The sequence below is a fragment of the Bradyrhizobium sp. BWA-3-5 genome, assembly GCF_032917985.1.
GTDB lineage: Bacteria > Pseudomonadota > Alphaproteobacteria > Rhizobiales > Xanthobacteraceae > Bradyrhizobium.
In genome coordinates this window covers 4,287,249-4,339,860 of record NZ_CP136626.1, presented here as the reverse complement: position 1 = coordinate 4,339,860, position 52,612 = coordinate 4,287,249, and the positions used below count along the sequence as shown (strand labels likewise).

General features: G+C 63.1%; 62 protein-coding genes (1 of these 62 running past the window's edge). 31 read left to right on the top strand and 31 right to left on the bottom strand.

Annotated features, from left to right (window positions below):
- Nucleotides 1-363 precede the first annotated feature (363 nt).
- The 4 genes from RX331_RS21025 (at nt 364) to RX331_RS21010 (ending at nt 3,802) form a co-directional block, all read left to right on the top strand.
- Nucleotides 364-1,398 carry a glutamine synthetase beta-grasp domain-containing protein gene (locus tag RX331_RS21025; protein WP_317251824.1) on the top strand — a complete coding sequence of 345 codons (1,035 nt, stop codon included), beginning with the start codon at nt 364-366 and terminating at the stop codon, nt 1,396-1,398.
- Between the two features lie 149 nt (nt 1,399-1,547).
- The gene (locus RX331_RS21020) at nt 1,548-2,252 is read left to right on the top strand and encodes a GrlR family regulatory protein (protein WP_317251823.1); all 705 of its coding nucleotides are present in this window, start codon (nt 1,548-1,550) and stop codon (nt 2,250-2,252) included.
- A gap of 6 nt (nt 2,253-2,258) precedes the next feature.
- The gene (locus tag RX331_RS21015; RefSeq protein WP_317251822.1) at nt 2,259-2,945 is read left to right on the top strand and encodes a substrate-binding domain-containing protein; all 687 of its coding nucleotides are present in this window, start codon (nt 2,259-2,261) and stop codon (nt 2,943-2,945) included.
- Nucleotides 2,946-2,986: 41 nt separating this feature from the next.
- Entirely contained in the window at nt 2,987-3,802 is an 816-nt protein-coding gene (locus RX331_RS21010; protein WP_317258199.1) for a tetratricopeptide repeat protein, read from the top strand.
- 12 nt (nt 3,803-3,814) lie between these two features.
- On the opposite strand, the gene RX331_RS21005 is transcribed toward RX331_RS21010, so the two are convergent.
- Nucleotides 3,815-4,258, bottom strand: coding sequence for a DMT family transporter (locus tag RX331_RS21005; RefSeq protein ID WP_317251821.1), 444 nt, complete (start codon nt 4,256-4,258; stop codon nt 3,815-3,817).
- On the opposite strand from RX331_RS21005, the gene RX331_RS21000 reads away from it, so the two are divergent.
- Together RX331_RS21000 and RX331_RS20995 are read left to right on the top strand one after the other, a co-directional pair.
- Nucleotides 4,250-4,543 (top strand): hypothetical protein, encoded by a 294-nt coding sequence (locus RX331_RS21000; protein WP_317258374.1) that lies wholly within the window; start codon nt 4,250-4,252, stop codon nt 4,541-4,543. The genes RX331_RS21005 and RX331_RS21000 overlap by 9 nt on opposite strands.
- 86 nt (nt 4,544-4,629) lie before the next feature.
- Nucleotides 4,630-5,334 (top strand): GrlR family regulatory protein, encoded by a 705-nt coding sequence (locus tag RX331_RS20995; protein ID WP_317251820.1) that lies wholly within the window; start codon nt 4,630-4,632, stop codon nt 5,332-5,334.
- Here RX331_RS20995 and RX331_RS20990 read toward each other — a convergent pair.
- Genes RX331_RS20990 through RX331_RS20980 form a run of 3 tightly spaced genes read right to left on the bottom strand, consistent with a single transcriptional unit; the run spans nt 5,331 to nt 8,936 of the window.
- Nucleotides 5,331-5,531, bottom strand: coding sequence for a hypothetical protein (locus RX331_RS20990; protein ID WP_317251819.1), 201 nt, complete (start codon nt 5,529-5,531; stop codon nt 5,331-5,333). The genes RX331_RS20995 and RX331_RS20990 overlap by 4 nt on opposite strands.
- Nucleotides 5,528-6,631, bottom strand: coding sequence for a PepSY-associated TM helix domain-containing protein (locus RX331_RS20985; protein WP_317251818.1), 1,104 nt, complete (start codon nt 6,629-6,631; stop codon nt 5,528-5,530). Before RX331_RS20985 ends, RX331_RS20990 begins: the two co-directional genes overlap by 4 nt.
- 52 nt (nt 6,632-6,683) lie before the next feature.
- A complete protein-coding gene (locus RX331_RS20980) occupies nt 6,684-8,936 on the bottom strand; it encodes a TonB-dependent siderophore receptor (RefSeq protein WP_317258198.1) in 2,253 nt (750 codons plus the stop codon).
- Between the two features lie 345 nt (nt 8,937-9,281).
- On the opposite strand from RX331_RS20980, the gene RX331_RS20975 reads away from it, so the two are divergent.
- The gene (locus RX331_RS20975) at nt 9,282-10,157 is read left to right on the top strand and encodes a S1C family serine protease (protein ID WP_317251817.1); all 876 of its coding nucleotides are present in this window, start codon (nt 9,282-9,284) and stop codon (nt 10,155-10,157) included.
- Nucleotides 10,154-10,528 (top strand): response regulator transcription factor, encoded by a 375-nt coding sequence (locus RX331_RS20970; protein WP_317251816.1) that lies wholly within the window; start codon nt 10,154-10,156, stop codon nt 10,526-10,528. The genes RX331_RS20975 and RX331_RS20970 overlap by 4 nt, the downstream gene beginning before the upstream one ends.
- A gap of 35 nt (nt 10,529-10,563) precedes the next feature.
- On the opposite strand, the gene RX331_RS20965 is transcribed toward RX331_RS20970, so the two are convergent.
- The 4 genes from RX331_RS20965 to RX331_RS20950 are packed head-to-tail and all read right to left on the bottom strand — an operon-like array spanning nt 10,564 to nt 11,718.
- Entirely contained in the window at nt 10,564-10,788 is a 225-nt protein-coding gene (locus tag RX331_RS20965; protein ID WP_317251815.1) for a hypothetical protein, read from the bottom strand.
- A gap of 5 nt (nt 10,789-10,793) precedes the next feature.
- Nucleotides 10,794-11,369 (bottom strand): hypothetical protein, encoded by a 576-nt coding sequence (locus tag RX331_RS20960; RefSeq protein WP_317251814.1) that lies wholly within the window; start codon nt 11,367-11,369, stop codon nt 10,794-10,796.
- Nucleotides 11,305-11,520 carry a hypothetical protein gene (locus RX331_RS20955; protein ID WP_317251813.1) on the bottom strand — a complete coding sequence of 72 codons (216 nt, stop codon included), beginning with the start codon at nt 11,518-11,520 and terminating at the stop codon, nt 11,305-11,307. Before RX331_RS20955 ends, RX331_RS20960 begins: the two co-directional genes overlap by 65 nt.
- 15 nt (nt 11,521-11,535) lie before the next feature.
- Nucleotides 11,536-11,718: a hypothetical protein gene (locus RX331_RS20950; protein ID WP_317251812.1), complete on the bottom strand. Its 183-nt coding sequence runs from the start codon at nt 11,716-11,718 to the stop codon at nt 11,536-11,538.
- Nucleotides 11,719-11,934: 216 nt separating this feature from the next.
- Between RX331_RS20950 and RX331_RS20945 the strand changes: the two genes are divergently transcribed.
- Entirely contained in the window at nt 11,935-13,557 is a 1,623-nt protein-coding gene (locus tag RX331_RS20945) for an ABC-F family ATP-binding cassette domain-containing protein (RefSeq protein WP_317251811.1), read from the top strand.
- A gap of 8 nt (nt 13,558-13,565) precedes the next feature.
- Here the strand turns inward: RX331_RS20945 and RX331_RS20940 are convergent, their stop codons facing one another.
- The 3 genes from RX331_RS20940 to RX331_RS20930 form a co-directional block, all read right to left on the bottom strand.
- Nucleotides 13,566-13,937: an avidin/streptavidin family protein gene (locus tag RX331_RS20940; RefSeq protein WP_317251810.1), complete on the bottom strand. Its 372-nt coding sequence runs from the start codon at nt 13,935-13,937 to the stop codon at nt 13,566-13,568.
- Nucleotides 13,938-14,034: 97 nt separating this feature from the next.
- Nucleotides 14,035-14,982, bottom strand: coding sequence for a glycerophosphodiester phosphodiesterase family protein (locus RX331_RS20935; RefSeq protein WP_317251809.1), 948 nt, complete (start codon nt 14,980-14,982; stop codon nt 14,035-14,037).
- Nucleotides 14,983-15,082: 100 nt separating this feature from the next.
- Complete coding sequence (locus RX331_RS20930) at nt 15,083-15,958, bottom strand: dienelactone hydrolase family protein (RefSeq protein WP_317251808.1); 876 nt, start codon at nt 15,956-15,958, stop codon at nt 15,083-15,085.
- Nucleotides 15,959-16,080: 122 nt separating this feature from the next.
- On the opposite strand from RX331_RS20930, the gene RX331_RS20925 reads away from it, so the two are divergent.
- Together RX331_RS20925 and RX331_RS20920 are read left to right on the top strand one after the other, a co-directional pair.
- Nucleotides 16,081-16,956 carry an MBL fold metallo-hydrolase gene (locus RX331_RS20925; RefSeq protein ID WP_317251807.1) on the top strand — a complete coding sequence of 292 codons (876 nt, stop codon included), beginning with the start codon at nt 16,081-16,083 and terminating at the stop codon, nt 16,954-16,956.
- Nucleotides 16,957-17,149: 193 nt separating this feature from the next.
- The gene (locus RX331_RS20920; protein ID WP_317251806.1) at nt 17,150-18,310 is read left to right on the top strand and encodes an acyl-CoA dehydrogenase family protein; all 1,161 of its coding nucleotides are present in this window, start codon (nt 17,150-17,152) and stop codon (nt 18,308-18,310) included.
- A 36-nt stretch (nt 18,311-18,346) separates the two neighbouring features.
- Here RX331_RS20920 and RX331_RS20915 read toward each other — a convergent pair whose 3' ends face one another.
- Nucleotides 18,347-20,431 (bottom strand): methyl-accepting chemotaxis protein, encoded by a 2,085-nt coding sequence (locus RX331_RS20915; protein WP_317251805.1) that lies wholly within the window; start codon nt 20,429-20,431, stop codon nt 18,347-18,349.
- 169 nt (nt 20,432-20,600) lie between these two features.
- Here RX331_RS20915 and RX331_RS20910 point away from each other — a divergent pair, with 169 nt between their 5' ends.
- The gene (locus RX331_RS20910) at nt 20,601-21,347 is read left to right on the top strand and encodes an SDR family oxidoreductase (RefSeq protein ID WP_317251804.1); all 747 of its coding nucleotides are present in this window, start codon (nt 20,601-20,603) and stop codon (nt 21,345-21,347) included.
- 204 nt (nt 21,348-21,551) lie between these two features.
- Here the strand turns inward: RX331_RS20910 and RX331_RS20905 are convergent, their stop codons facing one another.
- Nucleotides 21,552-21,806 (bottom strand): hypothetical protein, encoded by a 255-nt coding sequence (locus RX331_RS20905; RefSeq protein WP_317251803.1) that lies wholly within the window; start codon nt 21,804-21,806, stop codon nt 21,552-21,554.
- A gap of 13 nt (nt 21,807-21,819) precedes the next feature.
- On the opposite strand from RX331_RS20905, the gene RX331_RS20900 reads away from it, so the two are divergent.
- Nucleotides 21,820-22,260 (top strand): hypothetical protein, encoded by a 441-nt coding sequence (locus RX331_RS20900; RefSeq protein WP_317251802.1) that lies wholly within the window; start codon nt 21,820-21,822, stop codon nt 22,258-22,260.
- 18 nt (nt 22,261-22,278) lie between these two features.
- On the opposite strand, the gene RX331_RS20895 is transcribed toward RX331_RS20900, so the two are convergent.
- Nucleotides 22,279-22,713, bottom strand: a complete 435-nt coding sequence (locus RX331_RS20895) for a hypothetical protein (RefSeq protein ID WP_317251801.1) — start codon at nt 22,711-22,713, stop codon at nt 22,279-22,281.
- A 150-nt stretch (nt 22,714-22,863) separates the two neighbouring features.
- Here RX331_RS20895 and RX331_RS20890 point away from each other — a divergent pair, with 150 nt between their 5' ends.
- Nucleotides 22,864-23,652 (top strand): SDR family oxidoreductase, encoded by a 789-nt coding sequence (locus RX331_RS20890; RefSeq protein WP_317251800.1) that lies wholly within the window; start codon nt 22,864-22,866, stop codon nt 23,650-23,652.
- A gap of 49 nt (nt 23,653-23,701) precedes the next feature.
- On the opposite strand, the gene RX331_RS20885 is transcribed toward RX331_RS20890, so the two are convergent.
- Both RX331_RS20885 and RX331_RS20880 read right to left on the bottom strand, forming a co-directional pair.
- Nucleotides 23,702-23,860, bottom strand: a complete 159-nt coding sequence (locus tag RX331_RS20885; RefSeq protein ID WP_317251799.1) for a hypothetical protein — start codon at nt 23,858-23,860, stop codon at nt 23,702-23,704.
- Between the two features lie 9 nt (nt 23,861-23,869).
- Entirely contained in the window at nt 23,870-24,103 is a 234-nt protein-coding gene (locus RX331_RS20880) for a DUF6894 family protein (RefSeq protein WP_317251798.1), read from the bottom strand.
- A 252-nt stretch (nt 24,104-24,355) separates the two neighbouring features.
- Between RX331_RS20880 and RX331_RS20875 the strand changes: the two genes are divergently transcribed.
- Nucleotides 24,356-24,541: a hypothetical protein gene (locus RX331_RS20875; protein ID WP_317251797.1), complete on the top strand. Its 186-nt coding sequence runs from the start codon at nt 24,356-24,358 to the stop codon at nt 24,539-24,541.
- A 42-nt stretch (nt 24,542-24,583) separates the two neighbouring features.
- On the opposite strand, the gene RX331_RS20870 is transcribed toward RX331_RS20875, so the two are convergent.
- The 3 genes from RX331_RS20870 to RX331_RS20860 all read right to left on the bottom strand — a co-directional run bounded on the left by RX331_RS20870 (nt 24,584) and on the right by RX331_RS20860 (nt 26,184).
- Entirely contained in the window at nt 24,584-25,573 is a 990-nt protein-coding gene (locus RX331_RS20870) for a hypothetical protein (protein ID WP_317251796.1), read from the bottom strand.
- 184 nt (nt 25,574-25,757) lie between these two features.
- A complete protein-coding gene (locus tag RX331_RS20865; RefSeq protein WP_317258373.1) occupies nt 25,758-25,940 on the bottom strand; it encodes a hypothetical protein in 183 nt (60 codons plus the stop codon).
- A 10-nt stretch (nt 25,941-25,950) separates the two neighbouring features.
- Nucleotides 25,951-26,184, bottom strand: coding sequence for a DUF6894 family protein (locus RX331_RS20860; protein ID WP_317251795.1), 234 nt, complete (start codon nt 26,182-26,184; stop codon nt 25,951-25,953).
- A 337-nt stretch (nt 26,185-26,521) separates the two neighbouring features.
- Between RX331_RS20860 and RX331_RS20855 the strand changes: the two genes are divergently transcribed.
- From RX331_RS20855 to RX331_RS20840, 4 genes are all read left to right on the top strand, one after another.
- Nucleotides 26,522-26,872, top strand: coding sequence for a hypothetical protein (locus RX331_RS20855; RefSeq protein WP_317251794.1), 351 nt, complete (start codon nt 26,522-26,524; stop codon nt 26,870-26,872).
- A gap of 212 nt (nt 26,873-27,084) precedes the next feature.
- Nucleotides 27,085-27,675 (top strand): NAD(P)H-dependent oxidoreductase, encoded by a 591-nt coding sequence (locus RX331_RS20850; protein WP_317251793.1) that lies wholly within the window; start codon nt 27,085-27,087, stop codon nt 27,673-27,675.
- Nucleotides 27,676-27,896: 221 nt separating this feature from the next.
- Nucleotides 27,897-28,247, top strand: a complete 351-nt coding sequence (locus tag RX331_RS20845) for a hypothetical protein (RefSeq protein WP_317251792.1) — start codon at nt 27,897-27,899, stop codon at nt 28,245-28,247.
- Between the two features lie 229 nt (nt 28,248-28,476).
- Nucleotides 28,477-28,659, top strand: coding sequence for a hypothetical protein (locus RX331_RS20840; RefSeq protein ID WP_283027999.1), 183 nt, complete (start codon nt 28,477-28,479; stop codon nt 28,657-28,659).
- 26 nt (nt 28,660-28,685) lie between these two features.
- Here RX331_RS20840 and RX331_RS20835 read toward each other — a convergent pair whose 3' ends face one another.
- Nucleotides 28,686-28,910, bottom strand: a complete 225-nt coding sequence (locus RX331_RS20835; protein ID WP_317251791.1) for a hypothetical protein — start codon at nt 28,908-28,910, stop codon at nt 28,686-28,688.
- A 95-nt stretch (nt 28,911-29,005) separates the two neighbouring features.
- Here RX331_RS20835 and RX331_RS20830 point away from each other — a divergent pair, with 95 nt between their 5' ends.
- Nucleotides 29,006-29,227 carry a hypothetical protein gene (locus tag RX331_RS20830; RefSeq protein ID WP_317251790.1) on the top strand — a complete coding sequence of 74 codons (222 nt, stop codon included), beginning with the start codon at nt 29,006-29,008 and terminating at the stop codon, nt 29,225-29,227.
- Between the two features lie 9 nt (nt 29,228-29,236).
- Here the strand turns inward: RX331_RS20830 and RX331_RS20825 are convergent, their stop codons facing one another.
- Nucleotides 29,237-30,145 (bottom strand): 2-dehydropantoate 2-reductase, encoded by a 909-nt coding sequence (locus RX331_RS20825; protein ID WP_317251789.1) that lies wholly within the window; start codon nt 30,143-30,145, stop codon nt 29,237-29,239.
- Nucleotides 30,146-30,324: 179 nt separating this feature from the next.
- Between RX331_RS20825 and RX331_RS20820 the strand changes: the two genes are divergently transcribed.
- Nucleotides 30,325-31,731 carry an adenylate/guanylate cyclase domain-containing protein gene (locus RX331_RS20820; RefSeq protein ID WP_317251788.1) on the top strand — a complete coding sequence of 469 codons (1,407 nt, stop codon included), beginning with the start codon at nt 30,325-30,327 and terminating at the stop codon, nt 31,729-31,731.
- Between the two features lie 224 nt (nt 31,732-31,955).
- Nucleotides 31,956-32,462, top strand: a complete 507-nt coding sequence (locus tag RX331_RS20815) for a septal ring lytic transglycosylase RlpA family protein (protein ID WP_317251787.1) — start codon at nt 31,956-31,958, stop codon at nt 32,460-32,462.
- 18 nt (nt 32,463-32,480) lie between these two features.
- On the opposite strand, the gene pdxY is transcribed toward RX331_RS20815, so the two are convergent.
- Nucleotides 32,481-33,326 carry a pyridoxal kinase PdxY gene (pdxY, locus tag RX331_RS20810; protein ID WP_317251786.1) on the bottom strand — a complete coding sequence of 282 codons (846 nt, stop codon included), beginning with the start codon at nt 33,324-33,326 and terminating at the stop codon, nt 32,481-32,483.
- A gap of 110 nt (nt 33,327-33,436) precedes the next feature.
- Here pdxY and RX331_RS20805 point away from each other — a divergent pair, with 110 nt between their 5' ends.
- Nucleotides 33,437-33,706, top strand: a complete 270-nt coding sequence (locus tag RX331_RS20805) for a DUF2312 domain-containing protein (RefSeq protein ID WP_161854333.1) — start codon at nt 33,437-33,439, stop codon at nt 33,704-33,706.
- Between the two features lie 426 nt (nt 33,707-34,132).
- Here RX331_RS20805 and RX331_RS20800 read toward each other — a convergent pair whose 3' ends face one another.
- A complete protein-coding gene (locus RX331_RS20800; protein ID WP_317251785.1) occupies nt 34,133-34,306 on the bottom strand; it encodes a hypothetical protein in 174 nt (57 codons plus the stop codon).
- Between the two features lie 344 nt (nt 34,307-34,650).
- Here RX331_RS20800 and RX331_RS20795 point away from each other — a divergent pair, with 344 nt between their 5' ends.
- The 3 genes from RX331_RS20795 (at nt 34,651) to RX331_RS20785 (ending at nt 37,172) form a co-directional block, all read left to right on the top strand.
- Nucleotides 34,651-35,304 (top strand): FMN-binding negative transcriptional regulator, encoded by a 654-nt coding sequence (locus RX331_RS20795; RefSeq protein WP_317251784.1) that lies wholly within the window; start codon nt 34,651-34,653, stop codon nt 35,302-35,304.
- Between the two features lie 357 nt (nt 35,305-35,661).
- Complete coding sequence (locus RX331_RS20790) at nt 35,662-35,928, top strand: hypothetical protein (protein WP_317251783.1); 267 nt, start codon at nt 35,662-35,664, stop codon at nt 35,926-35,928.
- Between the two features lie 239 nt (nt 35,929-36,167).
- A complete protein-coding gene (locus RX331_RS20785; RefSeq protein WP_317251782.1) occupies nt 36,168-37,172 on the top strand; it encodes a Bug family tripartite tricarboxylate transporter substrate binding protein in 1,005 nt (334 codons plus the stop codon).
- Nucleotides 37,173-37,219: 47 nt separating this feature from the next.
- Here RX331_RS20785 and RX331_RS20780 read toward each other — a convergent pair whose 3' ends face one another.
- A complete protein-coding gene (locus RX331_RS20780; RefSeq protein WP_317251781.1) occupies nt 37,220-37,987 on the bottom strand; it encodes a hypothetical protein in 768 nt (255 codons plus the stop codon).
- Nucleotides 37,988-38,258: 271 nt separating this feature from the next.
- Here RX331_RS20780 and RX331_RS20775 point away from each other — a divergent pair, with 271 nt between their 5' ends.
- The 3 genes from RX331_RS20775 to RX331_RS20765 all read left to right on the top strand — a co-directional run bounded on the left by RX331_RS20775 (nt 38,259) and on the right by RX331_RS20765 (nt 40,577).
- Nucleotides 38,259-39,320, top strand: coding sequence for a dipeptidase (locus RX331_RS20775; protein ID WP_317251780.1), 1,062 nt, complete (start codon nt 38,259-38,261; stop codon nt 39,318-39,320).
- A 90-nt stretch (nt 39,321-39,410) separates the two neighbouring features.
- Nucleotides 39,411-40,124: an ROK family protein gene (locus RX331_RS20770; RefSeq protein ID WP_317251779.1), complete on the top strand. Its 714-nt coding sequence runs from the start codon at nt 39,411-39,413 to the stop codon at nt 40,122-40,124.
- A gap of 192 nt (nt 40,125-40,316) precedes the next feature.
- Nucleotides 40,317-40,577, top strand: coding sequence for a PepSY domain-containing protein (locus tag RX331_RS20765; RefSeq protein WP_317251778.1), 261 nt, complete (start codon nt 40,317-40,319; stop codon nt 40,575-40,577).
- 117 nt (nt 40,578-40,694) lie between these two features.
- Here RX331_RS20765 and RX331_RS20760 read toward each other — a convergent pair whose 3' ends face one another.
- The 3 genes from RX331_RS20760 to RX331_RS20750 all read right to left on the bottom strand — a co-directional run bounded on the left by RX331_RS20760 (nt 40,695) and on the right by RX331_RS20750 (nt 42,047).
- Entirely contained in the window at nt 40,695-41,045 is a 351-nt protein-coding gene (locus RX331_RS20760) for a zinc ribbon domain-containing protein YjdM (RefSeq protein ID WP_317258197.1), read from the bottom strand.
- A 102-nt stretch (nt 41,046-41,147) separates the two neighbouring features.
- A complete protein-coding gene (locus tag RX331_RS20755; protein ID WP_317251777.1) occupies nt 41,148-41,840 on the bottom strand; it encodes a hypothetical protein in 693 nt (230 codons plus the stop codon).
- Between the two features lie 33 nt (nt 41,841-41,873).
- Nucleotides 41,874-42,047 (bottom strand): hypothetical protein, encoded by a 174-nt coding sequence (locus tag RX331_RS20750; protein ID WP_317251776.1) that lies wholly within the window; start codon nt 42,045-42,047, stop codon nt 41,874-41,876.
- Between the two features lie 206 nt (nt 42,048-42,253).
- Here RX331_RS20750 and RX331_RS20745 point away from each other — a divergent pair, with 206 nt between their 5' ends.
- On the top strand, nt 42,254-42,661 hold the full coding sequence (locus RX331_RS20745) for a hypothetical protein (protein WP_317251775.1): 408 nt from the start codon (nt 42,254-42,256) through the stop codon (nt 42,659-42,661).
- 67 nt (nt 42,662-42,728) lie between these two features.
- Here the strand turns inward: RX331_RS20745 and RX331_RS20740 are convergent, their stop codons facing one another.
- The 4 genes from RX331_RS20740 to RX331_RS20725 form a co-directional block, all read right to left on the bottom strand.
- Nucleotides 42,729-43,784: a hypothetical protein gene (locus RX331_RS20740; protein ID WP_317251774.1), complete on the bottom strand. Its 1,056-nt coding sequence runs from the start codon at nt 43,782-43,784 to the stop codon at nt 42,729-42,731.
- 805 nt (nt 43,785-44,589) lie between these two features.
- Complete coding sequence (locus tag RX331_RS20735; protein WP_317251773.1) at nt 44,590-46,659, bottom strand: ATP-dependent helicase; 2,070 nt, start codon at nt 46,657-46,659, stop codon at nt 44,590-44,592.
- Between the two features lie 266 nt (nt 46,660-46,925).
- Nucleotides 46,926-47,480, bottom strand: a complete 555-nt coding sequence (locus tag RX331_RS20730) for a hypothetical protein (RefSeq protein WP_317251772.1) — start codon at nt 47,478-47,480, stop codon at nt 46,926-46,928.
- A 77-nt stretch (nt 47,481-47,557) separates the two neighbouring features.
- The gene (locus RX331_RS20725; RefSeq protein WP_317251771.1) at nt 47,558-51,301 is read right to left on the bottom strand and encodes a vitamin B12-dependent ribonucleotide reductase; all 3,744 of its coding nucleotides are present in this window, start codon (nt 51,299-51,301) and stop codon (nt 47,558-47,560) included.
- Between the two features lie 778 nt (nt 51,302-52,079).
- Here RX331_RS20725 and RX331_RS20720 point away from each other — a divergent pair.
- Nucleotides 52,080-52,612, top strand: the 5' portion of a protein-coding gene (locus tag RX331_RS20720; RefSeq protein WP_317251770.1) for a DMT family transporter. The gene runs 364 nt beyond the window's last position; the window shows 533 of its 897 coding nt (coding positions 1-533); it begins with the start codon at nt 52,080-52,082; its stop codon lies off the right edge, out of view.

The window sequence follows — 52,612 nt, the reverse complement described above, 5'->3', positions numbered from 1 at the left end:
TCCGGCCTATCGAGGTGAAATGGTGCCGCTCCTTTAAGCGCTTAGCCGGGCAGATGCGGAAGTGCCGGAGAAATGGGCGGGATTCGCCCCGCAGCTGTGCCGCCGTTCCGCGTGATTTGAGGCCTTCCGCGCTTCTATGTCGCAGCTTTTATTTTAGGCCGGCGCCAGCTCCGCCTGTGGACGAGGCCTACCGCAGTGCAGCGATTGGCACGTTAAATGCTTACTAGGAAGTGGCCTGACGTGGCCGGGTACACGTATGCGGAGCTTCCAGGGGGCTGGGCGTCTTGATCCAAATTCAAGGCTTCATCCAGATTTCAAGGCTTCGGTTCCGCATTTCACAGTAGCAACTTCAAGAGAGGCTCAATGACCAAGTACAAGCTCGAGTATATTTGGCTCGACGGCTATACGCCGACGCCGAGTTTGCGCGGCAAGACGCAGATCAAGGAATTCGACAAATTTCCGACGCTGGAACAGCTTCCGCTGTGGGGTTTTGACGGCTCGTCCACCAATCAGGCCGAAGGCCACAGCTCCGATTGCGTGTTGAAGCCGGTCGCGGTTTATCCCGATGGCGCCCGCACCAATGGCGTCCTGGTGATGTGCGAAGTCATGATGCCCGATGGCAAGACCCCGCACGTGTCCAACAAGCGCGCGACCATTCTCGACGATGAAGGCGCCTGGTTCGGCTTTGAGCAGGAATACTTCTTCTACAAGGACGGCCGTCCGCTCGGCTTCCCGTCGGAAGGTTATCCGGCGCCGCAGGGCCCGTACTACACCGGCGTCGGCTACAAGAACGTCGGCGATGTCGCCCGCAAGATCGTGGAAGAGCACCTCGACCTCTGCCTCCATGCCGGCATCAACCACGAAGGCATCAACGCCGAAGTGGCGAAGGGCCAGTGGGAATTCCAGATCTTCGGCAAGGGCTCCCGTACCGCCGCCGACCAGATGTGGATGGCCCGCTACCTGATGCTGCGTCTCACCGAAAAGTACGGCATCGACATCGAATTCCACTGCAAGCCGCTCGGCGACACCGACTGGAACGGCTCGGGCATGCACGCCAACTTCTCGACCAAGTACATGCGCGAAGTCGGCGGCAAGGAATATTTCGAGAAGCTGATGGGCGCCTTTGAGAAGAACCTCATGGACCACATCGCCGTCTACGGGCCGGACAACGACAAGCGCCTGACCGGCAAGCACGAGACTGCGCCCTGGAACAAGTTCAGCTATGGCGTGGCCGATCGTGGCGCCTCCATCCGCGTTCCGCACTCCTTCGTCAACAACGGATACAAGGGATATCTGGAAGACCGTCGTCCGAACTCCCAGGGCGACCCATACCAGATCGCTTCCCAGATCCTGAAGACCATCTCGGAGGTCCCGACCGGCGCCAAGGCGGCCGCCTGAGCGGACCGACGATACGACCGGGGAACCTCCGGTTTGCAAAGCTGATCCGCCAGGGTGCCCCCTGGCGGATCATTGCGTTTTGATGAAAGGCGTTTCCCTGCGTTATGAAGCGCGCTAGACAGCGGCTTGGGCCGGCCGGGGACACGGCATTGTTTGAGGGATTTTACAAGGTCAGGTTTCAGCTTGGCACCGCGGTCGGCCGCAGCGTGATGTACGCGCATGACGGCAAGATGCTGGGCGGCAACTCGGCATTTGCCCATATCGGCACTTACCAAAAGCGCGACGACAGCGTCGATATCGTGATCCAGACCATCCGCCACAACCCGGACCCGAATTACCGCGCGATGGCCGGCACCGACGATGCGACGCTGCTGGCGAAAGGGAGGGCGGACGGCAACCTCTATCGTTTCGAAGGCGGCCTGAAGGAATTGCCCGGCGTGCCCTTCCAGTCGGTGATGACACCGATCGAGCAGGACGCGCTGCCGATCGCCGGCGGGCGCGGCGAGGGCGGCATCGTCAATGGTCTCTATTCCATCCACGTTCGCCTGCTCGACGGTGTCGAAGGCGGCCTGACGGGCGTGATGCTGCTCAATGACGGGCGCATCCTCGGCGGCGACGCCTCGTTCTATTATGTCGGCTCCTACACTTCGGAGAAGGGCCGCTGGAAGGGCCAGATCCTCAATCAGGAGCACACGCCCGCGATGGGCGAAAATCCGGTCTTTGGCGGACATGAGGTCGGCATCGGCTTTGCCGGCACCTGCAATGAGGAAGGCGCGCTGTTGGAAGCGACGGCGCTCGCCGGCAAGCGCAGCTTGCGCATGACCGCCGTGCTGAAACTGATGCGCCGGGTGTAGCAGCCGATGAGCGATGCCGTCCGCGTGCTCTCGACGCTGGCGCTGAAGGGCGCCATCCAAGTCCTGGCCGGCCAATATCACGCGGCCGGCGGGGCGCACATCGATGCCGATTTCGCGCCGACACTGGCGCTGCTGGGCCGGCTGCGCGCGGGCGAGGCGGCCGATGTCGTCATCCTGACTCGCGCGGGACTGGATGAGGTCGCGCGGGAGGGGCGCGTTGCGGCAGAAACCTGCGTGGATCTGGCGCGCTCCTTTGTCGGCGTCGCTGTGAAGGCGGGGGCGCGGCATCCCGATATATCGAGCGTGGCAAGCTTACGTGCCTCGCTACTGGCCGCCCGTGCGGTGGCCTATTCGCGGCTCGGCGCCAGCGGCATTCTATTCGCCAAGCTGATCGAGCGTCTCGGCATTGCGTCCGAGATCAATGCCCGGGCGGTTATCATCCCGCAGGGGTTTACCGCCGAGCGTCTTGTCAGCGGCGAGGCCGATCTCGCCATCCAGCAGATCAGTGAGTTGAAGCAGGTGCCTGATATCGAGGTGGTCGGGCCGATTCCCCGCGAACTGCAGACGCACGCGGTGTTTTCCGCCGGACGCATGCGCGCCTCGCAGAAGGCGGGGGAGGCGGATCGGCTGCTGCGCTATCTGGCGTCATCAGAGGCTGCGCCGGCGTTGCGGGAGAGCGGGCTCGAGCCTTGAATTCGGCGGCGGGCCGACGCAACCTGCGGCTCATGAAGGAAATGCTCCAAGGCCTGCTGACCATTGCCATGGCCGCCGCTGTCGCACCGACGCCGTCGGCTGCGCAATCGGCCGACCTCGTGCTGTGCGACCGCATCGCCGCCGACCCCTCCGATCCCGATCGGCCGGCGGACGTGAAGGGTGTGACTGAGATTGCGGCGTCCGACGTCGTGACCGCGATCAAGTTCTGCAAGAACGCCGCGAACACGTCGCGGCGGGCGATGTACCAGTTGGGACGGGCCTATGCCGCCAAGGGGCAAACCGCGGACGCGATGGCGGCCTGGCGCAAGGCGGCCGACAAGGGATCGACCTCGGCGATGGTCGAGCTCGGCGTGCTCTACGGGGACGGCAGCGGTGTCGCGCGCGACGAGGCGCAGGCGCGAAAGCTGTTCGAGCGCGCGGCCCAGGCCGGCAATCCACGCGGCGTCAGCAATCTTGCCGCCTTGGGTGGAGGCGGCGCTGCAGACCCGGCGCGTGCGCGCGATCTGCTGTCGAAGGCAGCCGAGACCAACGCCGAGGCGCAGTATCAGCTCGGCGTGATGCTGGCGGAAGGCAATGGTGGGACCCAGGACGATGCCGCCGCCCGCGCGCTGTTCGAGAAGGCGGCTGCGAAAAACCATCCGGCGGCGCTGGAGCGGATGGGCGCGTTTGCCCAGGCCGGCCGCGGCGGGCCGAAGGACGCGGAGGCTGCCAAGGCCTACTACCAGCGCGCCGCCGCGCTCGGCGACGAGGATGCCAAGAAGGCGCTGGAGCGGCTGCGCTGTCCCTACGCGATCAAGGACAAGCGTGGAAACGTGGTGACCAATTTGTGCTTTTGAAGCGAGCGACGTCTACTCCCGGATCAGGACAACGCCGGCGATCAATAGCACTGCGCCCGCGAGCCGCGCCGCATTGACGGGATGCGGCGTCAGTCCGAGCGCGCCGAAATGGTCCAGCGTCACCGCGGCCAGCACCTGGCCGGCAATGACCAGCGCAAACAGCGTGGCGGCTCCGAGCGAAGGCAGCAGCAGGATCACCAGCAAGATGAAGGCGGCGCCGAACACGCCGCCGGACCACGCATACCAGGGAACGTTAGCCATGGTTTTCCAGGCGGGAACGCGCTCCCCGAGCGCGATCACCGCAACGATCATGGTGATGAGGCCGACGGCATAGCTGACCAACCCCGCCCATGCCGGCGACGCCAGCGCCGTGCGCAGATTGCCATTGAGCACCTGCTGGGTTGCGACGCTGACACCGGCGCCGAGCGCGAGGAGATAGAGGAAGAGATGTTGCACGAGCGCTCCCGTTCATTCGAGCCGGCAGGGCGATCCATCCGGACAGGACAGGAGACAACGCCAATAGCCCGACAGGAACAAGAGGGCTGGCGGCGCTGTTGTGCAGAGGGGCTCGTCAAAGAACGGTGCCTTGCCATGATCCGAAAACTGCAATCGGGCGAATACCGGCTCTATTCCCGCAAAATCAATCCGAAAACGGGCAAGCGCCGGAACCTCGGAACCTTCAAATCGCGCGCGGCGGCGGAAAAGCATGAGCGCGCCGTACAATATTTCAAGCGGCACTGACCCTGCGTTAAAACGCGGCTGGCACCGGCCCTGCAGCGGTGCTAAGCCCCCGGCCATACAATATTGTGATAGCGCAGGGTATTTCGTTGCTGAACGGGCTTTACAAGGTCGAGTACGGCGTCAACGACGCATTCGGCCGCAGCATCATGTGCATGCACAACGGCAAGCTGCTCGGCGGCAATTCCGCCTTTGCCCATCTCGGCACCTACCAGGAGAGCGGCGACGAAATTCTCGGCGAGGTCATCACCCAGCGCCATAATGACGATCCCCATTATAAGCCGCTGATGGATACCGACGTCGCCGCCATCAGCGTGCGCGGCAGGCTGCGCGGCAACATGATCCGTTTCGAGGGCAGCGCTGCACCTCGACCCGGCGCCTTGTTCTGGGCCGAGCTGACCCGGCTCGACGACGAGGCGCTGCCGCCGGTCGGCACTGTCGGGCCGGGCGGTATCGTCAACGGGCTCTATTCTCTCCAGCTTCGCGCGCTCGACGGCGTCAAGGCCGGCCTGTCCGGCGTTATGCTGCTGCTCGACGGCCGCATCCTCGGCGGTGACGCCTTTTTCTACTACCTCGGCGCCTACGCCTCGGCCGACGGCCGCTGGAAGGGCGAGATCCTCAACCAGGAGCACACGCCAGCGAAGGGTGAAAATCCTGTCTTCGGCGGCCATGAGGTCGGCATCGGCTTTACCGGTACCTGCGACGAAGCCGGTGCCGAGCTCGAAGCGATTGCCCTGGCCGGAAAGCGCAGCCTGCGGCTGGCAGCGACGCTAAAGCTGATGAGGACGGTCTAGGTGCGACTGCGTCTGGCGTAAAACCAGGCGGTGAGGGCGACGGGCGCGCCGAGTGCGATCCAGGAGAAGTAACGGCCCGGCCCCTCATATAGCAGCGCACTTAACAGTCCGGCCGTTGACAGCACGCCGATCAGCAGCGGGCCGCCATAAACGGTCCACCAATTACCGCTGGATCGTGACTTCCGAATGTCAATCATCGCGACGGCTGCAACGCAGGTTGTCCGGCCATCGCGGGGCTGCGGTGCTTGCGTCGTTTGGCGACCCAGAGATAGAGCCCGCTGCCGATCACGACGATCGTCATGATGTCGAGCAGCGCCCAGATGATCTTCAGCGGCATGCCGCCATAGTCGCCGAAATGCAGCGGTTGCGAGACCAAAAGCGCCTTGAGATAGAGGGGGAGGTCGCGCGCGTCGGAGACCTCGCCGGTTTCGCCGTCGAGCAGCACCGGCTTGAGCAGCCGCGACGTCAGCGGCGTGTCGCCGCGCATGAACACCGCGAAATGGTGCGAACTGCTGAACGGCGTGCCGGGGAAGGCAACGAAGGAGATGTTCATGTCGGACGCGGTCTTGCGCGCGTTGTCCAACATCTTGTCGAGGGACGCGAGATGCACCGGCGGCGGCTTGCCGGCATAGGGCTTCACCATGTCCGCAAGCTCGGTGGCCTTCCACTGGTTCAGCATCACTTCGGCGAGCGTGTTGATGACGCCGGTGGCGCCGACCACCAGCGCCCAGGCGATGGTCACCGCGCCCAAAAGATTATGCCAGTCGAACCAGGCGATGCGGCGCGACTTGTCCCGCAGCGTGCCGAAGCGGAGGCGGCGCGTGAACGGCCAGTACAGCGCCACGCCGGAGACGATTGCGACCAGAAACAGAAAGCCCATGGCGCCGAGGAACAGCTTGCCGGGCTGGCCGGCGAACATGTCGACGTGAAGCTTGAGGAAGATCAGCATCGGGCCGCCACCGACCGGGCCGAGCGGCTTGGCGGTATTGGCATCATAGGCCGAGAGCGTCGCCGCATCCGGATCGCCATCGACCTTGTTGTTTGTGTAGGCGATGATGTTGTTCGGCTCGTCCCTGTCCCACAGGATATATTGCAGGACGCGGCCGGGATCGTTCGCCAGCGCCGCGCGGGCGATCTCGTCGACGCTCCGCCTCACGGCGCCCGGCTGGGCGATCTCGGGCTTCGGATCGTAGCCGAGCAGCTCATCGATCTCGTGATGGAAGATCAGCGGCAGGCCGGTGACGCACAACAGCAGCAAGAACAGCGTCGATATCAGGCTGCTCCAGGTGTGAACCACCGACCAGATGCGAACAGTTCTGGCTTTCAGGGCTGCCTCCCTCGCGTCTGCACTACCATTTGTACGACAGGCTCGCCGTCGCGCGGCGACGGTCGCCATAGAAGCAGGCGTTCGCCGACGAGCAGTTCGCCACATAGACCGTATCGGCGACATTGATGACGTTGAGCGCCGCGCGCCAGTTCTGCCATTCGTAATGGATGGTGGCATCGCCGAGCACGACCGATGGCACCGGCATCGTGTTGATATTGTCGGCGAAGGAGCCGCCGATATAGCGCACACCGCCGCCGAAGCCGAACCCGGTCAGCGGGCCGCTTTGGAAGGTGTAGTCGAACCAGCCCGAGGCGAGTGACGTCGGCGTGTTGGTCGGCGCCCTGCCGATCAGGGCCGGATTCAGGTCCTTGCTGACGAAAATGTCGTAGCTGGTGAATGCGGCGACCAGCTTGAGCCCCGGAAGCGGATTGGCGACCGCCTCGAGCTCGAAGCCGCGCGAGGTGACCTCGCCGTTCTGGGTCGGCAGCAACACGTTATTCGGATCGGTCGTCAGTGCATTTTGACGCTTCAGGTCAAACCATGCAAAACCAATGTGGCCATTGAAGCCGGTTGGCTGAAGCTTGAAGCCGACTTCCGTCTGCTGGCCGGTTTCCGGCAACAATAGCTGGCCGGCATTGAGGCCGATTACCGGATTGTAGCTGGTGGCGTAGGAGACGTAGGGCGCAAGGCCAGAATCGAAATTGTAGATCAGGCCGGCGCGGCCGCTGAATTTGCTGTCTTCGCGGCTCTGGCTGGCGCCGATGTGGTTGTCGTTGTTGGTCGAAACCCAGTCGTTGCGGCCGCTCAGCACCAGCGTGAAGCGGTCGAGTTTGATCTGGTCCTGAGCATAGAAGCCGAGTTGCTTCTGCGTCAGCGTCGCGTCCTGATAGGGCCCGCCATTGAAGCGCGAGGTCGGCGTATAGACCGGGTTCAACAGATTGAGCGGTGTCGCGCCGCCGAAGCCTTGCCAATCGTCAATCTGATAGTGCTTGAGGTCGAGGCCGAACAGCGCGGTGTGCCGGAGAATGCCGGTGTTGAACCGGTATTCCAGCTGGCTGTCGAGATTGCCCGAATTGGCGATGCCGTGGGTGAGGAAGTTGCCACGCGCCAGCGAAGCCGTGGCGGGATCGCCGTTGACATAGCCAAGGCCGAACAGCGTCGAGAGCGTCACATCGACATGACCGTAGCGGGCATTCTGCCGGAAGGTCACGTCGTCGGACAGGTTTCGCTCGAACTGGTAGCCGATCATCTCCTGCTCGCGCCTGAAGGTATCGACGCTGGGATCGCTGGCAAACAGGCGGGTCGGAATCCGGCCGAACGGCGCGTTAACAACGGTGCCGATATAGGGCAGGAAGTTCTCGCTGCGTGTCTCCAACTTCGAAGCTGACGCCAGCACGGTGAATGTCGTATCGGCGTCGGGCTTCCAGGTCAGCGACGGCGCGATGAAGTAATTGTTGTTCGGCGTGAAATCGACCTGCGTACCGCCGTTCTGCACCTGGCCTACGACGCGGTAGAAAAGCTGTCCGTTTCCGGGCGCGGTCGCGACCGGACCGCCGAAATCGAATCCCAGATAGGCATTGCCGAAATTGTTGACGCCGGTTTCGAGATAGCGGATCGGCTCGACGGGCGGCGTCTTGCTGATGGCGTTGACGATGCCGCTCGGGCTGGAGCCGCCATAGAGCACCGCGGAGGGACCGCGCAGCACCTCGACGCGCTCGAGATTGAACGGCTGCAGCTTCCAGCTCGCATAGGAGGTATAGAAGAGCTGCAGGCCATCGAGGAAAAGGCCGACGTCGTCCGACTTGAAGCCGCGAATGAGGAACCAGTCGTTGCGGTTATCCGCGCCGAATGTCCCGGCGACGACGCCTGGCGTGTAGCGCAGAATCTCGTCGAGCTTGCCGGGCTTCTGGTCGCGAATTTGCTCGCTGCCGATGACCGAGAGCGACTGCGGCGTCTCCATGATCGGCGTGTTGGTCTTGGTGCCCGCCATCGACCGGCCGGCGACATAACCCTGGACTGCGCCGCGTGGATTCTCGACGACGACATTGCCCGAGCGCTGTGGTTGCGGCCGGCTCGTTCGCGCGGCCTGCGTTGCACGTCGTGTCTGCCGACGCTCCGGAGCTGCGGCGCGCCGGCGCACCTCCGGTGCTGCGACGACGACCGGAGGCAATGACGCAGCTCCGGACGACGGGCGCGAAGAGCTTGACTGCGCGAATGAGGCCTGCGGCGACAACGCCAATACGGACACGGTCGCCAACGCGGCGACGCGCAACAAATCACTGGACTTCAAGGTTCCATCCCAACCTGCGAGCGCACTTCATTGCGCCGTACGAGTCAGCGCAATACAGCGACGCATACGCGAGCGAGAGGCGATTCCTCTAATGGAAAGGTTCTTAGAGTCACTCTTAGAGGTCTTCCAAGAATCTTTCCCCGGATTGCGAATTTGACGTCGATAGCTTGATGGTTGTGCGGGCACGAGCCTGGCACATGGTTGTCGGAGCGCGGAGCAGGGCCGGGCGTTTCGAATCGAAAATGAAGCCTTCGACCTCCCCATCAGGCTAGTTCCCGAACGTCACCTGAACTCCCAGATTGGATTGAAACGATCCAGGAGTTTCCCGCCATGACCAGCCCCGCTGCCTCCACCCTTCCGTCGCTATCCTCTGCTCTTGCCGATATCGTCGCCCGCACCAGGCCGGCGATCGTCTCGGTGCATTCCCATCGCTCGCGTGCCTCCGGCTTTGTCTGGAAGTCCGGCCTGATCGTGACGGCGGACGAGGCTTTGGCCGACGAGGGCGAAGTCTCGATCAGATTTTCCGATGGAACCGAGCGGGCGGCCCAAATCGCGGGGCGCGACCATACGACCGATATTGCGCTGCTGCGCGTCGATACGTCGACTGGTGCGCCGATCTCCCTTTCGTCTGCTAACCCGGATCTCGGCGCGCTGTCGGTCGTCGTTGCGGCCGAGCAGGGCGTTGCGACGGCCGCGCTCGGCATGGTCTCTCTGGTCGGAGGGCGTTGGCGCAGCATGCGCGGGGGCGAGATCGACGCGCGGATCGAACTGGACACACGGCTGCGGCGTCATCACGAGGGCGGCCTCGTCCTCAATGCCTCCGGCGAAGCCATCGGAATGGCGGTTCATGGCGTGAGACGCATCCTTGTAATTCCAGGTGCGACCATCGAGCGGGTTGCCACAAGGCTCGAAACCCATGGCCGGATCGCGCGCGGCTATCTCGGGCTTGGATTGCAGCCCGTCGAACTCGATGACGGTATCGGTGCCATGGTGATGAGCGTCGATCGAGCCGGTCCGGCGGCCGCCGCCGGCGTTCAGCAGGGCGATATTATCGTCGGCTGGAACAACGAGAAGCTCTCCGGCGTCCGTTCGCTGCTCCGTTCGCTTGGTCCGGATAGCGTCGGCTCGATCGTCGATATCGCCATCAGGCGCGCCAGCGAGCCGGTTCAGATCAAGCTCACGATTGGCGAAAGGGCCGAAACGTGAGCGGGGAAGCGCCCGTTATCGTGGTCGCAATCGAGATCGAGGATGCGGCGGTGGCCGAGCGGCTGGCGTCGCTGCTCGGCAAGGCCGCCGGGATTCGCCTGGCGGGGCCGGGAGAGGAAGCGACGGTCGCGCTGGTATCGCGCGAGCCGCTAGCCATCACGGCGCCGGCGGATATCGAGCTGACGCCGCGCGAGCGCGACGTGCTGCTGATGATGGCCGAAGGCGCATCGAACAAGACGATTGCGAGGCAGCTCGGAATATCCGTTCACACCGCCAAGTTCCACGTCGGCTCGCTGCTTGAAAAGCTCGACGCCACCGGCCGGACCGATGCGGTGGCGCACGCTGCCCGGCTCGGCGTGATCAACCTGTAAAAACCTGCCGCGCCCGATCGAGCGCCGTTGGTCTCCTAGCCGCGACCTTTGTTGGCGGCGTGGTCTTTCAACTGTTCGGTTTGGGTCCACTTACCGTCCTGACCGCGATCGCGCGAATGCTCGGTCTTGTCGCGGTTGGAAAGCACCATGTTCTCGCCGATCAGCTCGCCCTGTATGTCGGTCATCGCGCCGGTGCCGGCACCTTTGCCTTTCGCTCCCGGACCCAGGTGCTTGCCATCTCCGTGTGCTCCACGTGTCATGATTTCTATCCCTGAGGCTTTTGGGGCTTGTGGCCGGATTGGCCTGGATTGTTGTGCTTGTTGTGCTGGCTTTCCTGGTTGAGGCCACCACGGCTCACCGCGAATTCCGACTGACGGCCGCCACGCTTAGCAGTTTTTGCGCTGCCATCATGCTGTAGACGCGCGATATCTTCTTCCACCTGTCGGGCATCGGGCACGTCAGGCTTCCTTTCCAGGATACGCAGTTGCTGCTCATGGGTTTTCTTGCCCTGCAGCGGCGTCTTACGCGGGCCGCTGTCGCGGTCGGGCTGGGGCGGCCCGCGCCTTCGGTCGCGAACCTCGGCCTTGTCGATGCCACCCTGCGGGTTGGTGTCGTTTTCGAGGTCGCCTTCGAACGTGTTGGCGCCCGCGAATTCCTCCAGTTCATCGGGCGTCACTTGCGCCATGTTGGCGCCTTTCGAGCCGCCGATCATCGGATTGCGGTGGAGGTCGACGTTGGTTGGTGTGCTCAGCTTCACGTGCTTGGGGCTCATGGCGTCACCTTGAAGCGGGATGCGTCCCGCCGCCCTTTCGTTCCGGCTCATGCGTGTGGTGGCTGTCATGCTCGCCGCCACCACCCGATACCTTGCTATGTCGCCGTTGCGGATCGTCGGCTGGCGGCTTGTTGACGTGAAGCGGTTCCTTGGCGTTTTCGTGAGAAGCGCCCGGGCCGCCTTGGCGGATGCTTGCCGGCGTTTTTGTTGAAGTCGACATCGTGCGCGCTCCTGACTAGCGATCCTGCTGGTAGCCTTGATGGGTGGTATTCTGGGCCGTGTTGCCGGATTGGCCCTGCTCCTCCGGATTTTCGATATGGCTGCGGCCCTTCTTGATCCGGTGGGCGTTGCCGGATTTCGGGTCGCCGGTGCCCTTATGGCTTTGATTGTCCTGCGGGACGGGGGGAGGTTTCGTCATTGGTGGCTTCCGTTGCTGCTTGCTTTGATCTGCAAGGACAACGCACGGTGAACGACAACGGTTCTTTTCGCCGTCAGGGAACAGCGATCACATCCTGAGTGGGCGGATGTGGTTCGGAAATCCGGAACGGGGAACGGCTGGTTTCACGGAACTTGAAGCTACGGCGGCGATGTCCTAAGCAGCGGCCGGAAACATTTCTCCCTTTCAGACCCCCCAATGATCCGCCTCGATAACGTCAGCAAGCAAGTCGGCCACCAGATCCTCTTCATCGAAGCTTCCGCCGCCCTGCAGCGGGGCGAGAAGATCGGCCTCGTCGGCCCGAACGGGGCGGGCAAGACCACGCTTTTCCGGATGATTGCCGGGCAGGAAGTGCCCGATGAGGGGCAAGTCGCGGTCGATCGCGGCATTACCATCGGCTATTTCAGCCAGGATGTCGGCGAGATGTCCGGTCGCAGCGCCGTGGCGGAGGTGATGGATGGCGCCGGGCCGGTCAGCGTCGTCGCGAACGAGCTCAGGGAGCTGGAGGCCGCGATGGCCGATCCGGACCGCGCCGACGAGATGGAGGAGATCATCGCGCGCTATGGCGAGGTCCAGCACCGCTTCGAGGAGCTCGATGGCTATGCCCTCGACGGCCGGGCGCGCGAGGCCTTGTCGGGTCTCGGCTTCAGCCAGGAGATGATGGAAGACGATGTCGGCGCGCTCTCCGGCGGCTGGAAGATGCGGGTCGCCTTGGCGCGTATTCTCCTGATGCGTCCCGACGTGATGCTGCTGGACGAGCCGAGCAACCATCTCGATCTCGAAAGCCTGATCTGGCTGGAGCAGTTTTTGAAGGGCTACGAGGGCGCATTGTTGATGACCTCGCACGACCGCGAGTTCATCAACCGCATCATCAACAAGGTCGTCGAGATCGACGGCGGGACGCTGTCGACCTATTCCGGCGATTACGAATTTTACGAGCAGCAGCGCGCGCTGAACGAGAAGCAGCAGCAGGCGCAGTTCGAGCGGCAGCAGGCGATGCTGGCCAAGGAGATCAAGTTCATCGAACGCTTCAAGGCGCGGGCCTCGCACGCGGCGCAGGTGCAGAGCCGGGTCAAAAAGCTCGACAAGATCGAGCGCGTCGAGCCGCCAAAGCGCCGCCAGGCTGTGGCGTTCGAGTTCATGCCGGCGCCGCGTTCGGGCGAAGACGTCGTCAGCCTGAAGAATGTTCACAAAGGCTATGGCAGCCGCGCGATCTATCAGGGACTCGATTTCATGATCCGCCGCAAGGAGCGGTGGTGCGTGATGGGCGTCAACGGCGCCGGCAAGTCGACGCTGCTCAAGCTGGTGGCCGGCTCGGCTGAGCCCGACGACGGCACGGTGGCGATCGGCGGCAGCGTCAAGATGGGCTATTTCGCCCAGCACGCGATGGATCTGCTCGACGGCGATCTCACGGTGTTCGAGTGGCTGGAAGAGTCCTTTCCGCAGGCAGGCCAGGGCTCGCTCCGCGCACTCGCCGGCTGTTTCGGCTTTTCCGGCGACGATGTCGAGAAGAAGTGCCGCGTGCTGTCCGGCGGCGAGAAGGCGCGGCTGGTGATGGCGAAAATGCTCTATGACCCGCCGAACTTCCTGGTGCTCGACGAGCCGACCAACCATCTCGATCTCGCGACCAAGGAGATGCTGATCAACGCGCTCTCCGAATTCGAGGGCACCATGCTGTTCGTCTCGCATGACCGGCATTTCCTCGCCGCGCTCTCCAATCGCGTGCTGGAGCTGACGCCGGAGGGCATCCACCAGTATGGCGGCGGCTACACCGAATACGTCGCGCGCACCGGGCAGGAAGCGCCGGGGCTGCGGAGCTGAGACGAGGCCTATGGCATACGCACAAATGTATCGGCGTTGGTGCTGATCGAGCGCCACCAGCTCAGCTTCTCTCTTTTGCCGGGCGCACCTTCCGCCGATGCCTTGACCAGGCTGTCGGCGACGACGAACCACATCGTTTCCATTTTTCCGTCGCGCAGGAGGCCGGTATACGAAACGGCTGCATCCCCGGCCGGGGTCTCGCCGCCGGCGACGAAACTGATGCAGTCGCCCTGATGAATCCCGATGACTGGAATTTCCTGTCCGTAGAAGCCGCTGTCTTTCAGCGCGGTCTTGAAGGTGCCGCTGATCCTGCGATTTGCATCATCCGTAATCTCAACGACGGAGCCGTATTGGTTTCGCCACTTGCCCTTCCATGTCATGCGTACATCCCTTCCGCTAACGTCGACTAACGACGATAAGCGAACGACGTTCCGCTTCGCACGAGGCAGGTTCCGGCCTCTGCCAAACTTACCGATGTTATTTGCCGGCAAGCGGGGCGATGGCCTCGATCTCGTTGGTCCAGATGCCGCCGGCATAGTTTTGCGGCAGCCGCGCAAACTGCTCCGGCGTGTCGATGCCGGTCGAGAACCCGCCGCCACGGTACGGGCCAAGCATGAAGACCTCGCTGTTGACGGCCTTCATGCGGCCCAGGAAGCGGTCGGGCCAGCCCCATAGAAACGGGGCGACGTTGATCGGCAGCATCACCATCGCGTTGTGGCAGGCTTTTGGCACCACGCCGCTCCAGCCATAGCCGATATAGCCGAGCAGGCAGTCCTTGATGACGGCGCGCGAGATGGTTCTGATATCGCGAAGGCGCGTGCGCACCACATCGACTGGCTCGTCGCCGCCATAGACCATGATCTGCGCCCGGCGTTCGGCGGGAAGCTTGCTCAGCACGTCCGCCAGCCTGTCTCCTTCTGACAGCTCGCGGCTCTTCACGTTGATCAGGAGCCGTTGTTGCGGGAAGGCGGCCAGTACCTCGTTGAGCGTCGGCATCAGGCCGATACCCTTGCCGCGGAATGGAAAGGTCTTGCCGCCGTCTGCTGTATAGCCATGGCCGATGTCGAGCTTCTTTAAATAGGCCATGGAGTGTTCGCGCGTGACGCCATGTCCGTCGCTGCGGCAATCCAGTGTCCAGTCGTGAAACACCGCGAATTCGCCGTCGGTGGTGGGATGGACATCGATCTCGACGATATCGGCGCCGGCCGCAAAGCCGGCGCGCATCGAATCGATCGTATTCTCCAGATAGGGATGGCCTGACGGCAGCGCCCGCGCCGCGGTGCAGGTGTCGTTATTCAGATCGCGCTCGTCGAAACGCTGGGCAATGCCGCGATGTGCCAGCAGGACAGGCTTGCCGTCTTGATGGGTGGCGAGATGACTGGTGTTGTTGAGATAGATGGCTGCAGCGAAGACGGCGAGAGCCACGGCTGTATATTTTGTTCAAGGCCTGTCCCCGCGCGTAAGGCGCTTTCGCTAGGCAGGATTTCTGGTCGATTTGCGGCAGAGGCGGGGAAATACCCAGAAATTAGTTCCTTAGCCGCTCGACAAAGGCGATCGCGCGCTTCATCGCATCTTGGAGCGCCGAGCGATTGCCTGGAATGGATTGCCGTTGCCGTCCGGGGTCGTCAAACCCATGCGTTGCGCCGGGATAGAGGATGACGTCGATCTTGCTGCCTGCGGCAACGGACCGCTCGGCCATGCTCTGGCATCTCGCTGGGGAGACCTCTTCGTCGTCAGAGCCGAGCAGCAAGGTGATGGGCGCGCTGGCCGCAAGATCGGGTGCGAGCAGGGCTTTTGGCCCGCAGCCGGGATAGAGCGCCAGTGCCGCGCGATAACCGGAAGTCTTCGTACCTTGCCGATGCATTACATTCAGCGCCGTACTGCCGCCGTTCGACCAGCCCTGCAGGAAGATACGATGCGAAATGACGTCGCGCTGATTGCGCAGCCAGTTCAGCGCGCCCTCGGCATCGAGCGGCCGCACGGTCTTTTCGTTGACGTCGGCGCGGTCGGGATCGTTATGGGTGAAGCGGCCGAAGCCGTGCGCCTTGCCGCGCGGTCCAAAACTGTCTGGAAGCAGCGCAAGATAGCCGCGCTCGGCCCAATACTGGCCCCACATCATGTGCCGTTTCGACAGGCTGCCCGCATTGCACGCCGACCGACTGGTGCGCGATACCAGCGTGCAATCCTCGTTGACATTGGCCGAGTAGGCTCCGCCGCGGCCGTGCAACATGACGATGGCGGGGTGAGGGCCAGCGGTTCGCGGCTTGAAGAGATAGGCCACGATCTCGGTCGAGCCTTCGGCGCTTGGGAAGAATACCGTGTCGGGTGCCGCGAAGGCGGCCGGTGCCGGCAGGATCGCAAGCATCAGCAGGACCACAAGCTGAATCGGTCGGACAGCCATCTGCGCAGCATTAGCAACATTTCGGGCGGCCAATGCAAGGACGCATGGCAAGGCGCGCCACGCTTGGCTTGTGGGGGCGGGAAGGCGCAGCTACGCTGGCTCAAAAAGGGAGCGAAACGGCGATGAAGCAACTCAGGATCGGGGACATCACCATCGATGCGGTGATCGAGCGCGAAGGGCCGTGGCGCCGGCCGCAGGATTTCTTCCCGGCTTACGACGAGGCGGTGTTCAAGCATCATCTCGCCAGCATGGAGCCCGAGGTGTTCGACAGCGCCCTGGGCATGATGGTGATCACCTATCAGACCTTCGTGGTCCGCACGCCGCGCTACACCATTCTGGTTGATACCTGCACCGGCGAGGACAAGGGCCATCCGGCGCCGTTCGATTTTCCTGGCAAGGAACGCTGGCGCAACGAATTGTTCGCGCTCGGCATCTCGTTTGAGCAGGTCGATTACGTATTCTGCACCCACCTGCACATCGATCATACCGGCTGGAATACCACGCTGCGCGACGGGCGCTGGGTGCCGACCTTCCCCAATGCCAAGTACATTTTTCACAAGAGGGAATATGCGGCGTGGGAGGCGGAGAGCGCCAAGGGCGCCAACCCGCCCGGCACGGTATTCCGCGACAATTGCCTACCGGTCGTGGAGGCCGGGCAGGCCGTTCTGGTTGATGACGACTACGCGCTCGACGATACCGTGACACTGACGCCGACCCCGGGGCATTCGCCCTGTCACTGCTGCGTCAACATCTTCTCAAAGGGCAAGCGCGCGGTGGTCGCCGGCGACCTCATGCATCACGTGATCCAGTGCCGCGAGCCGGAATGGTCCGCCAAGCCCGATTGGGACCCCAAGCTATCAGCCGTCTCGCGGCGGAAATTCTTTGCCTCCGTCGCCGGCACCGACACGCTGATCCTGCCGATTCATTTTCCGACACCCACTGCCGGCCTGATCGCGGCGGATGGCGACCGCTTCGATTATCGTTTCAAGAGGGATTGATGATGGAAATATCCGCTATGTCGGGTTTGCCGATGATCGCGGGAGCGCAAACTTGACCGAGCCGCGGAATTCCAAATTCCGTGCGGTGGGACCCACGCGTGTGGTGCAACGGCATCTCACGCAATTGCGCTGTGCAGGGCGAGCGGCTTTGAGCTAGTGCTGCTCAAACCAGTGACGCAGGCAGGGACATGCGATGAGCGACGATGAACAAACGGCGATGATCCGCGAGACAGTGGCGAAGTTCGTGGACCGCGAACTCATTCCGCTGGAGCCGCACTATCTGCAGTCCAAACTGCCCGGCGCCGGTCATCCCCGATTGACCGATGCGCAGCGCCAGCGCCTGCGTGATGTATCGAAGGAGCTGGGGCTATGGGGGCTCGACGCGCCCGAGGACCTCGGCGGTCACGACCTGCCGACGCGCACGATGGCCGCGGTCCACGAAGAACTCGGCCGCACCTGCGTGCCGTTCGTGCTGCCGCCCGACTCCCCGAACCTGCGCATGCTGCAGGCGGTCGGCACCGCGGCGCAGAAGACGAAATATCTTCAGCCCTATATCGAGGGGCGGATGAGCTCGGCGATCGCGATCTCCGAGCCCGGCGCCGGCGGCGATCCGGCAGGCATGAAGACCCGTGCGGTGCTGGAGGGCGATCAGTGGGTGATCAACGGCCGCAAGATCTGGATCACCAACGCCGCTAGCGCTGATTTCATCATTGTCATGGCGCGCGTCGGCAACGACCAGCGCCAGGGCGGTATCACCTCGTTCATCGTCGAGAAGGGCACGCCGGGTTTCATCGTCGAGCGCGAGATTCCGATGCTGGGCGGCGAGCCGACCTACGAGATCGTGTTCGAGGATTGCCGTATCCCGAAGGACTCGGTGCTCGGCGAAATCGGCGAGGGGTATGCACCGATGCAGCTGCGGCTGCGCACGCGGCGGCTGGAGATGGGATCGACCTGCATCGGCATTGCGAGACGGGCGCTCGACATGTTGTGCGAGCACGCGAAGCAGCGCGAGACCTTCGGCGTGAAACTTGCCGATCGTCAGGCGATCCAATGGTGGGTCGCCGATATATCGACGCGCATTCATGCCTGTCGGCTGATGGTGCGCGATGCCGCCGACCGGACCGATCGCGGCCAGGACATCCGCCAGGAAGCCTCGATGATCAAGGTGTTCGCGACCGAGATGGCCTATGAGGCCTGCGACCACGCCATGCAGACGCTCGGCGCGCTCGGCATGACGCTGGAATTGCCGCTCAACGCCCTCTGGCAGAAAGCGCGGCTGATGCGGATGTATGAGGGACCGAGCGAGGTCCACCGCCAGTCAATTGCCCGCCGCGTGCTCGGGCTGCGCGGATAGGCCGGTGGGGGCGGGCCGGCCGATCCGCCATTTAACTCACGCCGCCCGCACTTCCGAGAGGAAGCGGTTGACCTGGCCGGCGAGATCTTTCGACTGCGAGGACAGCTGCTCGGCCGCGCCGAGCACTTGATTGGCAGCGGCACCGGTATCGTCGGCTGCCTTCTGGACACCCGTGATGTTGGAGTTGACCTCCTGGGTGCCGCGCGCCGCTTCCTGCACGCTGCGTGAGATTTCCTTGGTCGCCGAGCCCTGTTCCTCGATCGCCGCCGCGATCGCGGTGCCGATCTGGTCGATCTCGCCGATCACGTTGGCGACGTTCTGGATCGCTGTCACGGTCTGGTCGCTCGCCGCCTGGATCGCGGCGATCTGCTCGGAGATCTCGGTGGTCGCCTTGGCGGTCTGGCCGGCCAGCGATTTGACCTCGGAGGCGACGACGGCAAAGCCGCGGCCGGCATCGCCGGCGCGCGCGGCTTCGATGGTCGCATTCAGCGCCAAAAGGTTGGTCTGCGCCGCAATGCTCTGGATCAGGGTTACGACGTCGCCGATCTTCTGCGCGCCCTCGGCGAGCGAACGGGCGGTCTCGCCGGTGCGCCGCGCATTGTCGACGGCGCGGGCGGCGATCTCGGTCGATTGCGCGACCTGACGGCCAATCTCGGAGATCGAGGAGGCCAGCTCCTCCGTGGCGCTCGCCACCGTCTGCACGTTGGCGGAGGTCTGGTCGGAAGCCGCGGCGACTATCGCCGCCTGGCGGTTGGTCAGCGTCGCCGTCGACGACATCGACTGTGCCGTGTCTTCCATGATGGAGGACGCGGCCGACAGCCCGCCGACCAATTCGGTAACCTTGGCTTCGAACGAGCGGGTGAGCTCATCGAGCATCTGGGCGCGGCGCATCTTGCCGTCGCTCTCGGCGGCCTTCTCGGCCGCAAGCCGTTCCGCCGCGATCATGTTGTCCTTGAAGACGCGCACCGCGGACGCCATCGCGCCGATTTCGTCACCGCGCTCGGCGCCGGCGACATCGCCGGAGACATCGCCGCTGGCGAGCTGCGACATGGTGGCGGTGAGGTCGACGATCGGCTTGCAGACGCGGCGGCGGACCATCGCGATCAGCGCGGCACTGGCCGCGATGACCGCAACGAGGCCGGCGAGCGCGATCAGGAAGCTGAAGCGCGCGGAGGAATAGGCCAACCCCAGAACGTACTCGGCGTTATTATAAAAGGCGTCTCGGACTTCGACGACGGAGCCAAGGCCGACTTGGGACTCGGCATAGAAGAAATCGACATTGTGCTCGTACTTGCCCGAGGCCGCGCCGTCCTTGACGAGCTTCAGCTCCTTACCGAACCTGCCAACGTAGATCTCGTTCATCTTGTCCAGCGCCGCGGCCACATTGGGCGGCGTGGCCGGGTTGCCGCGCAACTCCTGCAGCGACATCAGGATCTGGTCGGCACGGGCTTGCGAGCGCGAATATTCCATTTTCTCGGCCTCGGTCGCCGCGCGATTGGCGCCGACGAGGTTCTTGTGGATGCTGGCGTTGTAGCCGCCGACGTCGCGCAAATTCCAGGCGATGTTGGCGTAGACCGCTTGCCGATAGGCGTCGCCGTCCAGCTTCGCCATGCGGCGCACCTGCTCGTCGAGCAGCTTCGTCACCGCGGCGTTGAAGATGGCGTTGTCGGCGACAATCTTTCTGGCAGCGTCCTTGCGCGCCTCGGCCGGGCCGTCCATGGCCTTATCCATGGCCTCGCGCAGCGCGTTGAATTTCACGTTCAGGTCGTCAATGCCACTACCGATCGCCGCAGCGTCGTCGAGGCTGCTGGATAGATTGTTGCGGACCGCGTTCATCTTGTCGCGCGCGCCGTCGGTGTTCTTGCGAAGCTTTTCGTTGAGCTGCTTGCGGATTGCCGGATCAATGGTGGGTGGCCCATAGAGGATGTTGGTGGCGAAGCCGCGCTCGGAGTTCATGTAGCGCGGGATATCGCCGACCGCGCGCACCACCTCCAGCCGGCTCTGGGCGAGCGAGACCTTTTCCATGGTTTCGTATTTTGAGACCGCCACATAGACGGCGAGGCCGCCGCCGACAGCGGAAAGCGAGACGATCGCGGCGGTCAGGAGGGTACCGATTTTCATGGGATTTTTACGCCAATTGGACTGGTACGTGAGGTGCGGGCCACCAGTATAAGTGGTGCTAATTAATCCAGAGTTTATGCTGGGTGTGTCACACCAGCGCTTACTGACTCGTCTTGATCGCAAAGCTGCGGATTTTCGTCCGCAGCGCTCGGTTGGAGGAACTCAGAACATGAAGATCGTTGTCATCGGCGGTACGGGCCTGATCGGCTCGAAACTGGCTTCGTTGCTGCAGGCGCGAGGTCACGAGGTGCTGCAGGCATCCCCGAGCCGGGGCGTCAACGCCGTGACCGGGGAGGGGCTGCAGGCGGCGCTTTCCGGCGCCGATACCGTTGTCGACGTGGCGAATTCACCCTCGTTCGAGGACGCGGCCGTGCTGCATTTCTTCGAGACGGGCACGCGCAACCTCGTCGCGGCAGCGAAAGCGGCCGGGGTTCGCCATTGCGTTGCGCTGTCGGTGGTCGGCACCGACCGCCTGGCAAGCAACGGTTATTTCCGCGCCAAGCTGGCGCAGGAGCGGCTGATCGCGGGCTCCGGCCTTGCCTATACGATCCTGCGGGCCACCCAGTTCTTCGAGTTCGTCGGCGGGATCGCGGATTCCGGCCGCAGGGATGGCGAGGTCCATGTTTCCAGCCAGTTGATGCAGCCCATGCTTTCCGACGAGGTCGCAGAAGCGCTGGCGGACGTGACCCTCGGCGTCCCGACGGGCGGCGTCCGCGAGGTCGCGGGTCCCGAGGCGGCGCCGTTGTCCGACTTTGTCGGCCGCTGGCTGCGCAAGAAGGGCGATACGAGCCGGATCGTGGCCGGCACTGAGGTGCCGTATTTCGGCGCGCCGCTGGCGCTGCGAACATTGGTGCCGGACGACGGCGCACGGATCATGCCGACGCGTTTCGATGATTGGCTGGGCAGGGCAGTGTAGGTGCTCGGGGGCGAGCTTGGGCTCGCAACTAAGTCACCCGCCAGCTCTCCCGGCTGAGTTCGATCGCAACGGAAATTGTGCCATACCGATTGGCGGTGGGCGTGCCTACGGCCGATGCTTGCATCCCACTTCTCCGATGGTTCGAGTGTGGAAACCCGAACCTGGCGGACGGGCGCGCTCACCGGCCCATGAAATCTACATCGCTCACCGCGTTTCTTCGGTCGTGCCCTTCGCGGCGGAACGAGGCTGCGCCAGCGCCTTGGAACCCATCTCCTGACAGGGCAGTTGCATCCATGTGCCGTCGGCCGCCTGCTGGTAGGCGTGGCAGGAGGAGGATGCCGGCGCTTCGGTTGCTTTCGACGTGTGCGAATGCGCGCTGGAGTTTCTGGCGAGCGTCGGCGCTGCCAAAGTGAGGAGGGCGGCCGCCGAACCGAAGAAGATCGCTTGCCCAAGTCGCATGGAAAATCCTCGTTTGTCGAAAGCGAATGCTTTCTTCCTAAAAGGAATTGTGGAAATTTTTGGAAAGGACGGCGAGCATTGCCACCGCTTGCTTAACGTTTCGCAAACGCGGCGCGGCGGTCGATGCGCTGCAGGACGAAATCTGTCGTTTCGCGGCGGAACCAGTCGTTTCGGACGGGCGTTGGCTTGCATCATGCCGAAGGCACCGCCGTCCATGCGTCGGGAAAAGTCACTCTTCAATGCGCTGTTGACCCATTTCCTGATGGGCGTGGCGCTAGGGCTGTCGCTGGTTCTCTTGCTCGCTCTGATCGATACTTTCCATGTCAGAGACCTCGTCGCCAAAAGCGCAGCTCCGGTTCAGACCGCGGTGATGCTGATCACGACCTACGGGTTGATGTTCGGCATCGGCTCGGCGTTGACCGGCTTGGTACTGACGCTGGAAGACGAGAGCTGAGATCAGCGACCCGCCTGTTTAGCGGCGCAGGCGCGCGATTGTGCCGGCCACGATCTGCATGGTGATGCCGACGACCCATCCCGCCATGATCATCGATGTCCATGCCAGATGTGGATCATGGCGCAGCACGATGACGCCAACGCAGGCGAACGCGGAGAATGCCGCAAGGAAGGTGCCGATCGCGCTGAGCAACTCGGGCGCGTCGATCTTGCCGACCCAGGCGCCGTCGGCCGGCCGGCCGTTCGCGGTGCTGACAGGGAGGGGCGGCGTATCGATGCCGAGATAGAAGCCGATCGCCCCGCCGATCATCATCAGCAGCAGAAAGGCCTGGCTGGTAAGCACGGAATAGCTCGTTCCCACCAGCGCCGCCACAAACAAGCCGCTCGCCGCGCCTGCCATCGCGAGCCCGAGACGTTCCAGAACGTGCGCGACCTTTCGAACGCGGGTTTGCATGGATGAGCCCGCCAGTGACAAATGAGAGACTAGGACGGTTTCCGGGAACCTGGAAGCAACCTAGCGGTGAAGTTGGTACGCCGGATCGATACAGCGTAGCGTTCTGCTGCAACTAAATACCGATGGCGTAATAGCAAGGGGTCCAAAACGATGAGCCTTTTCGACAATCCATTCGATCCCACGCGCGAAGCGGCGCTCGTTACCGGCGCTGGCAACGGCATCGGGCGGGCAATCGCGCAGGCGCTGGTCGGCGAGGGTATGCGCACGGTGTTTGCCGATATCAATCAGGATACGGTGACGGCGGCGATCACGTCCTCGGCGCGGCCGGACCTGGCGATGCCCTGGGTCGGCGATCTCGCCGACCCCGCGGCGCGGGCGGCGCTGCTGAGCGAAGCAGCCAACGTGCTCGGCTGCGTGACGCATTTCGTGCACAGCGCCTCGCCGCCGCGGCGCGAGAGCGATCATATGTTCGGCGTCACCAAGGAAATCTGGGCGCAGATGCATGCGGTGAACCTGGAAGCCGGATTCCATCTGTCGCGCGAACTGGCGCGAAGACTCATTGCCGACAAACAGCCCGGCTCGTTTTTGCTGCTGACCTCGCTGCATGCCGGCACACCGCGTAACCTGCCGCATTACTCGACGGCGAAGGCCGGGCTGTCGATGCTGGTCAAGGAGCTCGCCAAGACGTTCGGCAGCTTCGACATCCGCGTCAATGCGCTGGTGCCCGGTGCGATCGCGGCCGGCGGCTTCGTCGCTGATCCGGCGCTCGCCAGGCACATTCCGCTCGGCCGGCTTGGCGAGGCGAAAGACCTTGCGCCACTGGCGCTGGCGGTGCTGTCGAACCGGATCTCGGGTTACGTGACAGGCGCGGCGATCGTGGTCGATGGCGGGCTGTCACTGACCAACTGGTTCGAGCCGCCGGAATTGGGAGAGTTGTAGTGATTCGTAGGATGAGTTTCGCTGCGCTCTACCCAACCTACCAAACTGGCTAAACGGCGCCGCGCTGATGCTTGGCGTGCCATTTCGGTCCCGGTCCGCGCATGTAGTGCAATTCGGGCCGGTAGGGATCACGGGCAATGTCGAGCCGCCTGTTCCATTCGATCGCGATTTCGATCAGGCGTCGGAGAAGCAATTGCATGGCCAGCATGACATCACCTCAATGCGGCTCGCCGAGCACAGACGAAAACGGCAGGGAGAAAATTTCCTGATCGAGGTCGTCGCTGACATGCAGCGTCCAGTCGCGCCAGTCTTCCGGGTCCTGCAGCATGATCAGCGATTGCACGACGCGTGCGGCGTGGGCACGCACCTCGGCGAAGTTTTCGACAGCCGCGCCGCGCTGGGCAAAGCCTGCGCCTTCGGAATTGGAGCAGTGGAAATAGACGTGGGCCATATCCGACTCCTGCATTGCGATTCACGCGCGAAAAATACCAAGCGGGAGCCCGGCTTAATATTCGGGGAGATTGCGGACGGGATATTACGGGGACTGGCGACTTGTGGTGGAACTGCGCAAATCGCTAGACTTTTCTGAAAATTTATTCATCGCCGCGGCAGGAACGAGAGTTTCTCTTCTGCCGTTTTAGTGGGCAAGCCGAGTCTATCCGCGAGCCTCGCGACTGGACCGATGGAACCCCGGGAGAGCGTCATGATGTCGGAAATGCAAATCCATACGATTGCGCGCCAGATGATGGAGAAGCATGGCCTCACCGCGATCGCGCAAGCGGCGCACAACGCGCAGGCTTGCGAGACCAAGGGCGATATCGAGGAAGCCAAGGAGTGGCGTCATATCGAAGACGCCATGAAGCTGATGCGGGGACCGCACCAGAGCTAGCGTCATCTGTCCGGATGCGGTGCCTTGCATCCCGACAATGATCTACCGCAACGGCATCGGCGGACGCACCACCGGCTCGCCATCATCTGTGATCGTCTGCCGGGGCGGCGCAGGGGACGGCGGCGGTGCGGCGATCTGCACCGGCGGGGGTGGCGCTGCGGGCGCAGCCGCCACCGGCGCGGGTGAATAGGAAGGCGTATACGACGAAACCGGCTTCGGCTTGCGCACCGGCGGGGCCGCCGGCCGTAGCGGCGGTGGCGGCGCAACAGCCGCGGCTCTGGCCTCCGGCGCCTTGACCTCAGAAGCTTTCGCCAAATCGCGCGCCATCTGCGCCTGGCTCGCCTTGAGCTGGGCGATAGTGGCTTTCAATTCTTCGACCTGCTGTCCCATCGCGGCGAGATCCCGCGCCATCGATTCCATCTGGGCTGTATCGGCAGAAGGAGCCGGTGGCACAGCGGCGGCAGCCGCGGGTTCGGGCTGAGCGGGCGCGGCGGCCGCTGGTTGAGCGGTCTGATCGGCTGCGGCGGTCTCCGTCTCCGGCGCGACCGGCTGCTCGGCGAGGGCGGGCTTGGCTGTCGAGGGCAACGCGGCCAACAGAAAGGGCGGCGTCCATTCGGCGGCCATCGCCTTGGCGTCATCGCCATAGTGCTGCCAGGCGGCAGCAGCGATGGCGCCGACAAGCCCGAGCAGCGCCATAACGATGCGCTTTGCCCATTTGGACATCGGCCGGTCATCCAGGATCTTGAGGCCATCGACCTTGATTTCGTCCGCCTTGCAGTTATCGACGGCGATTTCGCGGGTGACGCTGATCTCGGGGGTGTCGGGCGCGCTGAACTTGGGCTCGGCCTGCCGAACCGGCGCGCCGACTGAAATCGATGGCGCGACTTGAACTGGCGGGGCCGCGGATGGGGTAGCCGGGTCATGCGCCAGCGACGGCGCCTTTTCGGCATGCGGCATCTTTTCGGCATGCGCATGCAGCAGCGATTCGATTGCAAAGACGTCGTGCGGATCGGTGTCTTTCAGCGTTGGCATGGATTGGCGGTCCCTTGCTCAGTCCAATGTCACCCTGGATCAGGGCGGCGAGCATGCGCTATTGCGTGGAAAACCCTCTGCCCGGCCTCAACACGGCCAGCGAGGTTTGACCAAAGCAAGGCGAACTCGTGGAGAGGTTGGGGCCGCGGTGGCGAGCGCCGCTGGAACCAGAGAAAATGGGGCCTTAAAGGGCCACGCCAGCGATCTCGGCGCGGTGCCTGGCGTGCCATTTCGGGCCTGGGCCGCGCATGTAGTGTCGCTCGGGACGGTAGGGGTCGCGGGCACGCTCGATCAGGCGATGGCAGCGCGCCAACATCGCGTCGATGCGGCGGAACAGCGGTATGAAGGTCGTGCGCGCCGGCAGCATGGCTCTTCTCTCAGTGCGGTTTGCCGAGGACGAAGGCAAAGGGCAGAACGAAGATCTCGTCGTCGAAATCGTCGTTCACATGCACGACCCAGTCGCGCCAATCTTCACCGTCGCGCCCCATGATCATCGAGCGGACGATGCAGGCGGCGCGGTCGCGCGCTTCAGCGAGATCGCTCACGGCTTGACCGGATCGGTCGATCCGCACTTCCCGGGAGCTTGAGCAGTGGAAATAAACCTGGGCCATCGTGGCCTCCTGCGTTTGAACCGTTCTGCCTTATTGGTTGCAGGATAGCCGCGCCGGGTTCTCGCGCTCTGTGATGCACATCACGGTAACTACTTAAGATTTTCTTAAGACTGTAGTGGTGAAGTTTTAGGCAAATGGAATCGCAGCGGAACCGGACCTCCCGAGCCGGCAGTTGCAAGAGAAGGTCGGCGGCGTAATGCCCGCCGGCCTTTTCTCTTGGTGATTCTCTCTCGGTGGCAGCTGTGGCACCGGCCAACTCACAGCGCTGTGAATCGGCATCCGGAACAGCCCTCGGCCTCGCCCGTTCGTCCTTCATACGTGAATGGAGGAATGAGCGATGACCAAACTGAAGCTGCTCGGGGCGGCTGCTCTCCTTGCGACGGCGTTTGCAACGCCGGCAATGTCGCAGGAAGCAACCCAGGAGCCCGGAATGATCGGGTTCGCCTACCCGAATTCCAACTATCTACGGGGCGGATACGGCGTGCGTACGCCGAGCCCTTATGACCACAGCTACTACTATGGCGACTACGGGCCTCGCGTCTACTACGGGCCGCGGGCCTATTACCGGCCTGGCCCCGTTGGACTTGCAGCCGGCGTAGCCGCCGGGGCGATCGGAACGGCGGCGGCGATCGCTGGCGCGCCGTATGTTGATTCCTATGCGTATTATGACGGGCCCGGCTATTGGTAGAGCGCAAGCCTGACTGCAACGAAGCGGCCGCAAGGCCGCTTTTTTGTTGGCCCATCCAGAGATTATCCGGGATCAATAAAGCTCCGCCTTGGGTACTTCGGCCTATCTTGCGGTTCATTTGCCGCAAGCGTGCGCCTTGCATGGGGCGTGCGCGCATGGTTCGACTGCATCATCCAATGTCTGAGGATCCAGTGTTTGGAGGTTGATGTCCCATGGGCAACCGCATTCTCGTGTTCTACGGCTCCTACCGCTTCGACCGCATGGGCATTCGGCTGGCGCAATTCGTGGTCGAGGGATTTCGCGCGCGCGGCGATGATGTCGAACTGATCGATGCCAAGGCTGTCGGCCTGCCGATCCTGGAGCGGATGTACAAGGAACATCCGAAAGGCGGCGCGCCGGATGCGCTGGAAAAGCTCGCGGGGCAAATCCGCGACGCCGACGGGTTCGTGTTCGTCACCGGCGAATATAATTGGGGCATGCAACCGGGACTGAAAAACCTCACCGATCATTTTCTGGAGGAATGGTTCTGGCGGCCGGCGGCGATCGCGAGCTATTCGGCGGGCCGATTCTCCGGCGCGCGCGCCGCGCTCGCCTGGCACGGCACGCTTTCGGAAATGGGCATGGTGGTGATTTCGAGCTCGATCGCGGTCGGGCCGATCGCGCAAACGCTTTCGGAAGACGGCAAGGCTACGGGCGAGGGCGGGAAAGCGCTCGAACGCGCGTTTCCGCGCTTTGCCGACGATCTTGCCTGGTGGATGGAAGCGGCACGGGCGCAGCGCGAGCGCAAGAAGCCGCCGTATTGAGGCGATCGACGCCGATCGCGTGACGCGCTTGGGACAGCCAAATGAGCAGGGCGGCAGCGCATTTACGGCGCGCGCGGCCTTCGAAGGGCAAAAGTCTCGCCCATTTTTCGCCATGCGCGGCCAACAGATTGGCTTTTCCTTTCACCTTCGGTTTTCTGCATTTGCGCGCCCAGCTATCTTGCGGAAGCGCCGCCGATCGTTCCGCGCACGGATAAGAATTGATGTCGCCAGCAAAGATCGGCTGTGGCCTGCTTGTTGCTATCGTGCTGGCCGCGCTCAGCGGCGCGGCGATCGGCGCGCAGAACCTCGATCAGGGCAAGCCCGCGCAAAAACTGTTTGCCGAAGGCTGCGTCTCCTGCCACCGCAGCCCGCGCGGGCTCGCCAAGGGCCGCTTCCAGCTCACGCTCTATCTGTTTCTGCAAAAACACTATTCCAGCGGCTCGAGCTCGGCCTGGGCGCTGGCGTCCTATCTTGAATCTGTCGATAGTGGAAAGCGCTTGGCTACGAAGCCGGGGGCGAAATCCGCGTCGCGTACCTCGTTGCGTCCGCCGGCGCCGGTGCCGCGGCAATAGATCATAGCGCAATCAAGCAGATCGCATCATGATCTCACGTTCTGGTGCATGATATCGGGGCAAACGCCTTGCGTTGGTGTCGGGGAAATCGGTTCCCTGTTTTCGGATTCCGATCCTTACGCCACGGCTTGCTCACGGCGCCGCTGCGAAATCTCCCCAAGCCCGTCATCTTTTCGACGCGCCCCGGCATAGCATCATCCTTGTACGTGTGGCGTGGGGAGTGACGATCATGGTGGTGGCTGAGCTGCAGACCAAGGTGGAAAAGTACGAGAGTAGGGCCTCCAGATGCGAGGCGCAGGCGCGCGAAGCCAAGGACAAGGCGCAGCAGACCTTTTATGAAGTGTTGGCCGGCTACTACGCGAGCCTGGCGACGGATTTCCGAAAAATCCTCGAAAAGCGAATGGTCGCGTAAGGCGCGGGGCTCCTTACAGCGATCCTCTAAGCGCCGCCGATCGCGCGGGTGATCGAGCCGCTGCCGCCGCAATGCGGGCAGGGTGCGCCATTGACACGGCCGTTGCCGTGACATTCGGGGCAGATGTCCTCGCCGGTGCCGGGCGTGCCGCGCGCGGCTTCGTCACCGGGGTTGAGCATCGGGTTGGCTGCCTGCATCTGGGCGTTTGAGCGCTTCTTGATGCTCTGCGAATTCGGTGCCTTGTTCCGCATAGTGAGTGCTCCTTGCTGTTCGCCCATAACGCCGGTGCGACAAAGAGGTTGCGAACAAGCACGCAACCTTTGCAGGGCGTAAGCGTTGGCTGGGCATGACAAGCATCCAGCCTCTGCATCCCAGCACCCTGCATCCGATGACGGGCTTCGATCCGTCCGAGCCTGCCATCCTGCACGACCTCGCCACCGACCGGATCATCACCTGGATCGGCGACCAGGCCGACGACTTTTGCCGCACGGCCAATGCGCGCGACGACGGCACGGTTGCGTGGCGCGAGTACGTATTCGACGGTTGGGGCAACGTGCTCGGCGGATGAGAGGCGCGGCTATTTCTTCTGCGCCAATTCCTTGCCGCGGTCGGCCAGCTTCACCATCACCTGGAGCGCTTGATTGGTCGGCGTTGCGATGCCGAGCTCGGCGCCCTTGCGCACGACATGGCCGTTGAGAAAGTCGATCTCGCTCGGCTTGCCACGCGCAAGGTCCTGCGCGGTCGACGACATCTGGTTGGGCATGATCTCGGGGATATTCAGGATGTGATCAATCAGATCATCCGCGATCGCGACGCCACAGGCGCGGGCGACGGTAGTCGCTTCCTGCACGGCGCTGGTGACGACTTGCCGCGTGCCGTCGACCTGCAGCATCGGCCCGTAGGCGATACCGGCGACCGCTGACAGCGCGTTGTAGGCGCAGTTGATGATCAGCTTGCTCCACAGCGTTTTGCCGATGTCGTCGGCGATCGTGACGCCGATCCCGGCGGCCTGCAGCGTTTGTGCCAGCGCGGCGCTCGCCGGAGAAGGCCCTATCGCGAGATCGCCGCCGCCGTGATGCCTGACATGGCCGGGCCCGGCCATCTCGCTGCCGACATAGACGACGACGGGAATAACGGCATGACCGATGACGGCAGCAAGGCGCGGCGCGTTGTCGACGCCGTTCTGCAGGCTGAGCACGGAGGTTTCCGGCCGCAAGCGTCCGGCCAGCGAACGGCCGGCCGTTTCGGTGTCGGCCGACTTCACGCAGACCAGCACGAGGTCGGGCGGCGCGAGGGTGGCCGTGTCGATCGCGGCCTTGGCGGGCAGGTGGCCGCGGAACGTCTTGGTGTCCAGCAGCAGGCCACGCGCATTGATGGCGTCGGCATGCACCTGCCGGCCGATGAAAGTCACGTCGTGCCCGGCCTTGAGCAGCAGCCCGCCATAATAGCACCCGACGGCGCCGGCGCCGATGACTGCGACTTGCATGATATCCTCCCGTTCGGCCGTTGCGCGCTGGCTCCAGGCTAACCCGGATAGAGCGGTATTGGCCTCTTTGCCAGTCCGAATTGACGGCGCATTCGGCCCGGCCGGCTGATCCGGGCCAATTGCCAAAGCGGGGCGCTTAGCGGGTGTTCGCGCGGCTTGCTTTCAGGTAGCATTGTCGCATGAGTGAAACCGAGACCCTGTTTGCGGCCCTGCGTCAATCATCGGACGAAGCCATTGTCGGCATGCTCGAGCGGATGGTGCGCCATGCCCCGGATCATGCCTTGAACAAAATCAACGCGCTCGATCTCGCACGCACCGAGGGCATGGACGAAGATCGGGTCATCGCAACCCTGCTGAATGCGGTGGGGCTCGGCATGTTCGAAATGACTTGGAACGTGATGTGCCCAAGCTGCGCCGGGGTTCTTTCCGCCAACAAAAGCCTGAAGACGGTGAATAGCGCGCAGTATAATTGCGCTTTTTGCGCCGCGGGCTACGAGACGACGCTCGATAATCTCGTCGAAGTGACCTTCATGGTGAGCCCGCGCGTGCGGAAGATCGCGGCGCATAATCCCGACGAACTTCCCGCGGCCGAATATTATCGCCAGATCTTCTGGAGTTCGGCGATCGATCTTCCAGCCGATGTGGAGAGATTGCTGGACGAGGTCACGCTCGAAATTGTCGATCTGCCGGCTGGCGAACGGGCCATCCTTTCCTTGCAGGTGCCGCAGGGCACGTTGATCGTGTTCGATCCCGTGACGCATGCGGCCCAGTTCCTTGACGTCAGCGGCGAAGAAACCAGCGAGCGCCAGAACCTGTCGGTGAGCTTCAACAAGCTCCAGGTCCCCGTCGATACCGTTAGCTTGCGCCCCGGGCCGCTGCGCCTGGCCTTGGACAATCGCACAGATAGTCGCGTTCTGCCGGCGATATGGGTCACGAACCCGGCGCTGGACGACCTTTTGAAACGCCGCAAATCCGTTCTCACGGCAACGCGTCTGCTTACCAATCAAACCTTCCGCGATATCTACCGGACCGACACGCTCGCTATCGGCCAGCGGCTGAAGATATTGAGCCTGACTTTCCTGTTCAGTGATCTCAAGGACTCCACAGGTCTCTATGAACGGGTCGGTGACCTGACGGCGTTCGATCTCGTCAACGAGCATTTCCGCCTGTTGCAGGAGATCATCGCGTCCGAAAGGGGAGCGATCGTGAAGACCATTGGCGATGCTGTCATGGCGACCTTCGAGACGCCTGACCGCGCCATTGCCGCTGCGATCCGCATGCGCGAGGCGATGAGCGATCTCGGCGCCGAGCGTCAGCATCAGAGCCTGAGCCTGAAAATGGGCATCCACGAAGGATCATGCCTGGCGGTCACGCTCAATGGCCAACAGGACTATTTTGGCCAGACGGTCAACATCGCATCGCGGATCCAGGGCCTCGCTGAATCACGCTCCATCGTGGTGACGGAATCGGTGGTGGAGAACGCGCGCACCCGGGCCCTGCTCAAGACCAGCGGGATAGAGCCAACGCCAAGACGCGTGGCGTTGAGTGGGATCGCGGACAAGGTGTCGGTTTACGAGATTGCCTGACGTAGCCGGCTGTTGACCGGGCGGCCGCCGCGCACCGCGGATTCGCCCGCGAGCGGGTTGGCTCATTCGCGCCAAATTCTGTGACCCAATCACCACACTGGAAGCGAATTGCGCTGCGGAAGCCGTGCCTGATCGCATCCGGCCACGTTTCCGCCCGGATTCGGGCCCGCGATTGCCCCGTGTTGGTTTTCGGCTTGGGCTGGGGCACGAGCGGGGATTGCAACATGGCTTCCACGGCTAGGAAACTCGTAACGCTGCTGGCGATTATGCTGGGCGCGGCATCGCTGGCGGCCTGCGCACAGTCCACCGTCGTCAGTCAAAAATCCGGACTTCGCGCCGTCAGGCAGGCGTCGCTGGATCAGGACCGTTCGACATCCTCCATGATGAAGCGGCGCGTGGCGGCGGTGCGAAAGCACATAGTTGCGTCGCGTAGCGATGCGGGCGGCAAGACGGCTTCGCATGGGGTCGCAAGCTACTATAGCGAGGGCACGAAGACCGCGAGCGGCGAAAAATTCAACGCGCTTGAAATGACCGCAGCGCATCCGACGCTGCCGTTCGGCACCAAATTACGCGTGACCAACCTTTCGAGCGGCCGCTCGGTGACGGTGCGGGTCAACGATCGTGGTCCCTTTGTTCGGGGGCGTGTCGTCGACGTCTCCTATTCCGCGGCTGATGCGCTCGGAATGGTCGGGAAAGGTGTTGCCAAGGTCAAGCTCGACGTCGTGGACTAGCGGCTCGGCCGGATTTCGCTAATCCGTTCTGCGAGCTTCGAACCTGCGCGGCGGATTCACGAGTGCTTCCGCGCTCTCGACGATGCGCATTTCCTCGGTGCCGCTTGCCACGGTACGTTCCAGCACGGCGAGGATCGCGGAAGCGGCGTGGCTGACCGCACCTGAAGTGTCGGCGCCGCGGAGGCGGGCGGCGACCAAGAGCGCGGCAAAGAGATCGCCGGTACCGTTCGGGGTGATGGCAAGTTTTGGCGTGCGCACCCGAAAGGCACCAGTGCGCTCGACGGCGAGCGTCTCGATTTCGCCCGCCGGCGTATCGGCGAGCTCAGCGCTGGTGACGACGACGGTGCCGCGCGCCATGAAGGCGCGCGCCACCTTGAGCAGTTGATCGATTGTCGCAACCTTGGCCCCGCACAGCCATTCGAATTCGAAATGGTTCGGCGTGATGATGTCGGCGAGCGGGCACAGCAGGTCGCGCACCAACGAGGGAATATCGGGGTGGACGAACAGGCCACGGTCGCGGTCGCCCAGCACCGGATCGCAGCAATATAGCAGCGCGGGGTTCTTCGCCTTGGCGCGCGCGACGAAATCCGCCACCACCTTGGCGTTGTCGGCGGAGCCTAGATAGCCGGACAGGATCATCTGCGCGCGATCTGCTGCGCCGCGTTCCTCGATGCCCCGCAATAGATCGGCGACGAGCTCGGCCTCGACCACGCGGCCGCGCAGGGTTGGATAGCCCGGCCGGTTGCTCAGCAGCGTGGTCGGCACCGCTACGACGTCGATGCCGTGCATCTGCATCGGAAACACCGCGGCGCTGTTGCCGACATGGCCGAAGGCGACCTGCGACTGAATGGAAATGACGTTCATGGGCCGAGTTCTGGGGATTGATCGGATGACGGCAAAGGAACCCTCGCAAGTTAACACATTGGTTATTTGTTTGCGGTCATTTTCACGGTCTCATTCAACAGGGAGTCACCATGTCTGACGTCACCATTCCCGGCGGGCGGATTCGTTCTTTCGTTGAGCGGATCGAGAACCTCGACACCGAATTACAGGAGCTAAACGAGCAGAAGAAGGAAGTGTTTTCGGAAGCCAAGGGCGAGGGATTCGACGTCAAGATCCTGAAAGAGATCATCAAGCTGAGGAAGCAGGACCAGGACGAGCGCGACGAGCGCGAAAGCCTGCTCGATCTCTACATGCGCGCGATGGAGACCGCGCCGCCGGAGAAGACCGCCAAAGCAGCATAATGCTTGCCACATAGGTAGGGCGGCTTAGCGCAAAGCGTAACGCGCCGGCCGGCCGCGAGCGAAGCGGCGGATTACGCTGACGCTAATCTGCCACTACGCGCGGCCTCGACGCTTATTCGCTCTATGCCTCCTCGTCATTGTGAGCCAACGGGTCGCGCGAATGCGCGCCCGATGACAGGCTCCGCGAAGCAATCCACGTCTCGGCTCGGGGGCAGATGGATTGCTTCGCTGTGCTCGCAACGACGGGGCGAGAGCGTTGCTGAACGCTGCGTGCAGAGTTCGTGATGACTTCTTCATCCGTGCGCACACAACGCATTGTTAAGGATCGGTCCGCACTGACTTCGTCGATTCCGATTCGTTCTTTGCGAACAAAATGGAGTCGGATGGAGAACAAGCGGCGTCTACTCATTGCTTCTCCTGACTGCTTCAAAACACCGGTTCGCCGATCGCAACCTCGCTGCGCGGGCCAAGCACGATCACATTGCCATCGGCATCCTTGGCGCCAAGGATCAACAGTTCGGACGTAAAGCCCGCGATATTTTTCGGCGCGAAATTGCAGACCGCAGACGACGAGCGAGCCGAGCAGGGCAGCCGGCGCATGGTTCGTCACCTGCACGCTCGACCACATGATCCGCTTGGCCCCGACAGCGACGCCGATCTTGTATGACGGATTGCGCGCGCGGGGGAACGGCTGCACGTCGACGACCCTGCCGATGCGGATATCGAGGCGGGCGAAATCGTCGTAGGTGGCCTGAGGTTTGAGAGGCGGTATGTCGTGGGGCTCGGCTGCTAATCTTAGAGGAACCGTCGAAGGGGGGGCACGAAGCCTCATATCGCATTCGTCTAGCGATCGGAACGCGCGCCGGCGCAGGTTGGCGATCTCAAGTCGAATAGGTTAGCTTTCAAGCGACCCCTCCATCCTTCAGCCGTTCGAGCGCTTTGCCATGCACATTCTCCGGCCCCAGTTTCGCATCGAGGAAGAACACGCGGTCGCATTCGCGGCCGAGCGCGGCTTTGGCGTGATCATCGCCGCCGATGAGCGCGGTCCGCGCGCCTCACACGTGCCGTTCGTGATCCAGCGCCGCGACGATCGCGTGATCGTGCAGTTACATCTGACCGCGAAAAATCCGCTCGTGGCACTCGCCGACGGCAGCAGGCGTTTCCTGCTGATCGTCTCGGGAGACGACGCCTATATTTCCAACGACTGGTACGCCTCGCGCGACAACGTTTCGACCTGGCTCTACGAGGCCGTGCACCTCTCCGGCGTCGCGCATTTGGCTGGGCGCGACGACAACCGCGCCCACGGCGATGCGCTGCTCGCAGTCTCCGAGGCGCGCCTGCCGAAACAGCCCTGGAGCCTGGACCAGATGGAGCCCGGCAAGCGCGAGAGCATGCTCGCCTCGATCCGCGTGATCGATCTCGTCGTCGATGAGATCGAGGGCCAGTCGAAGCTCAACCAGCACAAGAGCGATGAGGACCATGTCGCAGTGGCGGACATGTTGGGGTGCGCGGAAGAGACGAGGAGCCAGCAGCTGGCCGCAAAGATGCGAGCGCTGCGGCCGACACTCAGGTATGGGTTGCAGAGCGTGCAGACATAGGTGCAGCACGAAGCAAACGCGTTGTTAAGAAACGGTCTGCGCTGATTTTTGCTGATACGATTCGTTCTTTGCGAACAAAATGGCGTCGTATCGCGAACAAGGAAAACGCCCTGGCCTTCGTCACCAACTCGGTGAGATGATCTTCCGACTGCAGTGCCGAGATTGCCCCGGATTCCGCTCCGTTCGTTCGGATACGTTGCTGTATCGAAATTTGCCGCGAACCTTCACGCCTTTTCGCGCGACCAACGCGCGGTTCTGCATTCCGCTATCACATATTTGTGCAATGCAATATTAAACTATTGCAACGCAGCAAATCGCACTTTAACTCTGGATTTCAAGCTATTAAGGAGAGCTGACGTGAACAAGATTTCCCTGTCCATCGCCGCCGCTATGCTCGCGCTGTCGGCTGCCGGCGGCGCGGTCGCCGCCGAATTGCCGAGCTATGAGAAGGCGGGCTTACCGGTTTCGGCCGTGCAGGTTCAGGTGCTGGGCGCCGATAACGTCCAGGAAGCATTGCCGATTGCGCCCTCGGCTACGCCGGTTCAGCTCAGCGTGCTGACGCCGCGAGGCAAGATCAAGACCGCGCAGGGCCGCAGCGAAACCGTCGGCCGCGCCACGCAGTGACGATCGTAGGCTCGCGCCGGCGTGTGAACATTTTCCATCCCGCAGAAAGCCCGCGATATCCTCGCGGGCTTTTTTGTCGCGATGCGCGGGCTTTGCAGCTTCGCCCGCACCTCCTAAGCTGGCGATAGGCCGAACGCGCCCCACTTCCGGTCCTCCACGGGAAGATTCGGAAGCCCAGGAAAAACAAACAGCAGCAGAAGCTGCAAACGTGGCGCGCGGCGTGCAAGGGGAGGACACCGATGCCGCTGTCAGTGGACCGACGTCGCGCACTCGCGACCATCAGCTCTCTTGTTGCCGCGCCGTTCCTGGCGACGCGCCTTGGCCGTGCAGGCGAGGCGTGGCCGATCCGCGCGGTCAAATATGTCAACGGCTTTCCGGCCGGCGGCGCCACCGACACGCTCTCGCGCGTGCTGTGCCAGAAGCTGAGCGAACTGTCGGGACAATCCTTCGTGGTCGAGAACAAGGCCGGCGCCGGCGGCGTGCTCGGCGCCGACTCAATCGCGAAAGCGCCGGCGGACGGCTACACGGTCGGGCTCGGTGGCATCGCCTCCAACGTGCTCGCGATCGGCTCCTACGCGAAGCTGCCGTATCATCCGCGCAACGATTTCACCTTCATCTCCGGCATGTGGCAATTGCCGAACATTTTGACCGCGAAGAGGGACCTGTTCTCTTCGGACCTGAAGGAATTGCTCGCCGCATTCAAGAAGGCGCCGGGCAAGTACACCTACGCTTCCGCCGGCTTTGGCACCACGTTGCATCTTTCCGGCGAGATGATGAACAGCATGGCCGGCGTCGAGGTCCGCCACGTGCCCTATCGCGGCGCTGCGCCGGCGCTGAACGACCTGCTCGGCGGCAATGTCGATCTATTGTTCGACAATCTGCCGGGCTCGCTGCCGAGCGTGCGCGCAGGCACGATCCGCCCCGTCGCGGTCACCGCGAAGCAGCGGATCAAGGAGCTTCCCGACGTCCCTGCGTTCGCAGAACTCTTGCCCGGCTACGAGATGACGTCATGGGCCGCGCTGATCGGCCCGGCGAACATGCCGGGCGATCTCGTCGCGCAGATCAACGCGCTCACCGCCAAGGCCCTGAACGACCCCTGGGTGCAACAGCGCTACGGAGACCTCGGCGCCACCACCTGGCCGACCAACCCGCAGGAGGTGACGGCCTATCGCGACAGCGAGGAAGCCAGGCTGCTGCCAATCATGAAGGCGGCGGGGATCAAGCCGGAGGGTGGCGCCCAGTAGCCAGAATGAGACGGCAGCGGGGCGCGCGACGGCGCGCCCGCGCTCGCCTATCGGCAGGAATGCGTCAGGCCGTCATAGCCTCGATAGGTCCCGGCCGATGGGTCGTAGGTGCGGAAGCGGGTGCAGAGCATGACCAGCGTCCGTTCGCGCGGCTTGCGGGTCGCCGTCGCCGGTTGCGCCGGCTTACTGGGCTCTGTGGCGACGCTACTGCTGGCGAGTTTTGATGGCTTGGCGACAGGCTTTGGCTGCAAGGCGGGCGTTGTCCGCGCTACCGCTGGTTTTTGCGCAGCAGGCGCCGGCTTCCGCGCAATCGCCGCAGGCTCTATGGCCGGGACGGCCGGCTTTTGCTCGATGGCGCCAGTCTTGTCGTCGACGGCAGCCGCCTTCTCCTGGGCGGCGGGCTTGTCCTGCGCAACCGCCGGCTTCTCCTCGGCGGGGGCCGGCTTCTGCTCGACGACGGCAGGCTTGTCGTCCTTGGCGGCCGCCTTCTCCTCGGCGGCAGCGGGCTCGTGCTGGGCGACTGCCGGCTTCTCTTCCGCGACGGCAGGCTTCTCGTCGGTGGTCGCCGGCTTCGGCTCGACGGCGGCGGGCTTGTCCTGCGCGATTACCGGCTTTTCCTCTGCACTCGCCGGCTTTGGCTCGGCGATATCAGCCGCAGCCGGCTTCTCTTCCGCAGCCGCCGCGGGCTGCGCGGCGGCCGGAGCCGGATTGTCCGACGTCTCCGCGAGCGCCTGAGCGCTGATCACCATGAACAAGGCACAACAGAACATGCCGGCGCGCCCGGCGACGGCCGTCGATAAAGCTGATAAACGCATGGATTGATACTCGGTTAATTGTCCCCGATCGAAGCTCCACACGCATTTGCGGCAAGTCTGTGAACAGCGCGGCCCTTTTTCGAGCGGCGACGCGTTTAAGACCGGGCGTGTGCCGGCTGCCACACCTGCCCGCACAAGAATCTCGAAAACAACCCCATGCACAGTAGCGGACGGGGGCGGGGGAGGCGGTTCGCGCCTGATGTCGATGGGCTGGTTCTGCCAAAGACAACACGTTATCGTTCGGGATATCCCTCTCAGCCACCGGCAGGCCATGGCGACCAACATTTCTGTCTTCGACGGGCATAACGACGTGCTGCTCCGTCTTTACAAGTCGCCTTCCAGCGACGCGGTGTCGGATTTCCTGTGCGGCGAAGAGGCCGGCCATATCGACCTGAAGAAGGCGAAGGCCGGATCTTTCGTCGGCGGGCTGTTTGCGATGTACTCGCCCTCGCCGGGCAATTTTGCGGCGCTCAGCAAGCAGATGACCGGCGGAGAGTATGCGGTGCCGCTGCCGCCGCCATTGCCGATTGAGGATGCGCGAAAGTCCGTGCTCGGCGAGCTGGCGATCCTGATGAAGGTCGTTCGCCATGCGAAGGGCGAGGTGACGCTGTGCAGGACGACCGCCGAGATCCGTGCGGCGACCCTCCGTGGCAGCCTTGCGGTGGTGCTGCATCTCGAAGGCTGCGAGGCGATCGACGGCGATCTGCATTTCCTGGAGCTATTGTATGCGGCGGGCCTGCGCTCGCTGGGGCCGGTGTGGAGCCGCAACAACATCTTCGGCCATGGCGTGCCGTTCGCGTTTCCCAATACGCCCGATCTCGGCGACGGACTGACCCCGGCCGGTGAAAAGCTCGTACGAGCCTGCAACGAGATGAAGATCCTGGTCGATCTCTCGCACATCACCGAAAAGGGCTTCTGGGATGTTGCGCGGCTGTCGAACGCGCCGCTGGTCGCGACGCATTCCAACGCGCATGCGCTGTGCCCCTCGCCGAGAAACCTGACCGACCGGCAACTGGCCGCGATCCGCGACAGCGGCGGCATGGTCGGCCTCAACTTCGCCACCTGCTTCCTTCGTCCCGACGGTAACATGACCGCCGATACCGATGTGGCATTGATGGTGCGCCAGCTCGACTATCTCATCGAGAAACTCGGCGAGGACCATGTCGGGTTCGGCTCGGATTTCGATGGCGCGACCGTGCCGGCGAAAATCGGCTCGGCGGCCGGGCTGCCGGTGCTGATGGAGACGCTCCGGCAGAGCGGCTATTCCGAGGCGCTATTGAACAAGCTGGGATCGGCGAACTGGCTCAACGTGCTGGAGCGAACGATCGGGTGATCGTGTGATGCAAAGTAGGGCGGGTTAGTAATCCGCCCTACGCTTGCTCCGCTTTCTTCTTCGGGCAAGTCAGCCGGGTTATGATCATTCATGGCGACGAAAGCAGCGAAGCGGAAACCTCGGCCCACGGTCCTCGTGATCGACATCGGCGGTTCGCGCGTGAAGGTCATGACCAGCACGGAGCGGGTCAGGCGCGCGTTTGCGTCCGGCCCCGGGCTGTCAGCGAAGGTAATGGTTAGGAAGGTCAAGGCGCTGACCAAGGACTGGTCCTATGACGTCGTCGCGATCGGCTATCCCGGACCGGTGGCCAATAACAGGCCCTTGTCGGAGCCGCACAATCTCGGCCAGGGCTGGGGCGGTTTCAATTTCGAAAAGGCCTTCGGCCGTCCGACCAAGGTCGTCAACGATGCGCTGATGCAGGCGATCGGCAGCTACCAGGGCGGCCGCATGTTGTTCTTGGGCCTAGGGACGGGTCTTGGCTCCGCGATGATCGTCGACGGTATATTGGAGCCGATGGAGCTGGCGCACCTGCCGTACAAGCACGGCAAGACGTTCGAGCAATATGTCGGCGCCGCAGCGCTCAAGCGCGTCGGCCGGAAGAAATGGCAGCGCGCGGTCGATGACGTGATCAAGCGCCTGCTCGCGGCACTGGAGCCGGACTACATCATGCTCGGCGGCGGCAACGCCGACAAGACCGGCAAGCTGCCGCGCAAGGTTCGCCTCGGCGCCAACACCAACGCGTTCGAGGGCGGATTTCGGCTGTGGAAAAAGGGCGCGGTGAAAGCGGCTGGTGTGCGTCGATAGTGAGTGCTGGCGTCAGCGGGTAAGGCGAGTCCTGCTGAGATTCGTTCCTTTGCGACAAAATGGGGAACTGCCACCAAGTTGCCGCAACTGCCGAAATTTCCGGCTGTTCCGCGATATCAGATGCCGGAACACATTGCCGCTGCCCTCGTTCTGAATGGCGTAACCGTTCAACGCCTTCGACAGGAGTGCTTCATGCGACATGTCATTATTCCAATCGTCACCGCCCTGGCGATTGGCACAGCGATGCCGGCCATGGCTCAGGATTCCGGTGGTCAGATATCGATGCAGATCGCGCTCGACGTCGCGACCGGTCTCGGCATCACGACGGTGTCCCACACCGAGTTCCAGGGTAGTCAGTGGGAGATCGAAGGCCGCGACCGCCTCGGACGATGGATGGAGGTCTATGTCGACTCACGGACCGGGGAAGTGCGGCACGTCAATCGCGGATGGTGAGATCCGAGAGCTTTGCTCCGCCATCCAAACCTGACGTGATCTTGCGAGGCTGACATGACCAGGCAGGCTTTCCTTTCGCAAGGGAAAGCCTGCTGACGCATGAGGCCGCTGGTGCCCTCACGCCTTCTTCACGAATTCCGATTTCAGGTTCATCGCGCCGATCCCGTCGATCTTGCAGGCGATGTTGTGTCCATCAGAACCTTCGGTGAGGCGGATGTTGCGAACCTTGGTGCCGCCTTTGACGACCGACGACGACCCCTTCACCTTGAGGTCCTTGAGGACGATGACGCTGTCGCCGTCCGAAAGCGCATTGCCATGGGCATCGCGCACGCCCGCTTCGGGTGAAGCCTCTGCGCCGGCGCCAGCCTCGGCGCTCCACTCATGGGCGCATTCCGGACAGACCCACAGGCTGCCATCCTGATAGGCGTGTTCGGAATTGCATTTCGGGCAGTTCATCGCGTCGTCGATTGTCGTTCTCTTGGGCCTGTCCAGGCGAGGCGCACCGTAGGTCCATGTCCGCGCAATGCAAGGGAAAATCGGTCCCAAGGGCAAAAGGAGCTCGCGGCTCTATCACTTCGGTCGCCGTTGGTAGACCCCCGAAAACGACACGTTGGCGCCGCCGCAATGGAGGTTGTCGCCGACGACCAGCAGCTTGCCGACGAGCTGCATCGTGACCTGGCAGTCGAGTTCGTCCGTGCCGTCGCCGAACTTCATTTTATCGGCAGAAGGTTTGGCGTCGTAACCGAGCTCGCCGGCATGGGTGCGGCTGCCTGAGCCCCAGGTGGCCTCGCCTTTGATCGCGAGTGTACCCGCCTCTTTCGATTTCGAGATGCGAATGAGATTGTCATAGGCGCGCCATTCGCCGAGCCAATCCCGCATCTCCGGCGGGCGCATGTTCTCCTGCCACGTAAGCTTGTCGGTCTCGATCCAGCCGACCGTCTCGCTGCCCTTGCGCGGCTGAAACCAGCTGCAGGCGAACTTGCCGGGCGTTCGTGAAACGATGACTTCATCGCTGCCAATGACATAGGTTTTCAGGCGGCAGGCTTGGTCCTCCGGGCAACGCTCGTTGTCATCGCCGTGGAAATAGATCCTGTCGCCGGCCGCGCCCTTGATCTTTGCCAGGCGATAGTTCGTGCTCTCGCGGGGAAAAGAGCCGTTCCGGCACATATAGTCGGGGTTGCCCTTGAGCTGCGCGGAGGCGGGCGAGGATTGCAGAAGGCTCCAGGCGAGGAAACCGAGCGAAGCCCGGACAAGGCGTCTCATTGTGTCGTCACCTTCGGTCTGGCAGGAGCGAGATCACTTGAACAGCGCAAAATAAATCACGTAGAGCCAGCCCAGGATGCCGTGGATGATCGCCCACAGAACCGAATGGTTGTTGGTATAGGAGATCGCGATCGCAAGCGCCGAGCCAAAACCTACGCCGTATTTCGCGCCCTCGACGCGAACCCCGTAATATCGATTTCCGTTCATGCCGGTCCTTCCGATGCGTGCATTTCGCTCGATTTCCGGCTGATCTTAGCGATGGCGTTACACAGCGCAATTGGAGTGCGGCATATCACGGAAGGCCGGGTTTGCTTGTGCCTGTATGGACGGCGCCGTCACAGGCGCCCCGGCGTCGGCATGCAGCAGGCGCGGGCCATCCGACACACGCACCATGCAGGAAAGGGAGTAGGAAGATGGGAGACGGAGTAACCGGTTCGACGAACGCCCCCGCCAATCAGACGACCAATGCCGGCCGTAGCGGCGCCACGTCGGTTGAGGACGTGGCGACCAAAGCCAAATTCAGCGAGGCCCTCAAGCAGGAAAGCTGCCCTCCAGGATTGAGCCTGCGGCCCCGGGAGGGCTGCAACTACTTGCGTCCTCCGGCCGATCCGTTCCAGCCGTCGAAGCCCATCAACATCAAGATCGAAGGCGATCCTGACCGCTTCAAAGGCCCCATGAGCGGCCCCCGCTCTGATGGACCCGACCTCACGAAGCCCATTCCCAAGAAGCCCGATTCTTCCCCTAAACTCCCTGACACGCGCCCATTCCACGACACGACACCAAGTGGGACGCACGTCTTCGGGGTGGAAGGTAAGATCTGAGCGTGACGGGATAGCGCGCGCGGTCATCGGTACGAAAGCCATGGCGACCTGGCCGGAGGACGACAAGTCACCCGGCCAGCGGGCAGGGCGGGTTGGCCACCGGGGCGCGCGAAAATCGCCGGGTCAATCCCCAGACGACGGCAGCCGTAGCGGCCGTCGCGATCAGATGCTTCAGCGTGTGTCCGGTGACGAAGCCGAAAGCGGCCGCGATCTCGTGGTCGAGCAGCTCGGCGACCTTGGCCAGAATGTACAGCCCCATCGCGCTAGCGAAGGCGATGCGATCGGCGCGCGGGGAGCGGTAAATCGCCTGCCATAGCGGGATGAGGATGAGCGCGAGCCCCTGCAACAACAGATATGGCCGCAGGTCGCCCGCGCCATTCCTGTCCGTGATGACCCACCATGCGACGCTGGCTATGGCGCAGAAGGCGAGAACGATCACGTCGATTTTGTTTTGCGATCCGCCGTGAATGTCGCCGCGCACGCCGGCGAGCAGGCCGGCGCAAACCACCGCGATCGGCAGCCTGTCCCAGATCAGGCTGAAATTGTCGGGGGCGAGATGATAGAACGCGGACCCGAAAGCAGTCAGCAACAGTCCGATCAGGAAAAGCCTGTAGCCGGGCCATCCCCCGCGCAACTGCGCGCTGGCGCGCCGCGGCCGCAATGTCAGCCAGCCCCAGATCGCGACCAGTGCGAAGCCAACGTTGGACAACACATCGGCTGCGTGGGGGATGCCTGATGCGACCGACTGGTCGGCGAAGTCGTGATAATGCGCCGGCTGTGCAATGCGTCCGTGCAGCGCCAGGATCACGATCATGCCGACGGTGATGATCGTCGGAGCGTGCTTGATCCATGGGTCCATGGGGTGGGCCTGGCGGATTGATACGTCCACACCTGGGGCGGGTTGCATCGTGAGCTCCCAATCTTGAGCGTTGCTCAAGTACGAGTAGCTCGAAAATGAACAATGTTCAAGAAGAAGTTTCGATGGGGGCTTGGACTGTTGTTCAGTCCGGGAGAGATCGATCTTGTCGCCGATGCGGATGCAAAAGGGGGGTATCCGTATTCTTCTCGCCGAAGCGCGCTGAACTTCCGTTGTGCCGACCAGCGAGGAGGCGACGGGTCGCACGCGGGCTCCAGCTCCGGGAGTCGAGAGACGGCGCAAAGAGCTGGAGCCGCAGTGGCGTCTATAGACGTCACCTCATTCCTACATCGTCAGTCCGGAATCGTTCCTCGGGAGTGCGAGTTCGCCTCTGAGCTAGAGGCGGGCAGGCGTGCAGAGGCAAGCGATACCTCGAAACTACTTGAAAAGGTGCGCCAGTATGGTCTCACAGGCCTTCTCGGCTTCGGCAAACGTCTGAAAGGGTGATCCACCTATCCTGATGGCCGGACTGTTAAAATGAATGGAGCGCCACGAAGCTACAAAGCCAGGCCGGCCGTGAAGTCCGGGACCGCTGATGCTCTCGTTACTTATTACAAACGAGAAGCCGCGCTCACTCGCGCTCCATATCTCGAGCTCCTCTGTCGCGGGCGCAACGCGGCTAAAGTGCAGGGCCATGCCACGATCCAGCGAATCCTTAAGCGGCCCCGGCGCTATCGCGCCAGGACCGCCAACCTAAGCAGGTTTTCCACCGGCTGGGGGGCTTGGGGCTCTTGTTGCCGGAGGTGGGGATTCGATTCCCGAGGCAATCGATCGTTCCTGCGCCGCGGGAAAAAACTGCAATCTGCGGACAGGCCAGTGGGGTGGCTATAGCTATGGCGAGTAGGGGATTAGAGAAGCGTAACCCGCCGGTTCGGGAGAACGGCGGATTACGCCTTCGGCTAATCCGCCCGACGTTTGCTGCGCAATACGGCTTTGGCACTCCAGGCCATATTGCTGTCCGGGGCGGTGTTAGAAGGGTCTCGGATGTCGCAGCGCTGTTCGGGGTTACCTGCTAACGCCACATGCCGCGCATGCGCTCACGAATATCCATCTGCACCGTTTGATTTGGCGTCGCGCGTGCCGCCGGGGCGGCCACCGGCCATACCTGCCGATCGAACAGTTTTACCAGATGGTCCGGAATGAACCGCGTTCGCGACGCGTAGACATGGCGGTCGCCGCGGGCCTGCTGGCCGTGCACGAAGAAGCGCTGCGGCACGATCAGGTGCAGATCGTCTTTGGCGCGCGTCATTGCCACATACAGAAGGCGTCTCTCTTCTTCCAGCTCGGCCGTGGTGCCGGCGCCGAGATCGGACGGCATGCAGCCGTCGACGACGTTCAGCGCGTAGACCGACTTCCATTCCTGTCCTTTGGCCGAGTGGATGGTGGAGAGGATCAGATAGTCTTCGTCGCGCAGCGGCGGCCCCGAGCGGTCGCTGGTCGCATCAGGCGGATCGAGCGTCAGCTCGGTCAGGAAGCGTTCGCGGGACGGATAGCCTGAGGCGATCTGCTCGAGCTGCAAGAGGTCAGCGAGCCGCACCTCGGCATCCTCGTGGATGCGCTCCAGATGCGGCGTGTACCAAAGCCTGATGCGTTCGATGTCAACAGGCCATTCCGAATATCTGATATTGCCGAGCGTTTCGACGAAGGCGGTCCAATCCTGCCCGGCGCGCGGCGGCGTCGGCAGCGCCGTAAGCGCGGAGATCGGATTGGCTGCGACGGTGACTTGATCGAGAATACGCTGCGCCGACGCGGGACCGATGCCGGGCAACAGATGCAGCACGCGGAATCCAGCGACGCGGTCGCGCGGATTCTCGACGAACTTGAGCAGCGCCAGCACGTCCTTGACGTGGGCCGCGTCCAGAAACTTCAGGCCGCCGAACTTGACGAAGGGGATATTGCGCCGCGTCAGCTCGACCTCCAACGGGCCGCTGTGCGACGACGTTCGGAACAGAACAGCCTGCTCCTTGAGCCGCGATCCTTCCTCGCGGTTCGCCAGCACCTGCTCGACGATGTAGCACGCCTGGTCGGCTTCATCGCGCACCGTAACGAGGCGCGGCGGCCGGGCCGAATGGCGCTCGGTCCAGAGGTTCTTGGTGAAGCGTTCCCTGGCCAACCCGATGACGCCATTGGCGGCGGCCAGAACTGGCTGCGTCGAGCGATAGTTGCGGTCGAGCGTGACGATCTCGGCCCGTGGGCTGAAATGGTCAGGGAAATCCAGAATGTTCCTGATAGTGGCAGCGCGAAACGAATAGATCGATTGCGCGTCGTCGCCGACCACGGTGAGGCCGCGGCCGTCAGGCTTGAGCGCCAGCAGGATCGCCGCCTGCAGCTTGTTTGTGTCCTGATACTCGTCGACCATGACATGATCGAACCGGTCGCCGATCTCCTGCGCGATGGCAGGCTCGGTCACCATCTGCGACCACCAGAGCAGCAGGTCGTCATAGTCGAGCACGTTCTGCTTCTGCTTGGCCTCGACGTAAGCCGCGAACAGTTGCTTGAGCTGATCCGCCCATCCCGAACACCAGGGATAGTGCTGTCCCAGCACCGTCTCGATCGGCAGCTGCGCGTTGACGCAGCGGGAATAGATTCCAAGGCAGGTGCCCTTGGTGGGAAAGCGTGACTCGGTCTTCGAAAATCCGAGTTCGTGGCGCACCAGGTTGAGTAGGTCTGCCGAATCCTCCCGATCATGGATGGTGAAGGCCGGATCGAATCCGATCGCCTCAGAATATTCGCGCAGCAGCCGCGCCCCGATGCCGTGAAAGGTTCCTGCCCAGCTCAAGGCCTCCGTCATGATGCCGGCCTTGTCGCCAAGCACGCGGCGCGCGATGCGTTCGACACGCTGCGTCATCTCGGCGGCGGCACGGCGCGAAAACGTCATCAGCAGCATGCGGCGCGGATCGGCACCTCTGATGATGAGGTGGGCCACGCGGTGCGCGAGCGTGTTGGTCTTGCCAGATCCCGCGCCGGCAATGACCAGCAGTGGCGCGCCGATGGTTCCATCGGGGCCGATGCCATGCTCGACAGCCCGGCGCTGTTCCGGATTCAGGCTTTCCAGATATTGATCGGTCGCTTCAGCCAGCACGAATCACCCCACGTCGTCGGAGACTCGGCCGATTCGCACGGGCTCGCAACGACGAATGTCCACTCTTTCCCGCTATCCGGCAAACGCCTTGTTAAGGATTGGCCCGCGCTGATTTTTACGATTCCGATTCGTTCCTTGCGAACAAAATGGAGTCGGATGGAGAACAAGGCTGGGGCTACGGAGTGGGGTGGGTTAGCGAAGCGTAACCCGCCGACTTGGTACTTGGAGCGGCGGATTACGCCTTCGGCTAATCCGCCCTATACTTGCTACTTGCTCTGCTCGCTTATTATCTGTCCTGCTCCGTGCTCCGCATCTTTTATTGCTTCGACGATGCAGGTCGACTTATAGCAGTATGAGATCCCCGCATGACTCGGGTCCATTTCGTCTCGTCCGCGCAGATGGCCTGCGTTGACGCCGAGCAAACAAAAGTCCCGAAAGTACCCGCCTGATAGGCCTGCGCCTGTCCGCATCCCCTTCGCAAGCGCAAATACAGGACTACCTGATGATCCTGCAGAGGAAAACGCTTCATAAGCGATGCGCCGCGCAGGTCTCATTCCGAGGTCACAATAATCGCTCTCCGGGTCGCTGGCGATCGTGCCCATTCTCATAATGGGTCGATTCCCATTTCTATCATAGAAGTCGGGATACCCAGGAAGTGCGACCAGGTCGCAAACGTCGATCTTTGCTAACATGTCCGCATCAGCGAGCAACTCATAGCCGATCTGGGTGACGACCATACTCCCTTCGCCTGTTGCAGTCGAATGCTCAACCTCCAGTCGATAGGCGCAATAGAGGACCGGTTTTTGAGGGGGATGAAACATTGAGTTCATCACAAGAGAATGCCCGGTCTAACCGGGCATTCCCATCCGATAGTTATTTATCGCGGTGCACATGAGCCTCACGAACACCCCGTCGTGCTGCCGCACGTATCGCACTTCATGCAGGTCCCGTTCCGCACCAGCGTGAAGTTGCCGCACTCCGAGCACATCTCGCCTTCGTAGCCCATGGCCTTGGCTTCGGCCCGGCGCTCCGCCTTGGACGGCGCGACCGCCACGGCCGCGCTGCCGGCCTTGCTCCATTTCAGGGCGTCCAGCCGTTCGGTCGGGGAGAGGTCGTGGCTGGCTTCCTGCTTCAGGGCTGCCGCGCCTTCGTGGGCATCCGTGAGGCGGGCGCTGGCGCCGTGGCTGGCGATGGCGGTGACGTTGTGGGTGCCGCGGGCGTCGTCGCCGCCGCCGCGCATCACCACCAGATTATCCGTGCGCGAGCGGGTCAGGCCCTTGGACAGATACTTGGTGGCGTGGTGGCCGTCGCCCGGCTCCTTGCCTTCCTCGACGCCCTTGCCGAGCGCGTCGAAATTCGACTCGGTTGGGTCGACATGGGCGAGATCGAAGCGCGACATGTAGCTGACCGCGAGCTCGCGGAAGACATAGTCGAGGATCGAGGTCGCGTACTTGATCGAGTCGTTGCCCTGCACGGGACCTGCCGGCTCGAAGCGGGTGAAAGTGAAGGCGTCGACATATTCCTCCAGCGGCACGCCGTATTGCAGGCCGAGCGAGACGGCGATCGCAAAGTTGTTGATGAAGGAGCGCAGCGCCGCGCCTTCCTTGTGCATGTCGATGAAGATCTCGCCGAGACGGCCGTCGTCGTATTCGCCGGTACGCAGATACACCTTGTGGCCGCCGACAACAGCCTTCTGGGTGTAGCCCTTGCGGCGATCCGGCATCTTCTCGCGCTCGCGCATTACCACGATGCGCTCGACCAGCTTCTCGACGATCTTTTCCGAGACCTGCGCGGTGCGTGCCGCCATCGGCTTGTCGTAGAGCGCCTCGATCGCATCGTCCTCGTCGTCATCATCCGAGATGAGCTGCGAGTTGAGCGGCTGGCTCAGCTTCGAGCCGTCGCGGTAGAGCGCGTTGGCCTTCAGCGCGAGCTTCCAGGAGAGCAGATACGCCGACTTGCAGTCTTCCACCGTAGCGTCGTTCGGCATGTTGATGGTCTTGGAGATCGCGCCCGAGATGAACGGCTGCGAGGCCGCCATCATGCGGATGTGGCTCTCAACCGACAGATAGCGCTTGCCGATCTTGCCGCAGGGATTGGCGCAGTCGAACACGGGATAGTGCTCGGCCTTCAGATGCGGTGCGCCTTCGACCGTCATTGCGCCGCAGATGTGCACGTTGGCCGCCTCGATCTCGCGCTTGGTGAAGCCGACGGCGGTGAGCAGGTCGAAGCCGGGGGCCGCGATCACTTCCGCCGGCAGGCCTAGGCTCTCGCGCAAAAACTCTTCGCCAAAGGTCCACTTGTTGAAGGCGAACTTGATGTCGAAGGCGGTCGGCAGCGCCTTTTCCACCTTGGCCAGGGCTTCGTCGGTGAAGCCTTTTGCCTTCAAGGTGGTGGCGTTGATGCCGGGGGCGTTGGAGAGCGAGCCGTGGCCGACGGCGTAGGCCTCGATCTCCGCGATATCAGCCTCGCCGTAACCGAGCGCGCGCAGCGCCGCAGGCACCGCCTGGTTGATGATCTTGAAGTAGCCGCCGCCAGCGAGCTTCTTGAACTTCACCAGCGCAAAGTCAGGCTCGATGCCGGTAGTGTCGCAATCCATCACGAGGCCGATGGTGCCGGTCGGCGCCACGACGGTCGTCTGCGCGTTGCGGTAGCCGTTGGTCTCGCCGAGCGACAGCGCGTCGTCCCAGGCCTTCGTCGCATGCGCGATCAGGTCGGCTTGCGGGCAGGCGGCGTGGTCGAGCGGCACCGGGTTGACGGCGAGCGCCTCATAGCCCGAGGCGTTGCCGTGCGCGGCGCGGCGGTGGTTGCGGATCACGCGCAGCATGTGCTGGGCGTTCTTCTTGTAGCCGGGGAAGGTGCCGAGCTCGGCCGCCATCTCGGCCGAGGTCTTGTAGGCGATGCCGGTCATGATCGCCGTCAGCGCGCCGCACAGCGAACGGCCTTCCTTGGAGTCGTAGGGCAGGCCCATGGTCATGAGCAGGCCGCCGATGTTGGCGAAGCCGAGGCCGAGCGTGCGGAACTCGTAGGAGAGCTCGGCGATCGCCTTCGACGGGAACTGCGCCATCATGACGGAGATTTCCAGCACGATGGTCCAGAGCCGGCAGAGGTGCTCGTAGGACTCGACGTCGAACCGCTTGGTGGTCGTGTTGTAGAAGGTGAGCAGATTGGCCGAGGCCAGGTTGCACGCCGTGTCGTCCAGGAACATGTATTCCGAGCACGGGTTCGACGCGCGGATGTCGCCGGACGCCTTGCAGGTGTGCCAGTCGTTCATGGTGGTGTTGAAGTGCAGGCCGGGATCGGCCGAGGCCCAGGCGGCGTGGCCGATCTTCTCCCAGAGCTCGCGGGCCTTCAGCGTTTTTGTAATTTTCTTGTTGGTGCGGCCGATCAGATTCCAGTCGCCATCGGTCTCGACGGCGCGCAAAAAGTCGTCCTTCAGCGAGACCGAGTTGTTGGAGTTCTGGCCGGATACGGTGAGGTACGCTTCTGAATCCCAGTCGGTGTCGTAGATCGGAAAGTCGATCTCCTTGTAGCCTTGCTTGGCGAACTGGATCACCCGCTTGATGTAGTTGTCGGGCACCAGCGCGCGGCGCGCGAGCTTGATCTCGCGGCGGAGTGCCGGGTTCTTCTCGGGGTCGAAGCAGTCGTCGCCACTGCCTTCGCAGTTCACGCAGGCCTTCAGCACGGCCTTGAGGTGCTTCTGGTTGATCTTGGAGCCGGTGACGAGCGCAGCGACCTTCTGCTCCTCCTTCACCTTCCAGTCGATATAGGTCTCGATGTCGGGGTGATCGGCGTCGACCACGACCATCTTGGCCGCGCGGCGCGTGGTGCCGCCGCTCTTGATCGCGCCCGCCGCGCGGTCGCCGATCTTGAGGAAGCTCATCAGGCCGGACGAGCGGCCGCCGCCGGACAGGCGCTCGCCTTCGCCGCGCAAACGCGAAAAATTGGAGCCGGTGCCGGAGCCGTACTTGAACAGGCGCGCCTCGCGCACCCAGAGGTCCATGATGCCGCCCTCGTTGACGAGGTCGTCACCGACGCCCTGGATGAAGCAGGCGTGCGGCTGCGGATGCTCATAGGCCGATTTCGACTTCGTCAGCTTGCCGGTGAAGGGATCGACGTAGTGGTGGCCCTGGCCGGGGCCGTCGATGCCGTAGGCCCAGTGCAGGCCGGTGTTGAACCACTGCGGTGAGTTCGGCGCGACCATCTGCTTGGCGAGCTGATAGCGCAGCTCGTCATAGAACGCCTGCGCGTCCTCATCGCTGGAGAAGTACTTGCCCTTCCAGCCCCAATAGGTCCAGCAGCCGGCCAGCCGGTCGAACACCTGCTTGGCTGAGATCTCGCCGACATAGCGCTCGGATTCGGGAAGCTGCGCGAGCGCCTCGGTGTCGGGCACCGAACGCCACAGGAACGACGGCACGCTCTCTTCCTCGACCTTCTTCAGGCGCGCGGCGACGCCGGCCTTGCGGAAATACTTCTGGGCGAGAACGTCGGAGGCGACCTGCGACCAGAACTCGGGCACTTCGACATTCTCGAGGCGGAACACGATCGAGCCGTCGGGGTTGCGGATCTCCGAGGTGGTCAGCCGAAAGCCGATCTCCGCATAGGGAGACTGGCCGGAAGTGGTGTTGCGCCGCTCAATTCGCATTTTTAGTGCCCCGTAGTTCTTTGCCGGTCCGCTTTGTTGCGGTTGCCGGATGTTTCAGTGAGCGAACCTCCCGCCCCGAAGCTGATGCCTCGGTGCCTTGATCCGCAAGTTCAACCGGTGGACCCGGCCCTGTTTCTGCTTTCGCCACCCCAAGGGCCCGTCCCGCTGATCGCGGGGCCAGCCCCATCCCTTCTTCCTGAGCCTGTCCGGATCGCCGCCTACCCAAGCCGGCTTTCCGCTCCACGCTCCAACTCAACGCCGCAACCCGTCGCCTGAGCCGTTCGGCCCGTTTTTTAGGGCTCTGGATCACCCCCGAATTTGGGCAGACAAGCCCTCGATCCGTGCCTCAACCGGCTGACGGAGTGCTCGTTCGGAACCCGTTTGGGAGTGACCGGCGGGACCCTGAACTTAACTCGCGCCGTCCAGCAATAAGGCTAGGCCAAACCCGTTGCGCCCGTCAAGGACTAGTACGAGTTCCTGAATCAAATACTAAATATGGTGGAAAGGGTGGGAAAACAGGGGTCGGTGCCGCGCCTGTGATGGTGCCAAGTATCGGTGAGTCCACAAGGAATCCCAAGACAAAAAAATTGCTCGTCCCCTGTGGAGGGAGGCTTCGCCCGCTGTTCACAGGGCAGGTATTTTTTGGCGCCAAGGGATTGCCTTGCAAAGACTCACGTACGGCTACGGGCAGGGGAGGTCTGGCATGTCCGCGCGTCCGTGGCGGTTGCTGCGGATACGCGGCATGGTGCGGGCCTGATTCCATCCCTTGCCGGGCTCCATGACAGAATCAAAACCGACCGCGCCGGCGCGGATTGCGCCGGCCGGGCTGATGTTCCTCGCCATCACCTCGGTGGGCTGGGGGTTCAATTGGCCCGTCACAAAATTCCTGCTGAGCGAACTGCCGCCGCTGACCCTGCGGGGCTCGACCGGGGTGATCGGGGCGGCGCTGCTGGCCGCCCTGGCGCTGGCGCGCGCGCAGAGTCTGAAGGTCGAGCGGCATTTGTGGCCGCGGCTGATGCTGTCGGCGCTGCTCAACGTCACGGGGTGGATGGTGCTGATGGGGCTGGCGCTCTTGTGGCTACCGGCGAGCGAGACCGCGCTGATCGCCTACACCATGCCGGTCTGGGCCTCGCTCTTGGCCTGGCCGGTGCTCGGCGAGCGGCCGACCGTCTTGCGCACCGTCGCGCTGGTGATGGCATTCGCCGGCCTCGCCGCCATCATGGGCGGTAACGGCATCACGGCCACGACGGAAAAGCTGCCGGGCATCGTGATGGCGCTCGCCGGCGCATTCGGCTTTGCGCTCGGCACGGT

Excerpts from the sequence above, each read along its gene's own strand:
- RX331_RS21025 (WP_317251824.1), top strand. The coding sequence starts at position 364 with ATGACCAAGTACAAGCTCGAGTATATTTGGCTCGACGGCTATACGCCG.
- RX331_RS21015 (WP_317251822.1), top strand. The coding sequence starts at position 2,259 with ATGAGCGATGCCGTCCGCGTGCTCTCGACGCTGGCGCTGAAGGGCGCC.
- RX331_RS21010 (WP_317258199.1), top strand. The coding sequence starts at position 2,987 with ATGCTCCAAGGCCTGCTGACCATTGCCATGGCCGCCGCTGTCGCACCG.
- RX331_RS21000 (WP_317258374.1), top strand. The coding sequence starts at position 4,250 with ATGTTGCACGAGCGCTCCCGTTCATTCGAGCCGGCAGGGCGATCCATC.
- RX331_RS20990 (WP_317251819.1), bottom strand. The coding sequence starts at position 5,531 with ATGATTGACATTCGGAAGTCACGATCCAGCGGTAATTGGTGGACCGTT.
- RX331_RS20975 (WP_317251817.1), top strand. The coding sequence starts at position 9,282 with ATGACCAGCCCCGCTGCCTCCACCCTTCCGTCGCTATCCTCTGCTCTT.
- RX331_RS20965 (WP_317251815.1), bottom strand. The coding sequence starts at position 10,788 with ATGACACGTGGAGCACACGGAGATGGCAAGCACCTGGGTCCGGGAGCG.
- RX331_RS20960 (WP_317251814.1), bottom strand. The coding sequence starts at position 11,369 with ATGACAGCCACCACACGCATGAGCCGGAACGAAAGGGCGGCGGGACGC.
- RX331_RS20955 (WP_317251813.1), bottom strand. The coding sequence starts at position 11,520 with ATGTCGACTTCAACAAAAACGCCGGCAAGCATCCGCCAAGGCGGCCCG.
- RX331_RS20950 (WP_317251812.1), bottom strand. The coding sequence starts at position 11,718 with ATGACGAAACCTCCCCCCGTCCCGCAGGACAATCAAAGCCATAAGGGC.
- RX331_RS20945 (WP_317251811.1), top strand. The coding sequence starts at position 11,935 with ATGATCCGCCTCGATAACGTCAGCAAGCAAGTCGGCCACCAGATCCTC.
- RX331_RS20940 (WP_317251810.1), bottom strand. The coding sequence starts at position 13,937 with ATGACATGGAAGGGCAAGTGGCGAAACCAATACGGCTCCGTCGTTGAG.
- RX331_RS20930 (WP_317251808.1), bottom strand. The coding sequence starts at position 15,958 with ATGGCTGTCCGACCGATTCAGCTTGTGGTCCTGCTGATGCTTGCGATC.
- RX331_RS20925 (WP_317251807.1), top strand. The coding sequence starts at position 16,081 with ATGAAGCAACTCAGGATCGGGGACATCACCATCGATGCGGTGATCGAG.
- RX331_RS20920 (WP_317251806.1), top strand. The coding sequence starts at position 17,150 with ATGAGCGACGATGAACAAACGGCGATGATCCGCGAGACAGTGGCGAAG.
- RX331_RS20915 (WP_317251805.1), bottom strand. The coding sequence starts at position 20,431 with ATGAAAATCGGTACCCTCCTGACCGCCGCGATCGTCTCGCTTTCCGCT.
- RX331_RS20910 (WP_317251804.1), top strand. The coding sequence starts at position 20,601 with ATGAAGATCGTTGTCATCGGCGGTACGGGCCTGATCGGCTCGAAACTG.
- RX331_RS20905 (WP_317251803.1), bottom strand. The coding sequence starts at position 21,806 with ATGCGACTTGGGCAAGCGATCTTCTTCGGTTCGGCGGCCGCCCTCCTC.
- RX331_RS20895 (WP_317251801.1), bottom strand. The coding sequence starts at position 22,713 with ATGCAAACCCGCGTTCGAAAGGTCGCGCACGTTCTGGAACGTCTCGGG.
- RX331_RS20890 (WP_317251800.1), top strand. The coding sequence starts at position 22,864 with ATGAGCCTTTTCGACAATCCATTCGATCCCACGCGCGAAGCGGCGCTC.
- RX331_RS20885 (WP_317251799.1), bottom strand. The coding sequence starts at position 23,860 with ATGCTGGCCATGCAATTGCTTCTCCGACGCCTGATCGAAATCGCGATC.
- RX331_RS20880 (WP_317251798.1), bottom strand. The coding sequence starts at position 24,103 with ATGGCCCACGTCTATTTCCACTGCTCCAATTCCGAAGGCGCAGGCTTT.
- RX331_RS20875 (WP_317251797.1), top strand. The coding sequence starts at position 24,356 with ATGATGTCGGAAATGCAAATCCATACGATTGCGCGCCAGATGATGGAG.
- RX331_RS20870 (WP_317251796.1), bottom strand. The coding sequence starts at position 25,573 with ATGCCAACGCTGAAAGACACCGATCCGCACGACGTCTTTGCAATCGAA.
- RX331_RS20865 (WP_317258373.1), bottom strand. The coding sequence starts at position 25,940 with ATGCTGCCGGCGCGCACGACCTTCATACCGCTGTTCCGCCGCATCGAC.
- RX331_RS20860 (WP_317251795.1), bottom strand. The coding sequence starts at position 26,184 with ATGGCCCAGGTTTATTTCCACTGCTCAAGCTCCCGGGAAGTGCGGATC.
- RX331_RS20855 (WP_317251794.1), top strand. The coding sequence starts at position 26,522 with ATGACCAAACTGAAGCTGCTCGGGGCGGCTGCTCTCCTTGCGACGGCG.
- RX331_RS20850 (WP_317251793.1), top strand. The coding sequence starts at position 27,085 with ATGGGCAACCGCATTCTCGTGTTCTACGGCTCCTACCGCTTCGACCGC.
- RX331_RS20845 (WP_317251792.1), top strand. The coding sequence starts at position 27,897 with ATGTCGCCAGCAAAGATCGGCTGTGGCCTGCTTGTTGCTATCGTGCTG.
- RX331_RS20840 (WP_283027999.1), top strand. The coding sequence starts at position 28,477 with ATGGTGGTGGCTGAGCTGCAGACCAAGGTGGAAAAGTACGAGAGTAGG.
- RX331_RS20835 (WP_317251791.1), bottom strand. The coding sequence starts at position 28,910 with ATGCGGAACAAGGCACCGAATTCGCAGAGCATCAAGAAGCGCTCAAAC.
- RX331_RS20830 (WP_317251790.1), top strand. The coding sequence starts at position 29,006 with ATGACAAGCATCCAGCCTCTGCATCCCAGCACCCTGCATCCGATGACG.
- RX331_RS20825 (WP_317251789.1), bottom strand. The coding sequence starts at position 30,145 with ATGCAAGTCGCAGTCATCGGCGCCGGCGCCGTCGGGTGCTATTATGGC.
- RX331_RS20820 (WP_317251788.1), top strand. The coding sequence starts at position 30,325 with ATGAGTGAAACCGAGACCCTGTTTGCGGCCCTGCGTCAATCATCGGAC.
- RX331_RS20815 (WP_317251787.1), top strand. The coding sequence starts at position 31,956 with ATGGCTTCCACGGCTAGGAAACTCGTAACGCTGCTGGCGATTATGCTG.
- pdxY (WP_317251786.1), bottom strand. The coding sequence starts at position 33,326 with ATGAACGTCATTTCCATTCAGTCGCAGGTCGCCTTCGGCCATGTCGGC.
- RX331_RS20805 (WP_161854333.1), top strand. The coding sequence starts at position 33,437 with ATGTCTGACGTCACCATTCCCGGCGGGCGGATTCGTTCTTTCGTTGAG.
- RX331_RS20800 (WP_317251785.1), bottom strand. The coding sequence starts at position 34,306 with ATGCGCCGGCTGCCCTGCTCGGCTCGCTCGTCGTCTGCGGTCTGCAAT.
- RX331_RS20795 (WP_317251784.1), top strand. The coding sequence starts at position 34,651 with ATGCACATTCTCCGGCCCCAGTTTCGCATCGAGGAAGAACACGCGGTC.
- RX331_RS20785 (WP_317251782.1), top strand. The coding sequence starts at position 36,168 with ATGCCGCTGTCAGTGGACCGACGTCGCGCACTCGCGACCATCAGCTCT.
- RX331_RS20780 (WP_317251781.1), bottom strand. The coding sequence starts at position 37,987 with ATGCGTTTATCAGCTTTATCGACGGCCGTCGCCGGGCGCGCCGGCATG.
- RX331_RS20775 (WP_317251780.1), top strand. The coding sequence starts at position 38,259 with ATGGCGACCAACATTTCTGTCTTCGACGGGCATAACGACGTGCTGCTC.
- RX331_RS20770 (WP_317251779.1), top strand. The coding sequence starts at position 39,411 with ATGGCGACGAAAGCAGCGAAGCGGAAACCTCGGCCCACGGTCCTCGTG.
- RX331_RS20765 (WP_317251778.1), top strand. The coding sequence starts at position 40,317 with ATGCGACATGTCATTATTCCAATCGTCACCGCCCTGGCGATTGGCACA.
- RX331_RS20755 (WP_317251777.1), bottom strand. The coding sequence starts at position 41,840 with ATGAGACGCCTTGTCCGGGCTTCGCTCGGTTTCCTCGCCTGGAGCCTT.
- RX331_RS20750 (WP_317251776.1), bottom strand. The coding sequence starts at position 42,047 with ATGAACGGAAATCGATATTACGGGGTTCGCGTCGAGGGCGCGAAATAC.
- RX331_RS20745 (WP_317251775.1), top strand. The coding sequence starts at position 42,254 with ATGGGAGACGGAGTAACCGGTTCGACGAACGCCCCCGCCAATCAGACG.
- RX331_RS20730 (WP_317251772.1), bottom strand. The coding sequence starts at position 47,480 with ATGTTTCATCCCCCTCAAAAACCGGTCCTCTATTGCGCCTATCGACTG.
- RX331_RS20725 (WP_317251771.1), bottom strand. The coding sequence starts at position 51,301 with ATGCGAATTGAGCGGCGCAACACCACTTCCGGCCAGTCTCCCTATGCG.